Origin of the sequence: Kaistia algarum (assembly GCF_026343945.1) — a bacterium.
Taxonomy (GTDB): Bacteria; Pseudomonadota; Alphaproteobacteria; order Rhizobiales; family Kaistiaceae; genus Kaistia; species Kaistia algarum.
Genome location: NZ_JAPKNJ010000001.1, coordinates 2,530,109 through 2,587,382, shown reverse-complemented (window position 1 = coordinate 2,587,382; position 57,274 = coordinate 2,530,109). Strand labels below are relative to the sequence as shown.

General features: G+C 64.4%; 52 protein-coding genes (2 of these 52 cut by a window edge). 35 read left to right on the top strand and 17 right to left on the bottom strand.

Going from position 1 to position 57,274, the window contains the following annotated elements:
- Nucleotides 1-181, bottom strand: partial view of a hypothetical protein gene (locus OSH05_RS12430; protein ID WP_104219668.1) — the start only. Its footprint begins 602 nt before the window's first position; 181 of the gene's 783 nt are visible here — the first part of the coding sequence; the start codon lies at nt 179-181; its stop codon lies beyond the left edge, outside the window.
- 324 nt (nt 182-505) lie between these two features.
- On the opposite strand from OSH05_RS12430, the gene OSH05_RS12425 reads away from it, so the two are divergent.
- Nucleotides 506-1,156, top strand: coding sequence for a carbonic anhydrase (locus OSH05_RS12425; protein WP_407660390.1), 651 nt, complete (start codon nt 506-508; stop codon nt 1,154-1,156).
- Nucleotides 1,157-1,245: 89 nt separating this feature from the next.
- Here OSH05_RS12425 and OSH05_RS12420 read toward each other — a convergent pair whose 3' ends face one another.
- Nucleotides 1,246-2,592: an Nramp family divalent metal transporter gene (locus OSH05_RS12420; protein WP_104219666.1), complete on the bottom strand. Its 1,347-nt coding sequence runs from the start codon at nt 2,590-2,592 to the stop codon at nt 1,246-1,248.
- A 128-nt stretch (nt 2,593-2,720) separates the two neighbouring features.
- Here OSH05_RS12420 and OSH05_RS12415 point away from each other — a divergent pair, with 128 nt between their 5' ends.
- The 3 genes from OSH05_RS12415 to OSH05_RS12405 are packed head-to-tail and all read left to right on the top strand — an operon-like array spanning nt 2,721 to nt 4,169.
- The gene (locus OSH05_RS12415; protein ID WP_104219665.1) at nt 2,721-3,035 is read left to right on the top strand and encodes an ArsR/SmtB family transcription factor; all 315 of its coding nucleotides are present in this window, start codon (nt 2,721-2,723) and stop codon (nt 3,033-3,035) included.
- Nucleotides 3,032-3,556, top strand: coding sequence for an SRPBCC family protein (locus tag OSH05_RS12410; RefSeq protein ID WP_104219664.1), 525 nt, complete (start codon nt 3,032-3,034; stop codon nt 3,554-3,556). The genes OSH05_RS12415 and OSH05_RS12410 overlap by 4 nt, the downstream gene beginning before the upstream one ends.
- Before the next feature lie 13 nt (nt 3,557-3,569).
- A complete protein-coding gene (locus OSH05_RS12405) occupies nt 3,570-4,169 on the top strand; it encodes an ATP-dependent Clp protease proteolytic subunit (RefSeq protein ID WP_104219663.1) in 600 nt (199 codons plus the stop codon).
- Nucleotides 4,170-4,323: 154 nt separating this feature from the next.
- Here the strand turns inward: OSH05_RS12405 and OSH05_RS12400 are convergent, their stop codons facing one another.
- Nucleotides 4,324-4,764, bottom strand: coding sequence for a hypothetical protein (locus OSH05_RS12400; protein ID WP_104219662.1), 441 nt, complete (start codon nt 4,762-4,764; stop codon nt 4,324-4,326).
- Nucleotides 4,765-5,091: 327 nt separating this feature from the next.
- Between OSH05_RS12400 and OSH05_RS12395 the strand changes: the two genes are divergently transcribed.
- The 5 genes from OSH05_RS12395 (at nt 5,092) to OSH05_RS12375 (ending at nt 10,785) form a co-directional block, all read left to right on the top strand.
- Nucleotides 5,092-6,126 carry an aspartate-semialdehyde dehydrogenase gene (locus tag OSH05_RS12395; protein WP_104219660.1) on the top strand — a complete coding sequence of 345 codons (1,035 nt, stop codon included), beginning with the start codon at nt 5,092-5,094 and terminating at the stop codon, nt 6,124-6,126.
- A gap of 840 nt (nt 6,127-6,966) precedes the next feature.
- A complete protein-coding gene (locus OSH05_RS12390; protein WP_104219658.1) occupies nt 6,967-7,176 on the top strand; it encodes a hypothetical protein in 210 nt (69 codons plus the stop codon).
- A 373-nt stretch (nt 7,177-7,549) separates the two neighbouring features.
- Nucleotides 7,550-8,716: a DUF262 domain-containing protein gene (locus OSH05_RS12385; RefSeq protein ID WP_104219657.1), complete on the top strand. Its 1,167-nt coding sequence runs from the start codon at nt 7,550-7,552 to the stop codon at nt 8,714-8,716.
- The gene (locus OSH05_RS12380; RefSeq protein WP_104219656.1) at nt 8,709-9,824 is read left to right on the top strand and encodes a DUF3696 domain-containing protein; all 1,116 of its coding nucleotides are present in this window, start codon (nt 8,709-8,711) and stop codon (nt 9,822-9,824) included. The genes OSH05_RS12385 and OSH05_RS12380 overlap by 8 nt, the downstream gene beginning before the upstream one ends.
- A gap of 7 nt (nt 9,825-9,831) precedes the next feature.
- Complete coding sequence (locus OSH05_RS12375) at nt 9,832-10,785, top strand: hypothetical protein (RefSeq protein WP_104219655.1); 954 nt, start codon at nt 9,832-9,834, stop codon at nt 10,783-10,785.
- 69 nt (nt 10,786-10,854) lie between these two features.
- On the opposite strand, the gene OSH05_RS12370 is transcribed toward OSH05_RS12375, so the two are convergent.
- Both OSH05_RS12370 and OSH05_RS12365 read right to left on the bottom strand, forming a co-directional pair.
- On the bottom strand, nt 10,855-12,387 hold the full coding sequence (locus tag OSH05_RS12370) for a UxaA family hydrolase (RefSeq protein WP_104219654.1): 1,533 nt from the start codon (nt 12,385-12,387) through the stop codon (nt 10,855-10,857).
- 152 nt (nt 12,388-12,539) lie between these two features.
- Nucleotides 12,540-13,457: a ribokinase gene (locus OSH05_RS12365; protein ID WP_104219821.1), complete on the bottom strand. Its 918-nt coding sequence runs from the start codon at nt 13,455-13,457 to the stop codon at nt 12,540-12,542.
- Between the two features lie 407 nt (nt 13,458-13,864).
- Between OSH05_RS12365 and OSH05_RS12360 the strand changes: the two genes are divergently transcribed.
- From OSH05_RS12360 to OSH05_RS12340, 5 genes are all read left to right on the top strand, one after another.
- Nucleotides 13,865-15,463, top strand: a complete 1,599-nt coding sequence (locus tag OSH05_RS12360; RefSeq protein ID WP_104219653.1) for a glucan biosynthesis protein — start codon at nt 13,865-13,867, stop codon at nt 15,461-15,463.
- The gene (mdoH, locus tag OSH05_RS12355; RefSeq protein WP_104219652.1) at nt 15,445-17,658 is read left to right on the top strand and encodes a glucans biosynthesis glucosyltransferase MdoH; all 2,214 of its coding nucleotides are present in this window, start codon (nt 15,445-15,447) and stop codon (nt 17,656-17,658) included. The genes OSH05_RS12360 and mdoH overlap by 19 nt, the downstream gene beginning before the upstream one ends.
- 115 nt (nt 17,659-17,773) lie before the next feature.
- Entirely contained in the window at nt 17,774-21,214 is a 3,441-nt protein-coding gene (gene pyc, locus OSH05_RS12350) for a pyruvate carboxylase (protein ID WP_104219651.1), read from the top strand.
- Nucleotides 21,215-21,347: 133 nt separating this feature from the next.
- Nucleotides 21,348-22,097 carry an SDR family oxidoreductase gene (locus OSH05_RS12345; RefSeq protein WP_104219650.1) on the top strand — a complete coding sequence of 250 codons (750 nt, stop codon included), beginning with the start codon at nt 21,348-21,350 and terminating at the stop codon, nt 22,095-22,097.
- 222 nt (nt 22,098-22,319) lie between these two features.
- The gene (locus tag OSH05_RS12340; RefSeq protein WP_104219649.1) at nt 22,320-23,807 is read left to right on the top strand and encodes a sensor domain-containing diguanylate cyclase; all 1,488 of its coding nucleotides are present in this window, start codon (nt 22,320-22,322) and stop codon (nt 23,805-23,807) included.
- Here OSH05_RS12340 and OSH05_RS12335 read toward each other — a convergent pair.
- The 7 genes from OSH05_RS12335 to OSH05_RS12305 form a co-directional block, all read right to left on the bottom strand.
- Entirely contained in the window at nt 23,779-24,084 is a 306-nt protein-coding gene (locus tag OSH05_RS12335) for a hypothetical protein (protein WP_104219648.1), read from the bottom strand. The two genes, OSH05_RS12340 and OSH05_RS12335, sit on opposite strands and share 29 nt — an antisense overlap.
- 156 nt (nt 24,085-24,240) lie before the next feature.
- The gene (locus OSH05_RS12330) at nt 24,241-26,217 is read right to left on the bottom strand and encodes a glycoside hydrolase family 127 protein (RefSeq protein WP_104219647.1); all 1,977 of its coding nucleotides are present in this window, start codon (nt 26,215-26,217) and stop codon (nt 24,241-24,243) included.
- 38 nt (nt 26,218-26,255) lie between these two features.
- The gene (locus OSH05_RS12325; RefSeq protein ID WP_104219646.1) at nt 26,256-27,113 is read right to left on the bottom strand and encodes a carbohydrate ABC transporter permease; all 858 of its coding nucleotides are present in this window, start codon (nt 27,111-27,113) and stop codon (nt 26,256-26,258) included.
- The gene (locus OSH05_RS12320) at nt 27,113-28,045 is read right to left on the bottom strand and encodes a carbohydrate ABC transporter permease (RefSeq protein WP_104219645.1); all 933 of its coding nucleotides are present in this window, start codon (nt 28,043-28,045) and stop codon (nt 27,113-27,115) included. The genes OSH05_RS12325 and OSH05_RS12320 overlap by 1 nt, the downstream gene beginning before the upstream one ends.
- Nucleotides 28,046-28,107: 62 nt before the next feature.
- A complete protein-coding gene (locus OSH05_RS12315) occupies nt 28,108-29,343 on the bottom strand; it encodes an ABC transporter substrate-binding protein (protein WP_165801622.1) in 1,236 nt (411 codons plus the stop codon).
- A gap of 73 nt (nt 29,344-29,416) precedes the next feature.
- Nucleotides 29,417-30,466: a LacI family DNA-binding transcriptional regulator gene (locus OSH05_RS12310; protein ID WP_104219643.1), complete on the bottom strand. Its 1,050-nt coding sequence runs from the start codon at nt 30,464-30,466 to the stop codon at nt 29,417-29,419.
- A 210-nt stretch (nt 30,467-30,676) separates the two neighbouring features.
- Entirely contained in the window at nt 30,677-31,369 is a 693-nt protein-coding gene (locus OSH05_RS12305) for an exopolysaccharide biosynthesis protein (RefSeq protein WP_165801615.1), read from the bottom strand.
- A 200-nt stretch (nt 31,370-31,569) separates the two neighbouring features.
- Here OSH05_RS12305 and OSH05_RS12300 point away from each other — a divergent pair, with 200 nt between their 5' ends.
- From OSH05_RS12300 to mmsB, 5 genes are all read left to right on the top strand, one after another.
- Nucleotides 31,570-33,921, top strand: a complete 2,352-nt coding sequence (locus OSH05_RS12300; RefSeq protein WP_165801614.1) for a DUF3772 domain-containing protein — start codon at nt 31,570-31,572, stop codon at nt 33,919-33,921.
- 89 nt (nt 33,922-34,010) lie between these two features.
- Entirely contained in the window at nt 34,011-34,622 is a 612-nt protein-coding gene (locus tag OSH05_RS12295; protein ID WP_266352293.1) for a CAP domain-containing protein, read from the top strand.
- Between the two features lie 305 nt (nt 34,623-34,927).
- Nucleotides 34,928-35,998, top strand: coding sequence for a multiple monosaccharide ABC transporter substrate-binding protein (gene chvE, locus OSH05_RS12290; protein WP_104219641.1), 1,071 nt, complete (start codon nt 34,928-34,930; stop codon nt 35,996-35,998).
- 105 nt (nt 35,999-36,103) lie between these two features.
- Nucleotides 36,104-37,639 carry a multiple monosaccharide ABC transporter ATP-binding protein gene (mmsA, locus tag OSH05_RS12285; RefSeq protein ID WP_104219640.1) on the top strand — a complete coding sequence of 512 codons (1,536 nt, stop codon included), beginning with the start codon at nt 36,104-36,106 and terminating at the stop codon, nt 37,637-37,639.
- Nucleotides 37,633-38,925: a multiple monosaccharide ABC transporter permease gene (gene mmsB, locus OSH05_RS12280; RefSeq protein WP_104219639.1), complete on the top strand. Its 1,293-nt coding sequence runs from the start codon at nt 37,633-37,635 to the stop codon at nt 38,923-38,925. The genes mmsA and mmsB overlap by 7 nt, the downstream gene beginning before the upstream one ends.
- 32 nt (nt 38,926-38,957) lie before the next feature.
- Here the strand turns inward: mmsB and OSH05_RS12275 are convergent, their stop codons facing one another.
- Genes OSH05_RS12275 through OSH05_RS12265 form a run of 3 tightly spaced genes read right to left on the bottom strand, consistent with a single transcriptional unit; the run spans nt 38,958 to nt 42,504 of the window.
- Nucleotides 38,958-39,941 (bottom strand): cupin-like domain-containing protein, encoded by a 984-nt coding sequence (locus OSH05_RS12275; RefSeq protein WP_104219638.1) that lies wholly within the window; start codon nt 39,939-39,941, stop codon nt 38,958-38,960.
- Complete coding sequence (locus tag OSH05_RS12270; RefSeq protein WP_104219637.1) at nt 39,938-41,068, bottom strand: GNAT family N-acetyltransferase; 1,131 nt, start codon at nt 41,066-41,068, stop codon at nt 39,938-39,940. Before OSH05_RS12270 ends, OSH05_RS12275 begins: the two co-directional genes overlap by 4 nt.
- Nucleotides 41,065-42,504 (bottom strand): lipopolysaccharide biosynthesis protein, encoded by a 1,440-nt coding sequence (locus OSH05_RS12265; protein ID WP_104219636.1) that lies wholly within the window; start codon nt 42,502-42,504, stop codon nt 41,065-41,067. The genes OSH05_RS12270 and OSH05_RS12265 overlap by 4 nt, the downstream gene beginning before the upstream one ends.
- 129 nt (nt 42,505-42,633) lie before the next feature.
- Between OSH05_RS12265 and OSH05_RS12260 the strand changes: the two genes are divergently transcribed.
- From OSH05_RS12260 to OSH05_RS12210, 11 genes are all read left to right on the top strand, one after another.
- A complete protein-coding gene (locus OSH05_RS12260; protein WP_104219635.1) occupies nt 42,634-42,978 on the top strand; it encodes a sulfurtransferase TusA family protein in 345 nt (114 codons plus the stop codon).
- On the top strand, nt 42,975-43,913 hold the full coding sequence (locus OSH05_RS12255; protein ID WP_104219634.1) for a Gfo/Idh/MocA family protein: 939 nt from the start codon (nt 42,975-42,977) through the stop codon (nt 43,911-43,913). Before OSH05_RS12260 ends, OSH05_RS12255 begins: the two co-directional genes overlap by 4 nt.
- A 94-nt stretch (nt 43,914-44,007) precedes the next feature.
- On the top strand, nt 44,008-45,225 hold the full coding sequence (locus tag OSH05_RS12250) for an extensin family protein (RefSeq protein WP_104219633.1): 1,218 nt from the start codon (nt 44,008-44,010) through the stop codon (nt 45,223-45,225).
- Between the two features lie 41 nt (nt 45,226-45,266).
- A complete protein-coding gene (locus OSH05_RS12245; RefSeq protein WP_104219632.1) occupies nt 45,267-46,100 on the top strand; it encodes an SDR family oxidoreductase in 834 nt (277 codons plus the stop codon).
- Nucleotides 46,101-46,155: 55 nt separating this feature from the next.
- Complete coding sequence (locus OSH05_RS12240) at nt 46,156-46,656, top strand: TspO/MBR family protein (RefSeq protein ID WP_104219631.1); 501 nt, start codon at nt 46,156-46,158, stop codon at nt 46,654-46,656.
- A 102-nt stretch (nt 46,657-46,758) separates the two neighbouring features.
- The gene (locus tag OSH05_RS12235) at nt 46,759-46,950 is read left to right on the top strand and encodes a twin transmembrane helix small protein (RefSeq protein ID WP_104219818.1); all 192 of its coding nucleotides are present in this window, start codon (nt 46,759-46,761) and stop codon (nt 46,948-46,950) included.
- 7 nt (nt 46,951-46,957) lie between these two features.
- A complete protein-coding gene (locus OSH05_RS12230; RefSeq protein ID WP_104219630.1) occupies nt 46,958-47,530 on the top strand; it encodes a cob(I)yrinic acid a,c-diamide adenosyltransferase in 573 nt (190 codons plus the stop codon).
- Nucleotides 47,531-47,538: 8 nt separating this feature from the next.
- Nucleotides 47,539-48,258 (top strand): rhomboid family intramembrane serine protease, encoded by a 720-nt coding sequence (locus OSH05_RS12225; protein ID WP_104219629.1) that lies wholly within the window; start codon nt 47,539-47,541, stop codon nt 48,256-48,258.
- A gap of 98 nt (nt 48,259-48,356) precedes the next feature.
- Nucleotides 48,357-49,106 (top strand): electron transfer flavoprotein subunit beta/FixA family protein, encoded by a 750-nt coding sequence (locus OSH05_RS12220; RefSeq protein WP_104219628.1) that lies wholly within the window; start codon nt 48,357-48,359, stop codon nt 49,104-49,106.
- Nucleotide 49,107: 1 nt separating this feature from the next.
- The gene (locus OSH05_RS12215; protein ID WP_104219627.1) at nt 49,108-50,046 is read left to right on the top strand and encodes an electron transfer flavoprotein subunit alpha/FixB family protein; all 939 of its coding nucleotides are present in this window, start codon (nt 49,108-49,110) and stop codon (nt 50,044-50,046) included.
- 87 nt (nt 50,047-50,133) lie between these two features.
- Nucleotides 50,134-51,015 (top strand): 3-hydroxybutyryl-CoA dehydrogenase, encoded by an 882-nt coding sequence (locus OSH05_RS12210; RefSeq protein ID WP_104219626.1) that lies wholly within the window; start codon nt 50,134-50,136, stop codon nt 51,013-51,015.
- Nucleotides 51,016-51,154: 139 nt separating this feature from the next.
- Here OSH05_RS12210 and OSH05_RS12205 read toward each other — a convergent pair whose 3' ends face one another.
- Nucleotides 51,155-51,397: a type II toxin-antitoxin system Phd/YefM family antitoxin gene (locus tag OSH05_RS12205; protein ID WP_104219625.1), complete on the bottom strand. Its 243-nt coding sequence runs from the start codon at nt 51,395-51,397 to the stop codon at nt 51,155-51,157.
- A 186-nt stretch (nt 51,398-51,583) separates the two neighbouring features.
- On the opposite strand from OSH05_RS12205, the gene OSH05_RS12200 reads away from it, so the two are divergent.
- Entirely contained in the window at nt 51,584-52,780 is a 1,197-nt protein-coding gene (locus OSH05_RS12200; protein ID WP_104219624.1) for an MFS transporter, read from the top strand.
- 52 nt (nt 52,781-52,832) lie between these two features.
- Here OSH05_RS12200 and tlpA read toward each other — a convergent pair whose 3' ends face one another.
- Nucleotides 52,833-53,492, bottom strand: coding sequence for a thiol:disulfide interchange protein TlpA (tlpA, locus tag OSH05_RS12195; RefSeq protein ID WP_104219817.1), 660 nt, complete (start codon nt 53,490-53,492; stop codon nt 52,833-52,835).
- A gap of 51 nt (nt 53,493-53,543) precedes the next feature.
- On the opposite strand from tlpA, the gene argH reads away from it, so the two are divergent.
- The 4 genes from argH to OSH05_RS12175 all read left to right on the top strand — a co-directional run.
- Nucleotides 53,544-54,953, top strand: a complete 1,410-nt coding sequence (argH, locus tag OSH05_RS12190; protein WP_104219623.1) for an argininosuccinate lyase — start codon at nt 53,544-53,546, stop codon at nt 54,951-54,953.
- 61 nt (nt 54,954-55,014) lie between these two features.
- On the top strand, nt 55,015-55,212 hold the full coding sequence (lptM, locus tag OSH05_RS12185) for an LPS translocon maturation chaperone LptM (protein ID WP_104219816.1): 198 nt from the start codon (nt 55,015-55,017) through the stop codon (nt 55,210-55,212).
- A 122-nt stretch (nt 55,213-55,334) separates the two neighbouring features.
- On the top strand, nt 55,335-56,603 hold the full coding sequence (gene lysA / locus OSH05_RS12180; RefSeq protein WP_104219622.1) for a diaminopimelate decarboxylase: 1,269 nt from the start codon (nt 55,335-55,337) through the stop codon (nt 56,601-56,603).
- Nucleotides 56,604-56,781: 178 nt separating this feature from the next.
- Nucleotides 56,782-57,274, top strand: the start of a protein-coding gene (locus tag OSH05_RS12175; protein ID WP_266352292.1) for a TIGR02302 family protein. It continues 1,985 nt past the right edge of the window; 493 of the gene's 2,478 nt are visible here — the first part of the coding sequence; the start codon lies at nt 56,782-56,784; the stop codon falls past the right edge of the window.

Here is a 57,274-nt window from a genome sequence, read left to right as displayed (position 1 = left end):
CCTTGGCGCCGACATCGCCGTTTACCCCTGAGAGCCATCCATAGATCGTCGCCTGAAAGCGCCAGTCATTCGTCGGTGCCGACTCCATCGGAGCGGCCGGGACTTCGGCGATGTCAGCCGCGAAAGCCGGTCCGCAAAGGAGGCCTGCCGCAAGACTTCCGGCAACGATAAGGCTCTTCATCTCGGTATCCCCCCACCAGCAGCCATCGCGTTGCCCCCGCGGTCGCATCCGCTGTCGATCTGAATCTCACATTCAGCTCACATGAAAATACAGCCTCGTTCCCGCAGCTCCAAGGTTCGGCCTCGGCTTGCCGCCAGAACTTGGCAGGGGGTTGCAGGAATGTCGCGCCCGTGACAGCCGGACACACCTCCGCCCGGGATCACCAGGCGGCAACCGAGTGCCCAAGGGTTTGGCCGGCAGGCGGGGTCTTGCGTCGGCGCGCGGCTTGCTGCACTGCATGATGTCGTTCGATCCCATGGCGTGGAGTTCAATCCGATGGCGCAGATTGCGAGGTTCCCGAACCGTCTCATTCGCGGCTATGCGGCGTTCCGCGAGCAGCGACTGCCGCAGGAAAGTTCGCGCTACCGCGTGCTTGCCGAAGCAGGACAGCGGCCGCGCACCATGATCGTCGGCTGCTGCGACAGCCGCGCCGCGCCGGAAACCATCTTCGACGCCGCGCCGGGCGAACTCTTCGTCGTGCGCAACGTCGCCAATCTGGTTCCGCCTTATGATCCGGACGGCGAGTATCACGGCACCTCGGCGGCGATCGAGTTCGGCGTCATGGGCCTCAAGGTCCAGCATATCGTCGTGCTCGGCCATGGCCGCTGCGGCGGCGTGCAGGCCTATATGGCGGCCCGCGACGGCCAGGGCGTCGGCCTCGCCTCCAGCGACTTCATCGGCAAATGGATCACGCTGATCGCTCCGGCCGAAGCGCTCGTCTGCGACGATCCGAAGGAGACGGACGACGCGCAGCGGGCACTCGAATTCGCTTCGATCCGCAAGGCCGTCGAGAATCTGCGCACCTTCCCGACGATCCGCAGCCTTGAGGAAATCGGCGAGATCGAGTTGCACGGCGCGTGGTTCGACATCTCAACCGGCGAGCTCTACCTGCTCGACGCCGAAACTGGCCGCTTCTCGATCCCCGAGACGGCCTGATCGGCGCGGAGCTGTCAGGTCTAGGCTGCGACGAAAATGGCGACCCAGACATCCAGGTCGCCATTTGTAGCCCAGCTGACGGATAGCGGTCAGCCGGTCGCGACGTCGTAGAGCAGCTTCATGTTGAGCGCGATGATGATCACCGCCGTGATTGCGGCGATCGCCGTCAGCCAGCGCGGCGCGACAAAGACGCCCATCTTGCGCTTCTCCGCCGTGAACATCACCAGCGGCACCACCGCGAAGGGCAGTTGCAGGCTCAGGATCACCTGGCTGAGGATCAGCAATTTGCCCGTGCCGCTGGCGCCATAAAGGATGGTCACCGCCGCCGCCGGCACGATGGCGATGCCACGCGTGATCAGCCGGCGCAGCCAGGGCTGCAGGCGGATATTGATGAAGCCCTCCATGACGATCTGCCCGGCCATCGTCGCCGTGACGGTCGAATTCAGGCCACAGCACAGCAGCGCGACCGCGAACAGAGTCGGCGCCAGCGCGGAGCCAAGCAGCGGGTGCAGCAGCGCATAGGCCTTGTCGAGCTCGACCACATCATGCTGGCCATGAGCGTGGAAGGCCGAGGCGGCGAGGATCAGGATCGAGGCGTTGATCGTGAGGGCGAACATGAGTGCCAGCGTCGAATCCAGCGTCGCATACCGGATCGCCTCCCGCTTGCCCGTCTCGTCTGTGGCATAGGCGCGCGTCTGCACGATGCCGGAATGCAGATAGAGATTATGCGGCATGACCGTCGCGCCGATGATGCCGAGCGCGAGATAAAGCATGTTCGGGTTCGTCAGGAGATCCGTCGTCGGCGCGAAGCCGCGGATGACGCCGCTCCAGTCCGGGCTCGCCATCAGGATCTGGATCAGGAACGACACCGCGATGACCCCGAGCAGCGTGATGACCAGCGCCTCGACCCAGCGGAAGCCCTTCGCCTGCAGATAGAGCACCAGGAAAACGTCAAAAGCCGTCAAAATGACGCCGATCTCCAGCGGAATGCCAAAGAGCAGGTTGAGGCCAATCGCCGTGCCGATCACTTCCGCCAGGTCCGTGGCGCAAATGGCGATCTCGGCGAGGATCCATAGGCAAAAGGCGACCGGCGCCGGATAGGCGTCGCGGCAGGCTTGCGCGAGATCCCGCCCCGTGGCGACGGCGAGCCGGGCGGCCAGCGCCTGCAGGATGATCGCCATAATGTTGGAGAGCAGCGCGACGAAAAGCAGCGCATAGCCGAACTGCGACCCGCCGGCGAGCGACGTCGCCCAATTGCCCGGATCCATATAGCCGACGGCGACGAGATAGCCCGGCCCCAGAAACGCCGCGGCCTTGCGCCAGCTCGGCGCACCCGGCGCGACGGCGATCGAGCCATGCACCTCGGACAGCGACGGTAGCCCCCGCGACCGACGCCAGCCACCGCCCTCGCCCGCAACCTCGTCCACGCCGCGCATCGCGCATCCTTTTTGATAATGCGAATTATTCGCATTTAGGAATGGCGGAGTGCCGATGTCAATGGCAGGCCCAAAAGGCTCGAAACGTCGCCTTGCGAATCGAATAAGCTATTGCTTATATATTGCTCATGATCGAGCCCGACATCTTCCGCGCCCTCGCCGATCCGACCCGCCGGGCCGTCTTCGAACGGCTGGCGGCGCGCGAGATGAGCGTCTCGGAACTGAAGGCCAACTTCGCCGTCTCGCAGCCGGCGATCTCGCAGCATCTGGCCGCCCTGAAAGCCGCCGGCCTGGTGCAGGAGCGACGCGACGGGCGCTTTGCCTATTACAGCATCACTCCCGATGGCCTGGCGCCGCTGACCGACTGGGTGGACCGCTATCGCCGCTTCTGGCCCGAGCGGATCGAGAAACTGAAGACCGTCCTCAAGGAGATGGACCCATGACCCAGCCAGATATGCCGGCGCCAAAGCTGGCGTCGCTCCACCTCGAATGCGATCTCGACGCGCCAATCGAGAAGGTCTGGCGCGCCTTGAGCGAGCCGGCGCTGCTGGCGCAATGGCTGCTCCCGAACGATATTGCGCCCGAGACCGGCGCGCATTTCACGCGGGCCGGCGCGGCCGATCAGGGCGGCACGATCGACTGCGAAATCCTGGAAAGCGACCCGCCGCGCCATCTGCGCTTCAGCTGGCGGGCGAGCGAGACCCGAGCCGACGGCACGCAGGACACGCTCGACACGGTCGTAACATTCGAACTGGAACCGACCGCGGATGGCCGGACGCATCTGCGCCTTGTCCATGACGGCTTCGTCGTCGCCTCTGACTACCGCTTCGACCTCCCGGCCGAAGAGCCCGAAATCGTGGTCCTCCTCCCGCCGGCCGCCATCGCGCGCCGCCGCATCCGCAAGCCCCGGCGCGCCACCTTCGCCCGTCGCTCGCTGCCTACCCTTATGCGCCTCGCCGCCTGAAAGGATCGTTGCGATGAACTTCGTCCCCATGGTCGTCGAGCAGTCCAGCCGCGGCGAGCGCTCCTTCGACATCTATTCACGCATGCTGCGCGAGCGGATCATCTTCCTGAACGGCCCGATCGACGACAATGTCTCGGCGACGATCTGCGCCCAGTTGCTGTTCCTGGAATCGGAAAGCCCCAACCGCGAGATCGCGCTCTACATCAATTCGCCCGGCGGCGTCGTGTCGAGCGGCTTTGCGATCTATGACACGATGCAGTTCATCTCGAGCCCGGTCTCGACGCTCTGCATGGGCTCAGCCTGTTCGGCGGCTTCGTTCCTGCTCATGGCCGGCGCCCCGGGGCGCCGCATCGCGCTACCCAATTCCAGCATCATGCTGCATCAGCCGCTCGGCGGCTTCCAGGGCTCGGCCTCGGACATCGAACTCCACGCCGAGAATATCCGCAAGACCAAGCAGCGGCTGAACACGCTCTATGCCCGCCATTGCGGCCGCTCGCTGGAGGAGGTCGAGCGCACGCTGGACCGCGACCATTTCATGGATGCGGAGGAGGCCATGGCCTGGGGCATCGTCGACGAGGTCTGCGAGAGGAGAAGCCTCGACAAGGCGGCGTAGGGGGGTCATCCGACCCGTCTCCGCTCGAAAGGATCGCTGGGGCTTGGTGCTGAGGCCACCCAAGAAGGCAATCCGCATGGTTAACCCCACATGTTTCTACAACCATAGCGGGATTTTGCCAGGAAGTCACGCGAATTGCCGGGTGCGGTACGCCCTATAGCTGGACTTCCGGCGCCTTGGGGCAGGTTGGCGGCAGGGTCGTGTCCCACCCGCGCGAGGTCCAGTCCGGATTGAGCGGCGCGTCGCTGCTCGTGCCGCTCGGCGCATAGAAGGTGAAGCAATTGGCGCCGTCGCGCTCGACGGCGAAGCAGGCGCCCTCGGCATTTTCATAGAAGGTGCAGAACCTGCCGTCCTTGACCGACCATTCGCCGGAGTCGGCGCCGTCGGGATCGTGATAGCGGATCGTGCCGTCGCTGTTATAGGTCTCGCTGAAGAACGAGCCATTGGCATAGGTGCCGTCGAGCGTCATGCCCGAGAAGATCCGCTCGATCTCGCTCTCGGGCACACGCTCGCCCGCGCCGGCCGCGCCGGCAACCAGCAGCGCCGCCAGCATAGCACCGACCCGCGCGCCCCGGCGAAGCCTTGCCGCACCCATTTCCTGCCCTCCCCCGCGCCGCCCGCTTTCGCGGCTTTCAGTTGACTTCACGGCCTTTTGCCGTCAGAAGACCGCCATCAACATTCGGGCTTTCCGATGACCGCGCGGGCTCCTTCCGTCTCGAAGCCGATCACGCTGGCGAACCACGCCGGCGCGACGTTTGTTGCCCGCGCCACCACCACCCCGACGCCAAAAACCACGACCCAAGCCTGATCGCCCTCGCTTCCCCGCTCTCTCCCTCGGGGCGCATCGAGGGAGGAGAGGCCGGCCGGATGCGACAAGCGCGTGCCGGCGGCGTGGGAGAGACGGACAAGGAGTAGGACAAACATGGGCTACAAGGTCGCAATCGTCGGCGCCACAGGCAATGTGGGCCGGGAAATGCTGAACATTCTCGACGAGCGCGGCTTCCCCGCCGACACCGTCGTGGCGCTTGCCTCGCGCCGCAGCCAGGGCACGGAAGTCTCCTATGGCGACCGCACGCTGAAGGTGAAGCCGCTCGACCAGTATGATTTCTCCGACACCGACATCTGCCTGATGTCGGCCGGCGGTACCGTCTCGAAGGAATGGTCGCCGAAGATCGCCGCGCAGGGCTGCGTCGTGATCGATAATTCCTCGGCCTGGCGCTATGACAGCGACGTGCCGCTGATCGTGCCGGAAGTGAACGCCGACGCGATTGTCGGCTTCACCAAGCGCAACATCATCGCCAATCCGAACTGCTCGACCGCGCAGCTCGTCGTCGCCTTGAAGCCGCTGCACGACATCGCCGTCATCAAGCGCGTCGTCGTCTCGACCTATCAGTCGGTTTCCGGCGCCGGCAAGGAGGGCATGGACGAGCTCTTCACCCAGACCCGCGCCGTCTTCGTCAATGATCCGATCGTCTCGGAAAAGTTCACCAAGCGCATCGCCTTCAACCTGATCCCCCATATCGACGTCTTCATGGAGGATGGCTACACCAAGGAAGAATGGAAGGTGATGGCCGAGACCAAGAAGATCCTCGATCCGAAGATCAAGCTGACCTGCACCGCCGTCCGCGTTCCCGTGTTCATCTCGCATTCGGAATCGGTCAACATCGAATTCGAGAAGCCGATCACCGCCGACGAGGCCCGCGATATCCTGCGCGAGGCGCCGGGCTGCCTCGTCATCGATAATCCGGAAGAAAACCAGTACATCACGCCCTATGAGGCGACGGGCGAGGACGCGACCTATATTTCGCGCATCCGCGAGGACGCCACGATCGAAAACGGCCTCAACATGTGGGTCGTCTCCGACAATCTCCGGAAGGGCGCCGCGCTCAACGCCGTGCAGATCGCCGAAGTGCTGGTCAACCGCAAGCTGATCCAGCCGAAGAAGAAGGCGGCGTAGCGGCACGCGGCGCCGACGAAAAAGCGCGCAGCCTTCTTCGCCCCGCGGCGCATCGCAGCAAGGGGACGGGAAGAGGCGCGCGGGGCGGCCGGGGCCGGGGCGCGGGCGGCGCGCCGGCTTCGAAGATGATGGTTTGAGGTGCCCGAACCGCCCGAGCTCCGGGCATCCGGCGCCCCGCGCGCGGCAGAAGCTTCAGCCCCGCGCAATGGACCCTGGGTGTTGCTTTCGCTTTAGGCCACCCGGCGGCGAATTCCACGCTTCCGCTTCAAGAAGCGGCAGCGCCGCCGCTGCCCCGGTGTCACGGAGTAGGCGCATCACGCTTCGGCCGCCGGCAGGAGAAGGTTCGTTACACCTTCACCAGCTGGACCGCCGCATCCCCGCCCACGATCGGAACGACCGGTTCGCCCTCTTCCTCGGACGGGGATCGCTTACATATATCACAGGTTGTATCTGGCGGGGATAGATTGTTTTTCGTACGGCACCCGGCGACCGCCGGAAAGCGCACGACACCCACCCCACGCTCCCCTTGACCCGCCCCTGGCGGGCGGGTCGAAAACGCAATTGCGTTTTCGGGGCGGGGGTACAGGCGGATGGAGCCGTCTCCAGCCCTCAAAAGCAAACCCAACACCGCACTCAGACCGACCGCCAGGCACGCTTCGGCAGGCGCCGAAGCTACCCCCGCCCCGAAGCCGCTACGCGCCTTCGACCCGCCCTCCAGGGGCGGGTTCAAGAGGGAGGCCGGCGGCAACGTCGCCATAGGGAAGGAAGAGAGCCCCACCCGCCGGCCCTTGCCCTTTCCGCGCCGCAGGCGTTAGCCTCCTTTCAACCGGAGGGACCGCCATGACCGACGCCGAGAGAGCCGCCGCGCCCGAAATCCTGACGCATCCGGAGGAAATCCGCTCCAGCTTCGAACTCAGGATCGGCAAGCACATCACCCTCGAAGGCCACGCCCGCATCACGCCGGCCGGCGTGATCTGCTCAGGGATCGCCGCCGCCGCGATGACCATGGCGCTCGGCTATGTGCTGGCGGCGACGGCAAAGCGACGCTGAGGCGGCGGCGGACAACGTCGCTGTGACGCAGGACCCGCCTCCGCTTGAACCCTCCCCTTGCGGGAGGGTCAAATCCGCAAAGCGGATTTGGGGAGGGGTCACAGGCGGACGGAGCACGTGCACGACGCCCGCCCCACACTCCCCTTAACCCGCCCCTGGAGGGCGGGTCGAAAACGCAATTGCGTTTTCGGGGCGGGGGCTGAGGCGGACCCGCCGGTCTCCGGCCTCAACGGCAATGTTCTCCCCGCCGCCAGGCACGCTTCGGCAAGCGCACCACGCTCCGCTAATAGAGCCACCCCCCCCCTGTAGCTCGCACTCAATGGCTCAGCTAGAGTACTGCTAACGGAGACTCGAAAGACTGCAGGGTGCCAAAATGGAAGAATCGTCAGCTGTGATCGAGCATGTTGACATGTTTGGCCGCGCGACGGGGATCGAAGACGACCAACCAGCGGCGGACAGCAACGAGAAGATCGCTGAACCCTTCGATCCGGACGATATCGATGTCGTTACTCGTTCGATGACTGTTGACCTACTACTGTCACGCACCGAATCGGAAATGATCGATCTTCAACCTGACTTTCAGCGGCGGTGGGGAGTTTGGGATCCGCGCAGGCAAAGCAGGCTCATCGAATCTCTACTCCTACGGATTCCGCTGCCGGTCCTTTATGCTGCTGAGGATGAAGATGAGCGATGGGAGATCGTCGACGGCATTCAACGTCTTTCGACAATCGCGCGATTCATTAAGCCAGAAATTATCGGTGGTCAGCCCCTTATCCTAACAGGATTAGAATACCTTCACGACTATGAGGGCAAAGACTTCGAAGGTCTCAGCCCACGCCTAAAAATGAGGCTTCGCGAAACTGAACTCATTATTCATCTTATCAGAAAAGGGACACCACCGGAGGTGAAATTTAACATCTTCGCTCGAATCAACACGGGGGGGATGGCGCTCTCGGCTCAAGAATTGCGTCACGCCATTACCCCAGGCAAAGCGCGTCATGTCCTAGAGACTTGGGCAACTCTACCATGGTTTGCTCGCGCCACCGACGGCAGCGTTCAGCCGATTAGGATGGACGATCGCGAACTCGTGTTGCGTTTTATCGCCTTCTTTCTGCTCGGCCTCGAGAGCTACAGGCAGCCGGACATGGACGGCTTCCTAATTGGCGCTATGAAAGCCATCAATATGACCAGTGACGGTGAACTCGCGACGATCCAAAGTCGGTTCGTAAGCGCACTACAAGCAGCTTTTGGGATCTTCGATCGCGATGCGTTTCGAAAACGCTTCGAGAAGGGCGCCGGTAGGCTACCTATTAACAAGGCAATCTTTGAGGCGCTTTCCGTTAACCTTGCGCGCCTTACGGCGACAGAGCTCGTCACCCTGCAACAGCGAGGAGAACTGATGAGAGACGGCTTCATCGCGCTATGCCATGATAGGTCCTTCGAGAGCGCTATCTCCCAAGGAACAGGTGATATCCGCAAGGTGAATCGTCGATTCTCCGCGATCGGCGATCTGATCACACGAGTTCTCAACGATGCTTGACAACATCGGACTCGAAAACTTCAAGGCCTTCGACGAGATCGATCTGAGTTTAGGCCACCTTACCTTACTCTCGGGACTCAACGGCAGTGGAAAGAGCACAGTCCTCCAAGCTCTAGGGGTACTTCGTCAATCGTTCGACAGCAAATTTCTACTCGATGGTGACATCGCATTGAATGGAGAGTTGGTTGATATCGGCACAGGTCGTGATGCGCTATACCAGGGCTTCAGTACGCCTGAAATAGCGATATCGCTCTCCGAGACAAAGCAGGGAGCAGAAATATTTTATCGCTGGCAGGCTTTAGCGAGTCCCGAAGCTGACGTCCTTTCCTGCTCCGTGAAGCCAGACCTCGATATATTGCCGCTACCCGATCTCTTTCATCGGGGGTTCCAGTTTCTGCGAGCAGATCGAATTACGCCATCGGTAACGTCACCCAAATCGCAGAACGCCGTACGCCAGCAGAGGTTTCTCGGACCGAAGGGCGAATATACCGCACATTTCCTTTTGGAGTTCGGTGAGCAGATTGCGACAGCTGATATCCTCCGGTCTCCTCACGAGCGACGGGCGACAAGCTTAATCGCCCAGGTGAACGCTTGGATGCAGGAATTCAGTCCAGGCGTGCGAGTCGAGCCTGTGCCGGTGCCGATGACCGACCTGGTTCGACTTGTATTCTCGTACAAGGGCGAGGGCGCGGCATATAGCGAGCCATTGCGTCCGACCAACGTCGGATTTGGCCTGACACATGCGCTGCCAGTCGTGACGGCATGCCTTGCAGCTCGTCCCGATACGATTTTGGTTGTCGAAAATCCCGAGGCGCAACTTCATCCGCGGGGACAAGTTTCGATCGGCCGACTACTGGCGTTGGCAGCGGCAAATAATGTTCAGGTTATCGTTGAGAGCCACAGCGATCATGTACTTAACGGAATTCGTTTGGCTGTGAAAGATGGATTACTTGATCCGAATAAAGTAAATCTTCATTTCTTTTCGAGGAATCCAGGAAGATCGAGCAATTATGAAACGCCGACGCTGAGCTCAGAAGGTAGATTATCGTATTGGCCAGTTGGTTTTTTTGATCAGTGGGAATCCAGTCTTGATCATCTTCTAGGTTGAGCTGAAAATGCCTCTGCAACTGTTTCTCAATGACCTCTCTAGCTCTACCGAAGCGACGCCTCGTGCACAAGCGATCGCGTATTTGAAGGGACTTGTCGCCACGATTCGCGCCGCGCGCAGGATTGATAGCCGATTAGTTCTAAACTGCGCTTTACCGCTTAACGAACTACTACTGGGTCCTGAGACAACCGTCGCGTCTGTACGCAATGATGGTATATGCGTCGAAGAGAGCCAATACCTTAAGGCGCTCAACAATAGGGCCCCGCTAGACTACGCGCTCGCGGAGGGTGGTGGGCCGGATCCAAGCGAATTCGAGTACAGAATTTGCGCAAATGATACTGTTCCCGGTGGTGCGGTTGCTAATTCTCTGGGACTCGCCCATCTTCTGAAGGGCCTTGGAATCAGCCTGGCCACAAACGATCTATGGCGATCCCCAAGCGTGCAACTCGACCTGCTAATACTCGCGGCGGATGGCGAGATATCTCAAAAGGTCGTCTGGGCGCGGAATGCTGCCGAACCACATAGCGTTCTCATTCATGAACCCGAGCTACGCGAAGAACTGCGTCCACCGTTTAACAGCGGCTTGGAGATGTGGGCTCAAAGAGCCGAACTCTTTCCCAATCTGGAGTTCATTCCCCGAACTAAAGCGCAGATCGAGTCCATCCTCACCGGAAATCCCTTCCTAGAACAGGTTTGGATCAAGTTAGCGGGAATTGATCGGGCAATCGCGGCTTGGGATGCAACCAAAGCGCCCCATCCGATGTTCCCATTCAACGTCAGACCGGAAAGCAAGACTCGACTGGCCCTAGTCCATTTTCGTGACCAGAACGGCGTCGAACGAACTTTCAGCGACCACGCTGACCTCGCACCAATCGAGGGGCGCGTTCATTTTATAGTATCGACTGAGCCACGCCGCCATGCCCTGATAGGGCATGTTGGTCGCAAGATGGGCATCGGGTGAGAAGTGCGCTATCGTCTTAGTCGCACCTCGGGGGCGAGATGTGATAGACTTTTGCTTGGTCGCCCCCCCCTACATCACCGCACCAATCTGCCACGGCACGAACTCCGCATCCCCATACCCCAGCATCTCCGACTTCGACTTCTTCCCCGACGCCACGGCGACGATTTCCTCGAAGATTTCCTCGCCCTTCTTCTCCAGGCTGACGCCTTCGAGGATGTCGCCGCAATTGATGTCCATGTCGTCGGTCATGCGGGCGTAGAGGTCTGAATTGGTGGCGAGCTTGATCGAGGGGGTGGGCTTGTAGCCCGCCGCCGAGCCGCGGCCGGTGGTGAAGACGATCATGTTGGCGCCGGACGCCACCTGGCCGGTGACCGAAGCCGGGTCGTAGCCGGGGCTGTCCATGTAGACGAAGCCATGCGCGTCGATCGGTTCGGCATATTTGTAGACGCCGCGCAAAGTCGCCGTGCCGCCCTTGGCCGCCGCGCCGAGCGATTTTTCCAGGATGGTGGTGAGCCCGCCGGCCTTGTTGCCCGGCGAGGGGTTGTTGTTCATCTCGCCCTGGTTCCGCTCGGTGTAATCCTCCCACCAATGGATCAGGTCGACCAGCTTCTCGCCGACGACGCGGTCGGCGGCGCGGCGGGTCAGGAGGTGCTCGGCGCCGTAGATTTCCGGCGTTTCGGACAGGATCGTGGTGCCGCCATGCTTGACCAGCAGGTCCGAGGCATAGCCGAGCGCCGGGTTGGCGGTGATGCCGGAATAGCCGTCCGAGCCGCCGCACTGCATGCCGACCATGATCTCGGAGACGGGGACGGTGGTGCGCGTCTTGGCGTTGGCGGCCGGGAGCATCTCGCGGATCATGTCCATGCCCCACTCGATCGTCTTCTTGGTCCCGCCAATGTCCTGGATGGTCATGGTGCGGAAGCCCTCATGCTCGACGAGGTTGTAGGACTTCATCAGGCGCGGGATCTGGAACACTTCGCACCCCAAGCCGACGACGAGGACGCCGGCGAGGTTCGGATGCGTGGCATAGCCCCATTGCGTGCGCTCCAGCGTCTCATAGCCCTCGCCCGAGCCGCCCATGCCGCAGCCCGTGCCATGCACGAAGGAGACGACGCCGTCGATATTGGGGAAGGCTTCGAGCAGGCCGGAGCGGTTGAACCCTTCCGCGATGTGGCGCGCCACGGTCGCCGAGCAGTTCACGCTCGTCAGGACGCCGATATAATTGCGCGTGCCGACCTTGCCGTTCGGGCGGACATAGCCCTCGAAGGTGCGGCGCTGATCTTCCGGCAGCAGCCCGTCATCATGCGCGCCTTCCGCGAACTGATAGTCGCGGTCGAAATCATGCATGCCGCAATTATGCTCGTGAATGTGCTCGCCGGGCGCGATCGGCATCTTGGCGAAGCCGATGATCTGGCCGAATTTCAGGATCGCGCCGCCTTCGGGAATCCCGGCGATCGCCATCTTGTGGCCCTTGGGGATGCGCTGCACCGACGTCACGCCCTCGATGGTCGTGCCCGGCATGATCGTGTCGACGGCGACGCGGACATTGTCCTTGACATTCAGGCGGAGGGTCCGGGGCGGTGCGGCGGTGGTGGCGCTCATGATGATCTCGGCAAGGGGACGGGACGATTGGCGTTTCCGGCTGCATGTGGGACGGCCGGTCGTCGGAAGCAACGATCACAAGTACTTATTTGAAATCTTCATTCACTGGTGATCGAGGCTATCAGCGGTCTTACAATGATCCTGGCGGACTGTCACGCGGCGGAGGGCGGCCGGTCGGCGGCTTCCTCGATTGCGTCCTTCTGCGGAAAGCTCGGCTGCGCGCCCATCTTGGTACAGGCGAGCGAGCCGGCGACGGCGGCATAGAGCATCGCCGTCTCCAGGCTCTCGCCGCGATCGAGATAGGCGGCGAGGACGCCGGCAAAGGTATCCCCGGCGCCGGTGGTGTCGACTGGCTCGATCGGCAGCGACGGCACGGCGATGGTCTCGCCGCCACCGGCCGCGACCGCGCCATCGGCGCCGAGCGTCGCAATCACGGTCCGCCCGAGGCTGGCGGCGAGCGTGGCGACGGTGGCAGCGCCGTCCGGCCCGGCGGCAAGGCCGAGATGACGCGCCAGGTCGGCCGCCTCGGTTTCGTTGACGAGGATGATGTCGGCCATGGCGAGCGCCTCGCGCTCGACCGGCAGGAACGGCGCGATGGAGAGCATGATCCGCGCGCCCGCCGCCCGCGCCGCCTGCGCGGCGGCGAGGCTCTCGGCCAGCGGAACCTCCATCTGCAGCAGCACGATGTCGTTCGCACCGAGGCTAAGCGCCGCCAGATCGGTGTGGGCGAGGCGCGCATTGGCGCCGGGCGAGAGCACGATCGTGTTCTCGCCATGCCGGTCGACGGTGATGATCGCCATGCCGGTCGTCGGCCCGCGCCGCACCAGCGCGGAGAGATCGACGCCCGCGCTGGTGAGTTCGGCGAGTGCGGCCGCGGCCATGTCGTCGTCGCCCACCGCGCCGACCATGGCAACGCTGGCCCCGGCGCGGCGAGCCGCCAGCGCCTGGTTGGCGCCCTTGCCGCCGGGGATGAGCTGATAATCGGAGCCCGGAACGGTCTCGCCCGGCCGCGGATGATGATCCGTCCGGCAGACCAAGTCGATATTGACGGACCCGAACACGACGATCATCGGCGCTTCCCCTTTTTCGATGCTCTTCAGCGAAGGATTGCGGCGGACGGGCGCAAGGGTCAAGCGCCGCACGGCGGCCTGCGCGCCTTGTCCCGAAGGATCCCGGGACGCGGGCCGCAAATATTCCTTCCGCAATCGCCCCATGTCGTTTTGCGGACGCACAAAAATGGCTAGATTGACTGCCAATCTCATGTGTCGCTGTCCACGCTTTCGCGAAGCGTCGGAGAGGGACGGCAGCAAGCCGGACGAGCCAACAGATGGAGGGACTGCCGAGCTTGGCCCATAGGGTCGCGGCCATCGACGCGGATGGTCAAATCGGCTACGCCATGGACGATTGAACCGATCGCCGTTTCCTTGAGTTAACTAGTGCAAATGCGCCGAATCGCCGGGGTCTGACAGTAACCGACATGATGAAATCCGCCTTTTCCCTGACGCGCCGCCGCCTGCTCGGCACGGCCGGTGCCGCCGTCGCCGCGACGGTGCTCGGAAATTTCTATCCCGGCGAGGCGAACGCCCAGGCCGCCGCGGTCCCGGCGTCGCTGGCGACCGACGGCCCCTTCACCCGTTCCACGGTCTCGGAGATTGCGCGCCGTCTTTCGCGCGTCCCCTACGCGGCCCCGGCCTCGCGCCTGCCCGACGTGCTGCAGAACCTGACCTACGACCAGTATCGCGACATCCGCTTCAAATCGGCATCGGCGGTGTGGGCCGATGCGGGACTGCCCTTCCAGCTGCAACTGTTCCACCCCGGCTTCTACTTCAAGGATCCGATCGAGGTCGCGATCATCCAGGACGGCGTCGCCAAGCACCTGCCCTATTCGACCGATCTGTTCGATTTCGGCCCGCTCGTTCCCAAGGGCATTCCGAACACCGATCTCGGCTTCGCCGGAATCCGCATCCATGGTGCCCTCAACCGTCCCGATTATTTCGACGAGATCGTCGTCTTCCAGGGCGCCAGCTATTTCCGCTCGCTCGGCAAAGGTCAGGTCTACGGCATTTCGGCGCGCGGCCTCGCGGTCAAGACCGCCGAGCCGGAAGGCGAGGAATTCCCGATCTTCCGCGCCTTCTGGGTCGAGACACCGCTCAAGGACGGCGACACGATGGTGCTTTATGCCCTGCTCGACAGCCCGAGCGTCACCGGGGCCTACCGCTTCACCATTCGCCCCGGCTTCCCGACGACCATGGATATCGAGGCCGATCTCTTCCCGCGCGTCGACCTCGCCAAGGTCGGCCTCGCGCCGGGCACCAGCATGTTCTTCTTCGGGCCCAATGACCGGGTCGATGTCGACGATTTCCGCCCCGAGGTTCATGATTCCGACGGCCTGCTCATGGTCAATGGCCGTGGCGAACGCTTATGGCGACCGCTCTCCAATCCGTCGACGCTGCAGATCAGCGCCTTTGTCGACGCCGGTCCGCGCGGCTTCGGCCTGATCCAGCGCGACCGCGACTTCGTCACCTATCAGGATCTCGAAGCCGCCTATGAAAGGCGGCCCAGCCTCTGGGTCGAGCCGGTCGGCGATTGGGGCCAGGGCGCGGTGACGCTGGTGGAGATCCCGACGAATTCGGAAATTCACGACAATATCGTCGCCTATTGGCAGCCGAAGGACCCGATGCCGGCGGGCTCGGAATATTCCTTCGCCTATCGCCTCTCCTGGGGCGGCGACCCGGCAACCGCCGACGGCGCTATGGTCGTTTCCGACACGATGATCGGGCGCGCCACGCTGGAGGGCGACAGCCCGCTCCGCCGTTTCGTGGTCGACTTCGCGCCGCAACAACTCCTGGAGGGCAAGCCGGCTGAGCAGCCGAAGGCAACGGTCTCCAATTCTAAGGGGAAGATCTCCAATATCGTCGTCATGCCCAATCCCAAGATCGGCAAGGGCCAGGGCTGGCGCGTCAATTTCGAGCTCGACCCCGAGGGCGCCAACCTCGTCGAGTTACGTATCGTGCTCACCTTCCCGGACGGCCGTCCGGCGGAAACCTGGGTCTATCGATGGACGGCGACGGCGTGATCGCATTTCCGGCGGAGCGGGCGCTTCTCGCCTCCGAACCCGATTCCGCCGCGGATCACCTGCCGGAGTTGCGTGCCTCCACGGTCCATTCGGATCGCGGCATGCCGCCCGAGACACCCGCCGATATGCCGCGGCAGTCGCTCTGGCGCTTCCGCCGGCGCAGCCGCCGCGCTTTCGTCGATCCGGCGCGTTCCCGCTCCTCGGCGATGCGCCGCGTCGCCGTGCTCGGCTCGGCCTTCGCCTTGGCCGCTTTTGCCGTCTTCGAGATGGAACAGGTGCTGGAGGTTGGCGGGCTGACGCCGATCGAGATCGCGGTCCTCGTCCTCTTCACATTGAATTTCGGCTGGATCGCCATGGCGTTCGTCAGCGCCATCGCCGGGTATGGCACGGTGATCGGGCGCCTGCGCCGGGCGAAGCGCACGCCGGCCGGCCCGCTCGCCTGCCGCACGGCTTGCCTCATGCCGACCTATAATGAGGACCCGGCTCGGGTCTTCGCCGCCATCGAGGCGATGGCATTGGGCCTCTATGAGCTGGGCCAGGGTCCGGCCTTCGACTGGTTCATTCTCGCAGACACGACCGACCCGGACATCGCTCTCGCCGAGGAGGCGGCGCTGGTCGCGGCGCGCGCGCGTCTTGGCGACAAGGCCCGCCTGTTCTATCGCCGCCGACGCCGCAATGTGGCGCGCAAATCCGGCAATGTCGCCGATTTCTGTACGCGCTGGGCCAGCCGCTACGACTTCATGCTCGTGCTCGACGCCGACAGCCTGATCGCGCCGGAGACGATCATCGAGCTGGCGCGGCGGATCGAAGAAGATCCCGATGCCGGCCTCATCCAGACGATTCCCGCGCTGGTCAACGGCACGACCATCATCGCGCGGCTGCAGCAATTCGCTGGCCGCGTCTATGGCCCGATCGTCGGTTCCGGCCTGTCGTTCTGGACCGGCTCCGAGGGCAACTACTGGGGCCACAATGCGATCATCCGGACCGAGGCCTTTCTCAGTGCCGCCGGCCTGCCGGATCTTCCCGGCCGCCCGCCCTTCGGCGGCCATATACTGAGCCACGATTTCGTCGAGGCCGCCCTCATCCGGCGCGCCGGCTGGACCGTCCGCATCGCCGACGACCTCGCCGGCTCCTATGAAGAGAGCCCACCCTCCATCATCGATCTCGCCGTTCGCGACCGGCGCTGGTGCCAGGGCAATCTGCAGCATCTTTTCGTGCTGCCGGCGCGGGGCTTGCATTGGGTGAGCCGTATTCACCTGCTGACCGGCATCGGTTCCTACCTGGCCTCGCCACTCTGGCTGATGCTGATCCTCGCCGGCCTCTCCCTGTCGCTGCAAGCTCATTTCATCCGGCCGGAATATTTCACCGAGGAATTCCAGCTCTTCCCGACATGGCCGGTGATCGACGCGGAACTGGCGCTCCGCCTGTTCGCACTGACACTCGCCGTGCTGTTCGCTCCGAAACTCATCGGCCTCATCGCCTTCCTGCGCGACGGCGATGCCCGACGCAAAGTCGGCATAGTACCCACCCTGGTCAGCTTCGTGTTCGAGATCGTGATTTCGGCGCTGATCGCGCCGATCATGATGCTGGTCCATACCGGGGCGATCTTCTCGATCCTGATCGGCCGCGATTCCGGCTGGAAGCCGCAGCGCCGCGATGATGGCGGCGTGCCGTTTTCGGCGCTCTTCGTGCGCCATCGCTGGCACATGCTGATCGGGCTGGCGCTGCTCTTTGCCGCCTCGCTCGATTCCTGGGTGCTGGTCGCTTGGCTGTCGCCGGCGATCCTGGGCATGCTGCTCGCTGTGCCGGTCTCCGGCTTCACCGGCTCGACCCGCGTCGGCCGGTTCATCCGGCGGCTCGGCCTGCTGCGGACGCCCGAAGAGGCTGACCCGCCGGCCATTGTGCGGGCGGCGGCCGCGATCCGCCCCGCCTATGAGAGGGCGACCGCCGCCCGGGCCAGCCTCGCCGCCCTCGCCGAGGACGATGCGGCGCGCACCCGGCATCTCGCCCTCGTCGACCGCATTCCCGAGCGGCCGCGCGGCCATATCGACCCGATCGAAGCCATGGCCGCCGCCAAGATCGACGAGGCCGACAACGTCGAGGAGGCCGTCTCCTTCATGACGTCGTCGGAGCGATCCATGGTCCTCGCCACGCCGGCCCTGCTCGCCCGCCTGGTGGCGCTGCCCGCTGCCTGAGGCAAAAATACCGCGATGCAATGCGAATGATGGCTGATCTTTTCGCAACCGCACAAACCGGCTAAGAATAGGGCAGAGTCCCAGGAACTGGTCGGGACCGACATCGGGGGATTGAGTGGCCATCAAGAAGATTCTCGTCGCCAACCGCTCTGAAATCGCCATCCGCGTCTTCCGAGCCGCCAACGAACTGGGTCTTCGGACCGTCGCCATTTTTGCCGAGGAGGACAAGCTCGCCCTCCATCGTTTCAAGGCGGACGAGGCCTATCAGGTCGGCAAGGGGCTCGGCCCGATCGAGGCCTATCTCAACATCGCCGACATCATCCGCATCGCCCGCGAGGCGAAGGTGGACGCTATCCATCCCGGCTACGGCCTTCTCTCCGAGAGCCCGGAATTCGCCGAAGCCTGCGCCGATGCCGGCATCACCTTCATCGGACCGTCGCCCGAGACGATGCGCATGCTCGGCAACAAGGTCGCCGCGCGCAATCTCGCGATCGCCGCCGGCGTCCCGGTCATGCCGGCCACCGATCCGCTGCCGGATGATCCCGACCAGATCAAGGCCGAGGCGCTCCGCATCGGTTATCCGCTGATGCTCAAAGCCTCCTGGGGGGGCGGTGGCCGCGGCATGCGCGTCATCCGCGACGAGGACACGCTGCTGCAGGACGCGCTGACGGCCAAGCGCGAGGCCAAGGCGGCTTTCGGCAAGGACGAGATCTATCTCGAGAAGCTTGTGGAGCGCGCCCGTCATGTCGAGGTGCAGATCCTCGGCGACCAGCATGGCAATATCGTACATCTGTTCGAGCGCGACTGCTCGGTGCAGCGCCGGCATCAAAAGGTGGTGGAGCGTGCGCCCGCGCCCTACCTTTCCGAGGCCGAGCGCAAGGAAATCACCGATTACGGCGTCAAGATCTCGAAAGCCGCGAATTACTATGGCGCCGGCACCGTCGAATTCCTGATGGATGCCGATACCGGCAAGTTCTATTTCATCGAGGTCAATCCGCGCATCCAGGTCGAGCATACCGTCACCGAGCAGGTGACCGGCATCGATATCGTGAAGGCGCAGATCCATATCGCCGAGGGCGAGGCGATCGGGACGGCCGCATCCGGCGTTCCGAAGCAGGCCGATATCCGCCTGAACGGCAACGCCCTTCAGTGTCGCATCACGACCGAGGATCCGGAACAGAACTTCATCCCGGACTATGGCCGCATCACCGCCTATCGCGAGGCGTCCGGCTTTGGCATCCGCCTGGATGGGGGCACGGCCTATTCCGGCGCTGTCATTACCCGATTCTACGATCCGCTGCTGGAGAAGATCACCGCCTGGGCGCCGACGCCGGAAGAGGCGATCGCCCGCATGGACCGCGCGCTGCGCGAGTTCCGGATCCGCGGCGTCGCGACCAACCTGACCTTCGTCGCCAACATCATCAACCACCCGAAATTCCGCGACAATTCCTACACGACGCGCTTCATCGACACGACGCCGGAGCTGTTCGCCTCCGTCCGGCGCCGCGACCGGGCTACCAAGCTCGTCACCTATATCGCCGACGTCACCGTCAATGGCCATCCGGAGACCCGCGGCCGGACCAAGCCGAAGGCCGACGCGCTGGCCAAGGTCATCCCGCATTACGCGGCCGACCCGGCGCCGGGCAGCAAGCAGATCCTGGAATCGCACGGCCCCGAAGCCGTGGCGCGCTGGATGCGCGAGCAGACACGCGTGCTCGTCACCGACACGACGATGCGCGACGGCCACCAGTCCCTGCTGGCGACGCGCATGCGCACCCACGATATTGTCGGCATCGCCGATGCCTATGCGCGGGCGCTGCCGGGCCTTTTCTCGCTCGAATGCTGGGGCGGCGCCACCTTCGACGTAGCGATGCGCTTCCTGACCGAGGATCCGTGGGAGCGGCTCGCCATGATCCGCGAGCGGGCGCCGAACATCCTGCTCCAGATGCTGCTGCGCGGGGCCAACGGGGTCGGCTACACCAATTACGCCGATAACGTCGTCCAGTTCTTTGTCCGGCAGGCGGCAGCGGGCGGCGTCGACCTCTTCCGCGTGTTCGACTGCCTCAACTGGACGGAGAACATGCGCGTCTCGATGGACGCGGTGCGTGAGGAAGGCAAGATCCTCGAGGCGGCGATCTGCTACACGGGCGACATCCTCGATTCCAGCCGCCCCAAATATGATCTCAAATATTATGTCGGCCTCGCCAAGGAACTTGAGGCGGCCGGCGCGAACATCATCGGCATCAAGGACATGGCCGGGCTGCTCAAGCCCGCCGCCGCGCGCCTCCTCGTTGCCACGCTGCGCGAGGAGACGGACCTGCCGATCCATCTCCACACCCACGATACGTCCGGCATCGCGGCCGCGACCGTGCTCGCCGCCGTCGACGCCGGCGTCGATGCCGTCGACGCCTCGATGGATGCGCTATCGGGCCTCACATCGCAGCCTTGCCTCGGCTCGATCGTCGAAGCGCTGAAGGGCGGCGAGCGCGATACCGGGCTGGACCCGGCCGCGATCCGCAAGATCTCGTTCTATTGGGAGGCGGTGCGCGCCCAGTATGTGGCCTTCGAGAGCGATCTCCGGGCGGGAGCCTCCGAAGTCTATCTCCACGAAATGCCGGGCGGCCAGTTCACGAACTTGAAGGAACAGGCGCGCTCGCTCGGCCTCGACACGCGCTGGCACGAAGTCGCGCAGACCTATGCCGACGTCAATCGCATGTTCGGCGACATCGTGAAGGTCACGCCCTCCTCCAAGGTCGTCGGCGACATGGCGCTGATGATGGTGAGCCAGAACCTTTCGGTCGCCGATGTCGAGAGCCCGGCCAAGGAGATCGCCTTCCCCGATTCCGTCGTGCAGATGATGCGCGGCGATCTCGGCCAGCCGCCGGGCGGGTGGCCGCCGGCGATCCAGGCCAAGATCCTCAAGGGCGAGACGCCATCGACGGCGCGCCCCGGCTCGCTGATCAAGCCGGCCGATCTGGAGGCCGAGCGGCGTTCGGCGCAGGAGAAGGCCGGCAACGGCGCAATCGACGATTTCGCCCTCGCCTCCTATCTGATGTATCCCAAGGTCTTTACCGACTTCGCCAAGGCGCTCGACACCTACGGACCGACGAGCGTGCTGCCGACCGCGGTCTATTTCTACGGTCTGCCGGTCGGCGAGGAGATCCTGGTCGAGCTCGAAAAGGGCAAAACCATGGTGATCCGCATGCAGGCCATCGGCGAAGCCGACGAGGATGGCCTCATCCGCGTCTTCTTCGAGCTGAACGGCCAGCCCCGCGTCGTCAAAGTCCCCGACCGGGCCAATGCCGGCAAGATCGTCGCCAAGCGCAAGGCCGAGGAAGGCAATCCGAACCATGTCGCCGCGCCGATGCCGGGCGTCATCTCCCAGCTCGCCGTCAAGCCGGGCCAGGTCGTGAAGGCCGGCGACGTGCTGCTCTCGATCGAGGCGATGAAGATGGAAACCGCCATCCACGCCGACCGGGACGGCACGCTCGCCGAGGTGCTCGTCCACCCCGGCAGCCAGATCGACGCCAAGGATCTGCTGGCCGTGTTCGGCTGACGCCGAAAGCGCTCTTTCGCACATGGAACGCCGGAGCCCTGCTCCGGCGTTTTGCGTTGGGGCATGCGCCTGTGGCATAGGGAAGGACGCCTTCCAAGAGGCGAAAAGAATGATCGAGGGAAGAGACGCAGGCATGTCGGACAATGGGAAGATCGCGCTCGTCACCGGTGGTGGCACGGGCATCGGCAAGGCGGTGGCGCTGGCTCTGGCCGGCGCCGGCTATCAGGTTGTGGTGACCGGACGCCGTCAGGCGGCGCTGGACGAGGTCGTCGCTTCGGCTGGCGGCAATATGGTCGCGATCCCGTCGGACCTCACCGATCCCGACTCCGTCGCCGCGCTCTTTGCCGCGGTGAAGCAGCGCTTTGGCCGCCTCGACGTGCTCTTCAACAATGCCGGCACCAATGCCCCGCCGATCCCGCTGGAGGAATTGACCCCGGCGCAGTGGAAGGCCGTTGTCGACACCAATATCAGCGGCGTCTTCTACTGCACGCAGGAAGCCTTCCGCATCATGAAGGACCAGTCGCCGCGTGGCGGGCGGATCATCAACAACGGCTCAATCTCGGCGACGACGCCGCGTCCGAACTCCGCGCCCTATACCGCCTCCAAGCACGCTGTTCTGGGGCTGACCAAATCGACCTCGCTCGATGGCCGCAAATACGACATCGCCTGCGGCCAGATCGATATCGGCAATACCGAGACGCCGATGGCCGCCAAGATGAAGAGCGGGGTTCTCCAGCCCGATCTGTCGATCAAGGTCGAGCCGACCTTCGACGTCAAGCACGTTGCGGACGCCGTCCTCTACATGGCCTCCCTGCCGCTCGATGCCAATGTCCTCAATCTGACGGTGATGGCGACAAAAATGCCGTTGACGGGGCGCGGTTAAGCTCGCCTGGGGGCTGTTCCGCGGCAGACAGGCTTTACGAAACGTCACGGGCCGGACGTCGATTTTCAGCATAAACGTTGGATTGCGTTCGGCCTTTATTTCGACCCGCGAACCTTGTATTGCCACTCTCATCGTGATCGCCTGAATCGTCTCGCAATTACGAGCGCGAAGGTTTTCACGCCGATAGATTGTCGATTTCATTGTTGGTGAACGGCCATTCCGATGGATATTCCGATCGAGACCCTGTCTGTCAACGATGCGACCTTCGAGTTGGCACCGGTTGCCCTTTGGCTCGAGGACTACAGCGCGCTGCGCCTGTTGTTCGATGAATGGCGTGCCGCGGGGATCACCGATCTCTATGCCTATCTCCGGGATGACCCGTCGCGGGTGGAGCTTTGCTCAAGCCGGATCCGCCTGGTCAAGGTAAACCGGCAGACCCTCGCGCTCTACGGCGCTTCCGACGTGGCCGAACTCGAAGCCAATCTCGATCTCGTCTTTCGCGGCGAGATGCTGGAGAACCATATTGGCGAGCTCGTGCAGCTCTGGAATGGCGAAGCCGGATTTTTCAGCCATACCGTCAACTATACGCTGACCGGCGAGCGCATCGACATTCAGCTCCGCGCGGTTCTGCTGCCGGGTTCGGAAGAGAGCTGGGACCGTCTTCTGGTCTCGACGGAAAACATCACGGAGCTTGAAGGCGCCTTTCGTAAGCTGGAACACAGCAATGCCTATGCCCGCGGATTGTTCGATCATTCGCCGGTATCCTTGTGGGTGGAAGATTTCAGCGCCGTCAAACGGCTGATCGACGATCTGAAGTTCCGCGGCATCACGGACTTCCGGGTGTTCACGGACGTTCATCCGGAATTCGTGACGCGCTGCATGAGCGAAATCCACGTCATCGACGTCAACCAGCAGACGCTCGACCTATTGGCGGCGCCCGACAAGCCGACGCTGTTGAAGCGGCTCGGCGACGTTTTCCGCGATGAGATGACCAGGCATTTTCGCGAACAGCTGATCGATCTGTGGAACGGTAAACTGTTCCAGCAGCGCGAGGTGGTGAACTACAGCCTGGACGGCAGGGAACTGCACCTTCTTCTGCAATTTTCAGTTCTGCCGGGTAATGAGAATGATTGGTCCCTGGTCCAGGTGGCCCTCACCGACATCACGGCGCGCAGGGCCGCCGAGGCCTATCTGGAATTCCTCGGCAAGCACGACGCCCTGACGAAGCTGCACAACCGATCCTTCTATATCGACGAGCTGGCGCGACTGCAGCGCAATTCACCCTTCCCCGTCTCCATCATCATGGTGGACCTCGACGAACTGAAGGAGACGAACGACAGGCTCGGACATGCGGCGGGCGACGAATTGCTGCGCCGTGTCGGCGAGGTCCTCGCCAAGTCGGTCGAGAAGCCAGGCAATGCCGCCCGGATCGGCGGCGATGAATTCGCCATCATCCTGCCGGGAGCCGATGAGGTCGAGGCCAGGAACACGATGGAGAACGTGCGCCGCCTGCTCGATCTGAACAACCAGTTCTATGTCGGCGCGCCCGTCTCGCTATCGATGGGATCGGCAACCCGGACGCACGGCGAGCGAATCGAGGATATCGCCCGCCGGGCGGATGCCGCCATGTATGAGGCCAAGCGGCAGCATTATGCCGACGAACAGGGCGGTCCGCAGGGCCTCAACCCGCCGTCGCGGTTGCAGGCTTGACCGCCACGCAGTCGCGCGCATGCAGGAAGTTCTTCATCGACACGTCGCCGAGCACGACGAAATGAAGCATTCGCGGTAGCCAGAACACGACGTCCAAGCCCACATCCCATTGATAGGCAGGATCGGTTCCCAGCCGCGTCAGATCGATCGGCGCCGCGATCGCACCCTGGCCGTCGTCGAGCACCAGCGGCCGCTGGCACGGCGTGTTGGTGAGCTGGACGTAAAGAATTCCGGCCCCGGCGAGCAGATAGACGATCAGCAGACGCAGGATGGACATCGCTCGGATCTCCCGGGAATCGGCAGCGCCGGATCGTGACCGGCGAACGTCGCCAACGCAATCTCCAGCGGGCTTCCAGGGCCACGAAAAGTCGCCGCGCCGCGATCCTTTCGAACCACGGCGCGGCGCCAGCCGCTGGCGACGAACGGGAGGGGATTAGCCGCCGCGGAGCCAGACCAGCATTTCGCCGGGAGTCCGGTTGTCCCAGGCGAAATAGGGCACGGCCTTGATGGAGACGTTCTCGCGCTTCGGCGGCGCCTGCCGGTAGAGCTGGCCGTCCCAGTCTGCCGTGGAATCGCTCTCCGCTTCGGCCGACAGCGTTACAATGCCGCCGAGCAGGTCCGCTTCAAACGCCGAGCTGAATTCGGCCGGCTGAGGAACGCGGACGCGGTTGAGTCCGACAGAATTGTCGACGCCTTCCAGGCAATAGACCAGCGGACCGCGCTTCAGCGCGACACGGCCAACATCCTGGCGCACATCGGGATGGGCGTGGAGCTGCTCGATCGGAAGGTCGAGATCGAGTTCGATCCGGTCGCCTGCCTCCCATTCACGGTTCAAGGCGGCATAGCCGTTCTCGGCAGCCGAGCCGAGATCGACCGCTTCGCCATTGAGCTTGAGCGAGGCGCGGCGGGCGAAGGCCGGAATGCGCAGATGCAGCGTGAAGCGGGCCGGGGCATCGACGTCGACGTCGATGCGGATGGCGCCGTCCCAGGGAAAGTTCGTCGTCTGCGTCAGCGTCACCGCCGTGCCGCCGAGATCGAGCCGCGCCGTGCTGTCGCAATAGAGATGCACCGCGGCCTCGCCATCGGCCTGGCCATACATGTAGGACCCGATCGACGCCACCATGCGGCCGATATTGGGCGGACAGCACGGGCAGCGATGCCACTTCCAGCGATTGTGCTTGCCGCGGCTCTCGAGGGGGTTCTCGTAGAAGAACAGCGAGCCATCGAGCGAGAGACCCGAGATCGAGCCATTGTAGAGCGCACGCTCCATCACGTCGGCATAGCGGGCGTTGGGTCCCATGCCGAGCATGCGATTGGCCCAGAAGATCAGCGCCACGGAGGCGCATGTCTCGGCATAGGCGCTCTCGTTCGGAAGATCGTAGTCCGACGTGAAGCCTTCATTGGCCTCGGAAGGTCCAAGGCCGCCAGTGACATAGAGCTGCTTGCCGTTCAAATCGTCCCAGAGTTTGTCCAGCGCCACGCGCAACGTGTCGTCACCGAACTCGGTCGCGATATCCGCCATACCCGAATAGAGGTACATCGCGCGAACCGCGTGGCCGACGACCTTCTCCTGATCCCGCACCGGCTTGTGCGAATGGTTGTATTCATACGTCTTGAAGTGGAAGTCCTTCGGGTCGGCGCCGCGCGCGCGGGCTTCCTCGTCAAAATAATGGGGTTGCTGGCCGCGCTGGTCGATGAAGTATTTAGCCAGCTTCATATAGCGATCATTGCCGGTAACGCGGGCGAGCTTGACCAGCGCCAGCTCGATCTCCTCGTGGCCGCAATAGCCCTTCTTCTTTTCCGGCTCCGGACCGAACATCGTGTCGATGTGATCGGCGTAGCGGATCATGACGTCGAGCAGCTTGCGCTTTCCCGTCGCCTGGAAATAGGCGACGGCGCCCTCGATCAGATGGCCGGCGCAATAGAGCTCGTGGCAGTCGCGCAGATTGGTCCAGCGCAGGCCCGGCTGCATGCGCTGGTACCAGCTCGACACATAGCCGTCAGGTTGCTGCAGCTTCTCGAACATGTCGATCACGGCATCGATCTTCGCTTCGAGCGCCGGATTCTTGCGGCGATAGAGCGAATAGGCTGCCGTCTCGATCGTCTTGCCGAGGTCGGAATCCCAGAACATCTGCGTCGTCACGGTCGAGGCGGTGAAGCCCGGCTTGCCGACCGCTGCCGGCGACATCGACATGAACGGGATGCGCAGCGCCGGCACCGGCCGGTCGGGGTCGAGCTGGTCGAGCATGCCGGCCTCGACGCAGCGCTCATAGAGGATATCGGCGGTCTTGTCGGCGACCGCATCGACGCGCGCGCCCCAGAAACCGCGGACATCGACCTGCGGTGTCGCCGGCGGGCGGAAGCGGGCACGCGGCTTCTCGGCGGTCGCGGGGGAGGGCATGGCACTCATGGTCGTCTCCTAGATGGATCGATGGATTGTCGGGGTGCCTATTTCACCGCGCCCGCGGTCAGGCCGCGGATATAGAAGCGCTGGAGAAGCAGGAAGAGGATGAGGCAGGGGATCATCATGACAGTAACGCCGGCCTGGACTGCGCCCCAGTCAACGGCACCGAACCGCCCCGATTGAACGGCCGTCATCATGATCGGCAGGGTGAATTGAGACTGGTCCGTCATCAGGACGAGGGCGGCCAGGAACTCGTTCCAGCTGTTCAGGAAGGCGAAGATCGCGACCGTCACGACACCGGGCCAGACGAGCGGCATCATGATGCGCACGAGCAGCGCGATGCTCTTCGCCCCGTCGATCCTTGCCGCCTCCTCGATCTCCTTCGGCACCGCGTCGAAGGCGTTGCGCATCATGAAGATCGAGAACGGCAGTTGTAGCGTGACATAGACGAGAACCAGCCCGGACAACGTGTTCTGCAGCCCTAGCCACGTCAGGATGAGGAAGATCGGCGTCAGGATCGACTGGAAGGGGATCATGATCGTCGCCAGGATCATGAGGAAGAAGAAGTTCTTGAACGGGAAATGGAAGCGCGAGAACCCGTAGCCGGCGAAGACGCTGATCACGGCGGTGAGCAGGACGCTCATGCCGGCGACATAGATGCTGTTCTGGGCCGAGTGCCAGAGCCCGGCGCCGAAACTGTCGAGCGTGACATAGTTCTGCAGCGAGAACCCGGTCGTCGGCCAGGGCGGCAGAGGCGGCTGGCGCGCCTCGCTTGGCGGCTTGAAGGTCGAGAGCACCGCCCACAGGATCGGCGCGACGAAGATGACCGACAGCACCACACCGGTGCCATGCTCGGCGAGAAGCGTGGCGAGCGAGCGCTCGCGCGGGCGGGCGGATGCCATCACATTCCCTCCGGATTGCGCAGCAGTCTCAGCTGGACGAGGCTGATGATGACGAGGATGACGAGCAGGACCATGGACAGCGCCGCGCCATAGCCGAGCTTGAACGACACGAAGGACTGGTTGAAGATCCAGTAGACCGCCGTCAGCGTCTGGTTGCGCGGCCCGCCGCGCAGGATGATGTAGAACTGGTCGAAGGCGAGGATCGAGCCGGCGACCGAGAGGATCAGCGACAGCGCCAGCGTGCGGCGCATCAGGGGCAGCGTGATCGAGCGGAAGCGCTGCCACGCCGAGGCGCCGTCGATCTTGGCGGCTTCCATGAGTTCGGTCGGGATCGACTGCAGCCCGGTCATCAGGATGACCATGGTGAAGCCCGCGACCTTCCAGACGACCATGACGATGATGGACCAGAAGGCCGGATTGAACGTTGCGAGCAGATTGACCTTCTTCTCCGTCAGCCCGAGCTGGTAGGCGGCGGGGCTGAACAAGCCTGAATCGACATTGAGCAGCCAGGCCCAGAGCAGGCTTGCCGAGGCGAAGCCGACCACGACCGGCATGAAGAAGGCGGTGCGGTAGACGCCGATCATCGGCCGCGGCCGCTCGACGAACAGCGCCAGCGGGAAGGCGACGACGAAGATCGCGATGGTGACGATGACGGTATAGTAGAAGGTGAAGTTGAGCGCCTTCCAGAACCGCACGTCCTTGGTGATGGCGACGTAATTGTCCAGTCCGATGAAGCTGTGCGCGCCCATCAGCGGCCAATTGTGCAGCGACATCCAGGCGGTCATGCCGAGCGGCAGCACGAAGAAAACGGCGACGAGCGCGATCGCCGGCGCGATATAGAGATATCCGGCCCATTGGCTGCGATCGACGGCCCGCTTGCGGCGCGGAACGGCAATCGTCGCGGCTCCGGCCTTGGCGGAGATCGACGACATGGCGGCTGCCCTCATGCTGGTTTGGGAGGCGGAGGCGCGATGCGCCTCCGCCCTGGAGCAGGCTAGTTCTTCGCCTGGTCGATGATGCCCTGCATCGTTTCCTGCGCATTCGCGATCGAGCCGTCGACGTCGTCGCCGAAGAAGACCTCGCTGATCATCTGCGCCCAGGGGCCGTTGGCCGAATTGATGATGTCGTTGAACACCACCGAATAGGGCGTGCGGCCCTTGGCCATGGCCTCGGCTGCCACCGCGTAACGCGGATCAAGCCCCTTCAACGCCTCGGCGGCGATGTCGCCGCGCACCGGCAGGCTGCCGCGGCTCGCCAGAAGGGCCTGTCCCTCGAGCGAGTAGGCGTAGTCGAGGAACTCCTTCAGGACGGCGAGCTTCTTGGTGCCCTTGGTGACGACGAAATTGTCGCCGCCCGCGAAGGACGACCAGCCGCCATCCTTGCCCGGCAGGAACGTGACGCCGTAGTCGATGTCCTTGTACTGCGTGTTGAGCGCGCCGATGGCGAAGGCGCCCGACGGAGCGATGCCGATATTACCCGCGGCGAAGGCCGCGAAGAAATTGGCGCCGTTGTCGGTCTGCGCGCCTTCCGGCACGAGGCCCTTCTTGACCATGGAGCGATAGAAGTCGATCGCCTCGCGCAGCTTCGGATCGGTCAGCATCGCCTTCGAGCCGTCTTCCGACAGGATCTCGCCGCCCGACGCCCAGACCAGCGGCGTGAAGGTGAAGATGTTGCAGCCGCCGCAGGCGCCGGAGAAGTAGAAGCCCTTGATGTCGCCGCCGAGCGCGTTGACCTTCTCGGCGTCGGCCTCGATCTCGGCCCAGTTCGTCGGTCCCTTCTCGGGATCGAGTCCGGCCTGCTTGAACAGCTTCTTGTTCCAGATCAGCACCGAACTGTCGGCCGAGAACGGCAGACCATAGATCCGGTCCTTATAGGTACCGGTCTTCACATGCGCCGGCGACAGGTCCTTGAAATATGACAGGGACTTGGCCCAATCGGTGATGTCCTCGAGCTGCCCCGCCGCCGCGAAGGCCGGCGTGTAAATCAGGTCGAGCGACAAGCCGTCGGGAGCCGTTCCGCCCGCGACCGAGGTCGCATATTTCGGGACGATCTCGGCATTCGGGATGATGTCGAGCTTGATCTGGTTCTCATGGCCCTTGTTGAAGGCCTCGACGATCTGCGGCATGAAATTCGAGCCGTCGGCCCGGACCCAGATATTGGCGGTCTCCGCCGCCGAGGCGAGCGCCGTCATCGAAAGCAAAGCCGCGGTCGCGGCTATCACGCTCTTCATTCTGCTCATGGGGTCTCCTCCCTCTATGAAACGACCGCCCGTGGCTCCTCCCGCGAGCGGCTGTCACTTTGCTTCACCCATCCGGCGGCTGGCCGCAGGATTCTCTCACCACAAGCCGGCACGGAAGCTTGCGAATTTCCGGCTCGATTCTCTTGCCATCGACGAGCGATAGCAGCGTCAGCCCTGCCTCGCGGCCGAGCTCCGTCAGGTTCATGTCGATCGTCGTGAGAGGCGGCCGCGACGCATTGGCGAGGATCTCCCAATTGTCGAAACCAACCACCGCCACATCGATGGGCACGCGGATGCCGCGCTCCCGGAGTGCATCGATCACGCCGCGCGCGATCTGGTCGTTGCCGCAGAACACCGCGTCGGGGCGCTCCGCCGCATTGTCGAAAAGGTGAGCCACGGCCTCGTGCCCCCAGCCCTCGTTCCAGGGCCCGAGCAGGGGCGGCAGCACCGGGAGGCCGCTTTCGGCGAGGACGGCGTGATAGGCGGCGGCGCGGCGGTGCACAACGGCGAAAGTCGTCGGGCCGGTGATATGCGCGATCCGGCGCCGGCCGAGGCGAACCAGATGCTCGACGGCGAGGCGCGCGCCGCCCTCTTCGTCGCAGATGAAGGAGACCGAATCCTGGGCTGGTTCGGTGAAGGCATAGATGATCGGCAATCCGAGGCCGGAAAGCTCGACAGGTAATTTGCGGTCGACGCGCTTGCCGGTGGCGATGATGCCGTCGACCCGCTTTTCCAGCATCGCCTCGACGTGAAGCTGGCCGAGCCGGGGATCGTCCTCGATGTTGCAGAGGAAGACCGAAACGCCATTATCGACCAGCGCGTCGGAAATGCCAGCCATGACCGGCAGCGAGAAGCGGCCATAGGTATCGTTGGTCAGCAGCCCGACGGTGAAGCTGCGCTGGCGCAACAGGCTTTGCGCCAGGCTGTTCGGGCGGAAGCCGAGACGGCGAGCCGTCTCCTGGATGCGGAGGCGCGTCTCGGCCGTCATGCGGCCCTGGTCGTTCAGGGCTTTGGAGGCCGTGGCGACGCTGACGCCGGCGGCGAACGCGACATCGCGCAGCGTAACTGGCCGTCGCCAGCCACTCCGCGTCTCTCCCTCGCCCTCGACCGACATGGCCACTCCGCAAGCACGTTCCTCGTGGGCGCGCCTTTGGCGCTTCGCCCTGATTGAGAAAAGGTTTTCTCAAATTCCGGCTAAAAAAGGCGGTGACCCAAGCCATCGCCTCAAACCGTTTGAAAAACCCTTTTCTCAGATCAGGCTACACGCGACGTGGCATCGATGCAAGCCGCTCTGTGGCGACATGCCTTCAACCTCCGGCAAGGCTCAGAACGCCTCCATCACACGCCCCGCCCAGCGATAGGCGAGGACGCTAAGCTCGGCGCCAAAGACGACAATCGCGGTGTTCCAGGCGAGCGCGACAATCGAAAGCATGGCCCCGACGAGGATCGCGACACCGTCCCGCTCGATGAGGCCGAAGGCGAAGGCGATGACGGCGAGCGAGGGCAGCTGGTTGCCGAGCGGGATCGGCAGGAGAATCATGATCGCATGGACGAAGATAGGGACCGCCAGCACGAAGCGGGCAACCCGTCCGGAGAGGGCCGGCAGCCGAGGCCGCAGCAGCCATTCGATGCGCCGGAACCACGGCGCGATCCAGAGCCCGCCCTTCACGACCGGTCCGCGTGGCAGTCCGAATCGTCGCAGCCTTTCCGGCAGGACGAGGCTCTCGGCACCCATCATGATCTGGACCGACAGGATCGCCAGTGCCGCGCCAAACACGACACCGGTCGGGAGGCCTGGAATCGGTATGAAGGACGGCAAGGCCAGCATCAATAGGGTAAGGCCGATGCCGGCACCGCCCAGCGCATCGACCATCTCGCCGAGCGTCACGCGGTCATGCGGCAGGACAATTCCCAGATTGGATAGAATTGTCGACGCCGAACCGGACCGAAGAACGCGGTCGGCGGCTTCGGAGCGCGTGTCGCCGGCCGCCGCGGGCGCAGGATCGTGCGTCGGCAAGGCTACCTCCGGGATTAGGACAGCGGAACGATACAACAGAGCCGGGACCCCGTCGAAGCGGCAACAGGGCGAGCCGATCGCAAGGCCCAACTGCAATGCGATCAACGACCATATTGCGAAATCGCGCCGCTTAGTGTCGTGATCACCGGCGCCAAGTTCAAGGGTGGCGGCCACGCGGCCGGGCCATTGGGGAGATCGACGTGACGCGTTTTTCGGGACGGCCAATTGCAGAGAAACCAAGGCCGTCCATCCTGTCCTGGATGCTCGCCGCAACCCTTCTCCTTGTCTCGCTCTGGCCGGGAATCGCGGCGGCCCAGGACGACCAGCAGTCGCGGATCGACACCTGGAACGCGACGCTGGAGCACGTCGACACCGCTATCAAGCAGGTACAGATCACTGATCCGGAGCTGCGGGGACTGTTCGACCAGGTCTCGGACGTAATGACCAATGCCAGCGCGTTCGCTGCCGGCCTCACCCCGAGGGTGGCGGCCGCCTCCGCGCAGGTAAAGGCGCTCTCCCCCGTGGAGGGAGCGGACCAGACCATCTCGGACGCGGTAAAGACCGACCTCGCCGCCGCCCAGGAGACCTATGGCGACCTGCTCGGCAGCCAAAAGCAGGCCATCGCGATTGTCGCGCATGGAACGTCGACACAATCCATGATCAACGACCGGCGGCGCGCGATGTTCACCGCGCGCCTGCTGGAACGGAGCCAGAGCCTGGCCGACCCGGGCCTTTGGGTCGATGCCGCCGCGGAGCTGCCGGTTCTGGCATCCGGCGCTGCCGACATCGTGGTCGAATGGTTCGACTCGTTCCGCAACACGGCCGAACGTTGGACGGCGGTCGCCGTCGTCTGCATCATCCTTCTCGTCCTGATCGGCCTTATGCCCGGACGCCGGATGCTCATCCGGCATCTGGCGAAGCGCACCCAGGCAAAGCCCTATTCGATGCGGTCGAAGGTGGTGGCCGCCTCCGCCACGGTGGCCACCAACGCGATCGTACCCGCCGCCGTGATGTTCGTCGGCCACTCGATCCTCACGGCGTTCCGCCTGGCGCCGGAACGGCTCAGCGTCATCTGGTTCGGCATCGCCTCCGCGATCGTCCTGTTCTCGCTCGCCTCCGGCATCGCCCGCGCCTTGCTCGACCCGGCCCGGCCCGCCCTTCGTCTGGTGACGATCGACGATGCGCTCGCCAGGCGCATCTTCAACCTCGTCGTCACGATTGCCATCCTTCAGTCCTTCGTCATTTTCATGGACAGGCTGACGCGCGTCGTCCCCACCTCGCTGCCGCTGGTTATCGCATTCGACGGCCTCCTGTCCGTGGCCAGCGCCGCGCTCATCATCCGGACGGTCCGGATCGTCAATCGACATTCCAGCGCCGCCGCCGAGGAAGACGAAGAAGAGGACGAATCGGTTCTGAAGCGCATCGCGCTGATCCTGGCCGGCGTCACCGCCGCGGCAGCCATCTTCGCCAGCCTCATCGGCTACGTTGCCCTCAGCCGTTTCGTAACGACGCAGATCTGCTGGGCGACGATCGTCGTCAGCCTCCTGGTGCTGCTGACCATGCTGACCGACGAACTGACGACGGCCTGGTTCCGCCGCGAGGGTATCGTCGGCAGCCGCCTGATCGCTTCGGTCGGTTTCGCGCCGCGCTCGCTGACCCAGCTCGGCGTCGTCTTCAACGGTGTCGTTCGCCTAGCGCTGATCGGCCTCGCGGTCCTCGCCATCTTCGCGCCCTGGGGCTTCGATTCCGATTCCGTCATGAGCAGCTTCCGGCAGCTTCTCATCGGGTTCACCCTCGGTTCGATCGTCGTTTCGCCGATCACCATCTTCTCGGCGCTCGCCGTTTTCGTCGCCGTCCTGATTGCGACCCGCACATTCGAGCGATGGCTCGACACCCGTTTCCTGCCGACGACCCGGCTCGATTCAGGATTGCGGAACTCGATCGGCACCGTCATCGGCCATCTCGGCTGGATCCTGGCCGCAGCGATCGCCTCCGGCTATGCCGGCCTCGACCTCTCCTCGATCGCCATCGTCGCCGGTGCGCTTTCGGTCGGCGTGGGCCTCGGCCTCCAGGGCATCGTGAACAATTTCGTCTCGGGTCTCGTGCTGCTGGCGGAACGGCCGATCCGAGCCGGCGACTGGATCGCGGTCGGCGCCGAGGAAGGGATCGTCAAGCGCATCAATATCCGCGCCACGGAGATCGAGACGTTCGACCGCTCGACGGTGATCATTCCGAATTCGAGCCTGGTGACGGGCATCGTCAAGAACATGGTGCTGCATGACCGGTCGGGGCGAGCCAATCTGAAGATCGTCGTCGCCAAGGATTCCGACCCGGCCATCGTGCGCGATCTGTTGCTGAAGATCGCCAAGGAGCACCCGCTGGTGCTCTCCTTCCCGGAGCCGTCGGTTCTTTTCGTCGATTTCGACGCCGCTGCGCTGCATTTCGAGCTCAGCTGCTACATCTCCGACAATGGCAAGAGTGGCACCGTCCGCTCCGAGATCCGCTTCCGCTGTTTTGCCCAATTCGCGGAGCATGGCATTCGCCTGCCGTAAGGCCCGCCATGTTGCGTCGCCTCGGCAAATCGGCGAACACTCGCCGCAGCCGACTTTCCTGACAGCCTGACCGCCGAGACCCAAGCACCATGATCGCCAATTTCCGCCGCATGACGGCCCTTGCCCCTCTCGCCGTCGCGATCGTCGCGCTGGCGGGGTGCACCCAGACGGTGGAGACACCGACAACGCCGGTGTTCTACGATCGGCTCGATTCCTCCGGCGCCACGGTGAGCCCCGAGGCCGCGGCCAGCATGATCACTGGCTACCGCACGGCCCGCGGCCTCTCGGCCGTCACGGTCGATCCGCGGCTGAACAAGATGGCAGCCGACCAGGCCCGCGCCATGGCTGCCGTCGATCAGGTCAGCCATGACGTACGCGGCGGCGGCAAGTTTGAGAAGCGCCTCGCCGCCTCCGGCTTCGACGCCGGCATCGCCGTCGAGAATGTCGGCGCCGGCTATCGCACGCTCGCCGAGGCCTTTTCGGGCTGGCGCGATTCCAAGCCCCACAACGCCAATATGCTGAAGCCCGGCGTCACCCGCCTCGGCATCGGCACCGCCTATGCGCCGAACAGCAAGTACAAGGTCTACTGGTCGCTGATCCTGGCCAAGCCCTATGAACCCCCGGCATCGATGAGCGGCCCTGCCCTTCCGGCCGATGGCAGCACGGTCGTGCAGATCGGCGGCGCCGTCGTCGGACGCTGAGCGCCTGGCCCTATCGTACTATAGTCGTATTATTAACCGCGCCCGACCCGGAGCCCCTCGGCTCCCGGTCGGGCGCGGCGTTTTCGCGTGTCGCCACAAAATCGCCATTGACGGAAACGGATGCGGGCCGATACCAACGGGGCGTGGTGGCCTGATCGGCCTCATGGAGGTGAAGGACGCATCGCAAGCTGATTGTCTCGCTCGATGGGTCTGGAAAACGATCGGGAGTCGAAGTAATTAGGAAGTGCGATGCGCCTCGCCAGCAGCGAGACGGCAAACGTCGTACAATTCGGGAGAGAGATATCGTGAACCTTTTGAAGTCCGCGCTCGCCGCGCTCGCGCTCGGCGCAGTCGCCCTTTCGCCGGTGGCTCATGCCGCCGACAAGGGCATCGTCGGCGTCCTGATGCCGACCAAGACCTCGCAGCGCTGGATCAATGACGGCGACGCCGTCAAGTCCCAGCTCGAGGCCAAGGGTTACACCGTCGATCTGCAGTATGCGCAGGACGACATTCCCAACCAGCTCAGCCAGCTCGAGAACGAGATCACCAAGGGCCCGAAGGCTCTGATCATCGCCTCGATCGACGGCACGACACTGTCGGACGCGCTGCAGAAGGCCGCCGACGCAGGTGTTGTCGTCGTCGCCTATGACCGCCTGATCAAGAAGACGCCGAATGTCGACTACTACACGACCTTCGACAATTTCGGCGTCGGCGTGATCCAGGCCAATTCGCTGGTCAAGGGCCTCAAGGAGCGCTTCCCGAACACGAAGCCCTGGAACGTCGAGCTGTTCGGCGGTTCGCCGGACGACAACAACGCCTTCTTCTTCTACAATGGCGCGATGTCGGTCCTTCAGCCGCTGATCGATGACGGTTCCATCAAGATCGTGTCCGGCCAGACCGGCATGGACAAGGTCGGCACGCTGCGTTGGCTCGCCGCCACCGCGCAGGCCCGCATGGACAACCTGCTCTCGGCCAACTACTCGGACGGCAAGCGCGTCGACGGCGTTCTCTCGCCCTATGACGGCCTGTCGCGCGGCATCATCGCCTCGCTCCGCGGCGTCGGCTACGGCACCGCCGACCAGCCCTGGCCGATCGTGACCGGCCAGGACGCCGAGACCGCCTCGGTCAAGGCGATCATCGCCGGCGAGCAGTATTCGACCGTGTTCAAGGACACGCGCGATCTCGCCAAGGCGACGGTCGAGCTGGTCGACACCGCGCTGTCGGGCGGCACGCCGGCTGGCCTCGACACCACCACCTACAACAATGACGTCAAGGTCGTTCCCTCGATCCTGCTGACGCCGCATGAGGTGGACAAGTCGAACTACCAGGCGCTCGTCGTCGACTCGGGCTACATCAAGGCCGACGAACTCAAGTAATCGCGACTAAAATGAGGGGCCCCGCTACGGCGGGGCCCCTTCTCGTCGTGCGAGCGAGCGGCTAACGTCGCCTCACTCCGTATATTCGTGCGGGAGCGGCTCTCCATGCCTTCATACATTCTCGAGATGCGCGACATCACCAAGACCTTCCCGGGGGTCAAGGCGCTGTCGAACGTCAATCTCCAGGTCGAGGAAGGCGAAATCCACGCCATATGCGGCGAAAACGGCGCCGGCAAGTCGACGTTGATGAAGGTCCTGTCGGGCGTCTATCCGGACGGAGACTACGAAGGCAAGATCATCTATCGCGGCGAGGAATGCCACTTCAAAGGCATCCATGACAGCGAACACAAGGGCATCGTCATCATCCACCAGGAACTCGCCCTGGTGCCGATGCTGTCCATCGCCGAGAATATCTTCCTCGGCAACGAACATGCGAAATGGGGCGTGATCGACTGGGACGCCAACGAGGCGCGGACCCGCGAACTCCTCAAGAAGGTGGGCCTCAGCGAGGACCCGAAGACGCTGATCACGAATATCGGCACCGGCAAGCAGCAATTGGTCGAGATCGCCAAGGCGCTCAGCAAGGAAGTCGAACTCCTGATCCTCGACGAGCCGACGGCGAGCCTGTCGGAGAAGGACAGCCAGGCCCTGCTTGACCTGCTGCTGGAATTCAAACGCCAGGGCATCACCTCGATCATCATTTCCCACAAGCTGAACGAGATCAACCGCGTCGCCGACCACGTCACCGTCATTCGCGACGGGCGCACGATCGAGACGCTGGACCGCCAGAACATCAGCGAGGACCGGATCATCACCTCGATGGTGGGCCGTTCGCTGGAAGACCGTTATCCGCCGCGCGACCCCAAGATCGGCGAGGTCATCTTCGAGGTGAAGAACTGGTCGGTCTACCATCCGCTGCATGCGGAGCGGCAGGTCATCAAGAACATCGACTTGAATGTCCGCAAGGGCGAGGTGGTCGGCATCGCCGGTCTGATGGGCGCCGGACGGACCGAGTTCGCGATGAGCGTCTTCGGGCGCAGCTACGGCCGCAAGATCACCGGCGAAGTCCGCCTGCATGGCAAGCCGATCGACGTTTCATCGGTGGGCAAGGCCGTCGATCGCGGCCTTGCCTATGTCACCGAGGACCGCAAGATCTTCGGTCTCAACCTGATCGAAGACATCAAGAACAACATCACCATCGCCAATCTGAAGGGCGTCTCCAGCGTCGGCGTCATTGACGATCTGAAGGAACTGGACGTCGCCAACGACTTCCGCGGCCGGACCAATATCCGCTCGTCGAGCGTCTTCCAGAAGACCGGCAATCTTTCGGGCGGCAACCAGCAGAAGGTGGTGCTGTCGAAATGGCTCTTCGCCAACCCCGAAGTACTGATCCTCGATGAACCGACGCGGGGCATCGATGTCGGCGCCAAATACGAAATCTATACGATCATCGCGCGCCTCGCGGCCGAGGGACGGGCGATCATCGTCATCTCATCCGAAATGCCGGAACTCCTCGGCATCTCCGACCGGATCTACGTCATGAACGAAGGCCGGCTCGTCGGCGAAATGGCGGCGCGCGACGCCAGCCAGGAGAAGATCATGCGCGCCATCGTGCGCGGAGAAGGAAAAGCAGCATCATGAGCGACAGCGTTCCCACACCGCAGTCGGGCGTTGCCCAGGACGTGCCCACCACGCAGCGCGTCCCCGTCTCGTCCTTCGTGTCGAACCTGCGGGAATACGGGCTCGTGCTGGCGCTGATCGCCATCATGGTGTTCTTCCAGCTCACGACCGGCACGCTGTTCAAGCCGGTCAATCTCTCCAATCTCGTCCAGCAGAACAGCTTCATCATCGTGATGGCGCTCGGCATGCTGCTCGTGATCGTCGCCGGCCATATCGATCTCTCCGTCGGCTCCGTCGCCGGCTTCATCGGCGCGCTGGCGGCGATGATGATGGTGATCTGGCCGCTCGGCAGCTTTTTCGGCAACCCGCTGGTCGTTTCGATCATCTGCATCATCATCGGCGGCGCCATTGGCGCCGCGCAGGGCTACTGGATCGCCTATCATCGGATCCCCAGCTTCATCGTCACGCTGGGCGGCATGCTGGTGTTCCGCGGCCTGTGCCAGGGCCTGCTCGGCGGCGGCTCGTCGGTTGGCCCCCTGCCGGACAGCTTCAAGCAGCTCTCCTCCGGCTTCCTGCCCGATATCATCGGACCGCTCGTGCTGATCGATCCGGTCATCAACGCGGCCGGCAAGACGATCGTCGGCTCCGGCGTCGTGCTCCACATGACGACGGTGGTGCTCGGCCTTGTCGGCGTCCTCGCCTATGTGATCTCCGGGCTCTCCACGCGCCGGACGCGCGAGGCGCGCGGCTATCAGGCCGAGCCTTTCGGCCTGTTCGTCATCAAGACGCTCGTCGTCGCCGCGCTGGCGCTGTTCCTCGTCTATCAATTCGCCGTCTATCGGGGCTTCCCGATCGTCCTCGTGGTCATGGCGATCCTGATCGCGCTCTTCGTCTTCCTGACCCGGAAGACGACCATCGGCCGCCGCGTCTATGCGATGGGCGGCAACATCAAGGCGGCGCAGCTTTCCGGCATCAAGACGGAGCGGCTCACGCTGCTCGTCTTCATCAATATGGGGATGCTCTCCGCGCTGGGCGGCCTCATCATCGCCGCCCGCCTCGGCCAGGCTGTGCCGGCCGCCGGCCTGGGCAGCGAGCTCGACGTCATCGCCGCGGTCTTCATCGGCGGCGCCTCCGCCATGGGCGGCGTCGGCCAGGTGATGAGCACCGTGGTCGGCGGCTTCATCATGGGCGTGATGAACAACGGCATGTCGATCATGGGCGTCAATGTCGACTGGCAGCAGGTCGTCAAGGGCCTGGTGCTGCTCGGCGCTGTCATCTTCGACGTCTACAACAAGAACAAGGGCTGACGGCCCCTGGAAACGGGGCACCTGGCCGCGCGTCAGGCCCCATCCGTCTTCTTGCCCGACGAGCCGTCGCCGGGCTTGCCATAGAAATAATTGGCCTTACTGCCGAAAAGGAGTGCCCGGAGCCTTCGGCGCATGGCCTCGCTGCGGCGGAGCGGTTCCAGCGGCAGCCGGGCGAGATCATAGGCGGCGGCCTTGGCGGTATCGAGCCCCGGCCGGCGGCCGGGCGCCGATTGCGACCAGCCCATTTTTCTTAAGACGGCATTGGCGAAATAGAGCTTGTTGCGGCGGCGATCGGATGGCGATTTCCACGTGATCGCCATCGAGATCGACCAGTCACCACCCGTCCGGACCCAGTGCGGCCAAGTGTAGGGCAGAAAGAGCCCGTCGCCGGGCCCGAATGTGAAGACACGGCCCTTGGCCTCGAAATCATCGCGGTACGCATGGTTGCGGTGCTTGCCGGGATAGGTCTCCAGACCTTCCTCGTCGATGATCGAACGATCGCGATTGTCGAAGACGTGCATGAACTTCTGGCCGTGCAGATGCACGAAGAAGTTCTCCTCATAGTCGATGTGGAACGGCGTCACCGAATTCGCGGAGGACACAAAGATGAAGCCCATCGGCTCGGCCATTGCTCCCGGCTCGATACCGGCTGCCTCCGCCGCCTCGGCGAGCACTCTGTCGATCAGGGCTCGATAGGCGGGGATCGTCTCGACATTCTTGAGCACCAGCCAGGCGCCGGCCGTCTCGATGCGCCGCACGATCTCTTCCGGCTCAAGATCGACACCCGGCGTCTCGTCCGGCCGCTGGTTCGGCTGGAGGCGGCCCGAATTGAACTCGATCCGGTCGCGCGGCAGCTGCGTCGCCAGTGCCGCCAACGCTTCCAACTGCAACACCGCGTTTTCCGCGAGATCGTGGCGGAAGGTGAAGGGCTCCAGCGGGAAATGCGCACCGAGGACGCCGCTGTCGAATGTCAGAAGCGGCCCACCCGCTGGGACTTCGCGTGCCAATTTCGTCATGCCGCCGTCTCCTCTGCCGGACGCGACCGTCCGCGGCTGTGCTTCCAGGCCCGGTAGCGCCGCCTCGCCTCCGCCTCTGCCCGCGCCGCGGCGACGCCGAGATCAAACAGCGGCGATCCCCCGACCGGACCGACAGCGAGGACGCCGATGCGGATCCGCTCCGGCCAGAGCCCGTCGATCATCGGATGATCGGCGGCGGCGAGCGAGTCCAGGTTGGTTACCGTCGCATCGGAGAGCCACGCCTCGCTCGCCTCCAGCATCACCTGCACGCCGGGCGAGAACCGCGCGAATGCTTCGTCATGGGCGATCTTCCATGTTGCGACGAGTCCAGCCATGCGAAAGCTCACCAGCATGGCGACCGGGCTGCCGTCGAGATCGATGCAGTCGATCGTCACGGAGCCTTGCGGCGATCGCAGCATCGCGGCGAGCGCAAAAGCGCGGCTGGCCGGATCGGCGGCGAGCGCGGTGCGACGACGACCCTTCCAGCCCTCGGCCTCCAGCGCGAGGAACGCCATCACTGCCGATTCCAGATCCGGCCCCGGACCGACGCGTCGCGCCACGAGATGGCCGCTCTCGGCCAGCCGGCGCCGCTGCCTGGCGAATTCCTTGCGCCGGCGCCGCTCGATTTGCAGACGGAATGGCGTTTCCCCGCTCGAGCCACGCCGCAGGGCTGCCCGGCGATAGGCGCCGATCTCGGCAACGGGCCGACCCTCCGCCGCTGCGAAACGCCGGAGGATGGCGGCCGACGGGCCGTCGAGCGGCAGATCCGGGAAGAGCAGGATCGCGGTGCTTGCGTCTTTCGGGGCCATGGCGCGGACCAGCCTTTCGACGGCCTCGTCCGGAGCCTCGACATCGAGGAGTGGCGTCCCGAGTGGGCCGTAGCGATGCGTCCAGACCGAGACAGCCGGAGCGATCCGGCCAAGCCGGGTTGAAATGATCGGCGCCAGAGCCAGCAACCTGCCGCCGACTTCAGGAGCAGCCAGATGCACGCGTTCGTCGCCCAGATGCGCGACCGCCGCCGTCGTGATCGCCGGCGAGAAGAACGGATTGGCCTCGACGGACTTCCCGGCAAGGATCTCCCAGCCGGCGACCGCGGCACCCAGGGTCCCGCCCGCCAACGCCGTCATGTTGGATCCCCCTCGTCCGGCCTGCCGCGCGGCATGGAGCGGGAGCCGGTGACATGGAAGATCGAGCAATTGAGGCCGAGGCGCCAGCGTACGGCGAGATAGACCGCGACAGTCTCCAGCGTCAGAGCAGAGGCGGTGGCGAAGGCGGCGCCATAGAGCCCGAAACGCGGAATCAGGGCGTAGTTGAGCCCCAGATTGAAGAGGAAGGTGAGGGCATAGACGGCGGCGCAGATGCGCTGCTCGCCGGCCATGGTCAGGATGCTCTCCGCCGGCCCGATCGAGGCGCGCAGCAGCAGGCCGACGGAAAAGATGAAGAGCAGCGGATAGCCACTGGCGAAGCTCGGCCCGAACATAGAAAGCAGCAGCTTGCCGAAGAGCAGCAGGAGAAGGACGGCGGCGAGCGAGGGCCAGAAGGTCCAGTGCAGCGAATCGCGGATCACCGCCTCGAAGCGGATCCGGTCGCCGGACGTATAATATTGCGAGAAGCGCGGCATCATCGCCGCGCGGACGGCGAAATAGACGAAATGGACCAGCGCCAGCGTCTTCACCGCCGCGAAATAGACCGCCACCTCCTCCGGCGGGCGCAATTGCCCCACGATCAGAATGTCGACATTGGTCAGGAGATTGAAGAAGCCCTCGACCAGGAAGATCGGCAGCGCCACGGCGATCCAGTTCAACGAACGGTACCGGCGCAACCCGGCCGGAACGACGTGGCCAGCCCGCCGGCTGATGGCGAGCATCTGCCAGAGCGCTGTCAGATAGGTGGCGAGGATTGCCGCGACCATGCCCGTGACCGCGTCCGGCACGGCGCCGAGCAGGATCGCGCCATAAGTGAGCGCGATGATGAGAATCGGGCGGACGATGAAGGTCGGCCAGAGCGCGAGGTCCGGCCAGTTGAAGCCGCGCGCCAGGCCGTCCTGGATTTCGCCGATGGCCAGCATCGGCACGCAGATCGCCGCCAGATAGAGCGGCATGACATAGTAGCTCGCGAGCCTATCCTGCAGCAGCCAGATGCCGAGCACGCCCAGCCCGGCCAGCGCCGTCGCGGAGGCGATACCCTGCAGGCGGCTGCCGAGAATGATGCCGCGCAGGAGGTCGTGATCGCCGCGCTCGGCATATTCGGGAACGAAACGGACAACCGCCGTCTGGATGCCGAAGCAGGCGAGGCCGCCGATGATGACCGCGCCGACCCAGACGAGGACATAGACGCCATATTCGAAATCGCCCATCCAACGCGCCAGCAGGATCTGACTCGCATAGGCGATGACGGCGGAGACGATGCGGATCAGGAAGGCGGTAAGCGCGATGCGCTGCGTGACGGCCCGCTCGCCAGTGCCGAACGCTATGCTGTCGGCCCAGTCCGCCGGACGGGCCAGCCTCCGGCGGAGTGGAGCCGGCGCGAAGCGCTCGACGAATCCGGCGAAGGAAACCCGCAATTCCAAGCTCCAGACTGAACGTCGGCAAAGGCGCCGCCATTCGTCGCTACAATTATCTGCTTTAAGAAAGCGTTCGGCACGTGGCACGTCCAGCTTTGTGTGCCGCCGCAACGGGATTCGTCGCTAAGAATGCATGAAGAGATCGAAGCCTGGCAGAGGGACCGGACGCTCGACGCGATCGGCCTCGCCTGTCCGCTGCCGGTGCTGAAGGCGCGCAAGATCCTGGCAGGCATGCAGGCCGGCGAGCGACTGCTCGTCGCGGCCAGCGACCCCATGGCCGCGATCGATATCCCGCATCTGTGCGTCGAGGACGGCCACCGGCTGGAGAAGAGCGCCCGCCACCCGGGCATGGCCGGCGCGTGGCTCTATTTCCTCGTCGTGGTTGGCGATGGACCAAAGCGCGATTTCTCCCTAGGAGAAGAGGAAAGCGCGGCCGATACGCCGCAGGATGGAGCGGGAGGAGCCAACTCATGACGAAACGGCGCATGGCCATCATCGGCCTCGGCAAGATCGCGCAGGATCAGCATCTGCCGGTCATCGACAAGAGCGACGATTTCGAACTCGTCGCCGTCACCAGCCAGCGCGGGCTTGGCCATGGCGGCGTGCCGAGCTTCCGCACGCCAGCCGAAATGTACGCGGCGATCCCCGATATCGACGCCGTGGCGATCTGCACGCCGCCGGAGGTCCGCCACGCCATCGCCATCGAGGCGCTGGATGCCGGCAAGGATGTGATGCTGGAAAAGCCGCCGGCCGCGACCCTCTCCGAGTTCGAGGATCTGGTCAGCCATGCGCAGCGCCTCGGCCGCGTCCTCTTCGCCACCTGGCACTCGCAGTATAATCCTGCCGTCGACGAGGCACGCGCGCTCATCGCCGCGGCGGGGCTGCGCTCGCTCCGCATCGAATGGCGCGAGGATGTGCGCAAATGGCATCCGGGCCAGGACTGGGTGTTCGAGCCCGGCGGTTTCGGCGTCTTCGATCCCGGTATCAACGCGCTGTCGATCTTCGTGCGCATCCTGCCGGGAAGCGCCTTCGTGAAGAGCGCGGATCTGACCTACCCTGCCAATCGCCAGACGCCGATCGCGGCGAAACTCGCCTTTTCGAGCAACATCACCGGCGCCCTATTGCTCTCGGCCGATTTCGACTGGCGCGAGCAGGGCGACGAGAAATGGCACATGATGATCGAGACCGGCGACGGCCGCAGCGCTCGGCTGTTCAAGGGCGGCGCCGCGCTTTCGATCGACGGCCAGCTCGTCGCCGAGGCGCCGAGCGAGGAATATGAGCGCATCTACATCCGCTTCGCCGACCTATTGGCTGAGCGGAAGAGCGATGTCGATGCGGGCCCACTCCGCCTCGTCGCCGATGCGCTGATGGTCGGCAAGCGGCTCGCGACCGATCCGTTCGAATGGTAGGCTAAGCGCGGGGCAGACGGGGAGATCGACAGCGAGAGCAACTCTTGGCGCCGTCGGGCGTTGATCGTCGGGACAGCGGTGGAGAGGAAACGCGATGAGGCTTTCGAAGGCCGTCCGACGATCTCTTCCCGCCGCGCTCGCCGCTTTGCTGTGGCTCGGCGTTCTACCCTTCCCCGCAACGGCCCTGACGGCTGAACAGCTTTTCGAAAAGATCATTCCCCGCGTCCCGCCCAACGGCACGAAAAAGCCGGCAACCGGGCAACGCAAGCCGAAGGCGGTAACGCCGGCTCCGGTCACCGCTGTCCCCGGCATGCCGACGCCGCGATCGAAGCCGGCGGGCGAGGAACCGGCGGTCGAGGCCAAGGCCATCACCGCCTCCACCGCGAAGCCAGACAAGATTGTTGCGGCACCATCTGAGCCGTTGCCGGCTTCAAGCGAGCTGGCCGCTACCGCACGGCCCGTCGGGACGCTTTCAAAGAGCCTTTCGGCGGAAGAACTCGCCTTTGCGGCACCGATCAGCGCCTCACCGCTGCTTCCCGAGCCCGTTCCGCCACTCGATCCATCCCGTTCCTCGCTGGGCATCGTCCTGACGCCGGACGGCTCTTTGCCGCCCCCTCCGGGCATCGACCATGTGCCGAGCGATCCCGTCCCCGAGGAGGAGATCGAGACCGAAGCCCATGGCGACGGCACACCGCTGCCGCGCAGCAAGCCCGGCGTCATCCTGGCCGCGATCATCCCGCCGCGCGTGCCGCTCGTTCCGGAAGTGCTCACGGCCTGCCATTCGGCGATGACGGCGCTTCAGATCGCCGCAAAGCCCCTGCCGCCGGAACAGGACGGAGCCTGCGGTGCGCCGGACCCCTTTCAGGTCAGTGCTCTGCAGGATGGCAGGGTCGCGCTGCAGCCCGCGGCTACGATCAACTGCGAGACGGCAAGCATGCTGTCGAGCTGGATTTCACAGGATGTGCAGTCGGCCGCCCTCTCCGCCTATGGCAGCCGCGTCACGGCGGTTCGAGTACTGGATTCCTATAGCTGCCGCGGCCGCAACAATATTGTCGGCGCCCCCCTCTCCGAGCACGCCTTCATGAACGCCATCGATGTCGGCGCCTTCAAGATCGGCGACCGCTGGGTGACGGTCGAGAAGGACAAAGACCACACCGACAAGGACACAGACTTCATCCAGACGGTCCGGCAGGAAGCCTGCTCGCGCTTCATGACCGTGCTCGGGCCCGGCTCCGATGGCTATCACGAGAACCATCTCCATCTCGACATGCGCCATCGCGGCCAGCATGGTGACAGCCGCTATTGTCACTGAGCCGCCCGTTCCGACCGGCGGTAGGCCGCACCGGACGACATATGGTTGAACCTCGCACGATCCTGATCACCGGCGCCTCGTCCGGCATCGGCGAAAACGCGGCGGCGACGCTCAAGCTTCGCGGCTGGCGTGTCTTTGCCACGGCGCGCAAGGACGAGGATCTGGCCCGCCTGGCCGGTGCCGGCATCGAATCGGTGTTCCTAGATTATGCCGACGAGGCTTCCATCGAGGCCGCCGCCGATCAGGTCCTTACCGCCACCGGCGGCCGGCTCGATGCGCTTTTCAACAACGGCGCCTATGGCCAGGTCGGAGCGATCGAGGACCTGACGACGAATCTCCTGCGCCGGCAGTTCGAGGCGAATGTCTTCGGCTGGCATGCCCTGACAAGGCGCGTCATACCGGTCATGCGACGCCAGAACGCCGGCCGTATCGTGCAGTGCTCGTCGATATTGGGCTTCGTCGCCGGCAAATATCGCGGCGCCTATGTGGGCTCCAAACACGCCCTCGAGGGCCTTACCGACACACTGCGCCTCGAGCTTTCCGGAACCGGCATCCATGTCACGCTGATCGAACCCGGCCCGATCGCAACCCGCTTTCAGGAGAACGCCCTCGTCCATTTTCGGCAGACGATCGATATCGACGCGTCGCCGCATCGCGCCGACTATGAAAGCCAATTGGCGCGGCTTACCGGCTCGCGTGCGCCCTCGCGTTTCAAGCTCGGTCCCGAGGCAGTGACGGCGGCGCTGCTCCATGCCCTCGACAGTCCGCGGCCGAAGACCAGATATCGCGTGACGACGTTGACCAAAGGCGCGGCCCTACTGAAGCGCTGGCTGCCGGACAGGGTCCTCGACGCGCTGATCGCCCGCAATTCCTGAGGGAACGATCGCCAAGTCCGCGCGTTGAACGCCTGTTGCAGGCAGGATACCGAGCATGACCGAAACCATGGCCCGACGAAGCAAGCCGGAGTCGCTCGTCGTTCTCCTGATTGCTCTCGTCGTCTGTCTCGCTGCCGCCGCGATCGGATCCGCGCTGACCGTACCGGAAATTCCAATCTGGTATGCCGGACTGACCAAGCCATCCTTCAATCCGCCCAACTGGATTTTCGGACCAGTCTGGACGCTGATCTATGTGCTGATGGCGGTTGCGATCTGCCGGGTCTGGACACGGTCGCGTGGCACGGTGCGAAGCCGGGCCGCAGCCATATTCGCGGTGCAGCTTGTGCTCAATGTCGCCTGGTCGGCAGCTTTCTTCGCCGGGCACTCCCCCGGAGGCGGCCTTGTCGTGATCCTGGCGCTGCTGGCTGCCATCGTCGCAACCATCGTCCTCTTCGCCCGCATTGATCGCCTCTCCGCCTGGCTGCTCGCGCCCTATCTCGCGTGGGTGAGCTTTGCCTCCGTGCTTAACGCCGCCATCTGGGTGTTGAACGGATAGGCCGGAAGGACTCCTGCGCGCCCATGCGTCAGTTCGCAGGGCGCGCTCGCAATGGCTTCGGGACTAGGATGGATCCGTTCACATTTGCAGGACGGCAACACGATGACCGGCATTTTCCATTTCCTCATACCGATCGCGCTCGGGGCCGTGGCGATCGTGCTCCTCCTGGGCCTCTTCAACATGCTGCGTGGCGGCTCCCCCGACCGATCGCAGCGACTGATGCAGATGCGCGTCTTGCTGCAATTCGTGGCTGTCGTGGTTATGATGCTCGCGCTCTACTTCTCCTCCCGTTGAGGCTTTCATGGTCGTTCTGAATCGGATCTACACGCGGACGGGAGACGATGGCACGACCGGGCTCGCCAGCGGCGAGCGGCGGTCCAAATCCGATCTGCGTGTCGACGCCTATGGCACGGTCGACGAGACCAATTCGGTGATCGGCGTCGCGCGGCTGCATACAGCGGGCTTTGATCCGCTCGACGCCATGCTGCTGCGTATCCAGAACGATCTGTTCGACCTCGGCGCCGACCTGTCGCTGCCCGAGGCCGGCATGAAGCCCGGGCGCGAGGCGCTGCGCATTATCGAGGCGCAGGTGGTGCGCATCGAAAGCGAGATCGACGCGCTCAACGCCTCGCTGGAGCCGCTGCGCTCCTTCGTTCTGCCTGGCGGCAGCCCGGCGGCAGCCCATCTCCATGTCGCCCGCACCGTCGCGCGCCGGGCCGAGCGGCTGATGGTCGAGCTCGCCGCGCGAGAGGCCACCAACCCGGCGGCAATCCGCTATATGAACCGCCTGTCGGATTTCCTTTTCGTCGCGGCCCGATTCGTGAATGATCGGGGCGCCGGCGACATTTTGTGGGTGCCCGGCCAGAATCGCTGAAGGCCCGGATGTTTGTTCCGCTGCACGACCAGAACCCGCTGAAATACATTCGCTTTCCCTGGGCGACCCGGGCGATCGTCGTCATCAACGTGCTGATTTTCCTGTTCTACCAGCGCGGTGGCAACGCCGATGCCGAAGCGGCGTCGGTGATGTCCTTCGGACTTATCCCCTCAACGCTCACCGGCGTGCATATCCGCACGCCCGGCGTCTTCCATGCACCGGAATATCTGACCTTCATCACATCGAGCTTCCTCCATGGCGACATCTGGCACCTGACGGGCAACATGCTGTTCCTCTGGGTGTTCGGCGACAATGTCGAGGATGCGGTCGGTCACTACCGATTCATCCTGTTCTATTTTCTCTGCGCGATCGGCGGCGGCCTCGCCCATGTCGCGGTCGCGCCAGGCTCGGACCTGGCACTGATCGGCGCGTCGAGTTCCGTCGCGGGCGTCATCGCCGCCTATTTCCTGCTCCATCCGCGGGTGAAGATCTGGATCCTGCTCCTGTTCCGCATTCCCCTGCGGCTCCGGACGATCTGGGTGCTCGGCTTCTGGATCCTGCTGCAGATCTACAATTTTCTCTTCGGGCCACCGGGCGAGATTTCCTGGGCGGCGCATCTCGGCGGGCTGGTGACGGGCGGCCTGCTGATCCTCGTCATGCGCCGGCGCGGCGTGCCGTTGTTGGCCCGCGAGGAGCCGGAGCTGATCGCCGCCGAACCCGTGATTTGAACCCTTCCGGCCTGCCGTCGGCGCGTTGACTTGGTGAGGACCCGCCGATACGGTCCCGCGCCGCAATGGCTCGATAGCGCGAGGGGAATCACGTCGCCATGAAGATTTTGGTGCCCGTGAAGCGGGTCGTCGACGCGAATGTGAAGGTCCGGGTCAAACCCGACGGATCGGGCGTGGATCTCGCCAATGTGAAAATGGCGATGAACCCGTTCTGTGAAATCGCCGTCGAGGAAGCGCTCCGGATTCGGGAGGCAGGCGGCGCCAGCGAAGTCGTCGTCGTGTCGATCGGCACCGAAAAATCGGCGGAAACGCTGCGCACCGGCCTCGCCATGGGCGCCGATCGAGGCATTCTGGTCAAGACCGACGCCCCGCGCGTCGAGCCGCTCGCCGTCGCCAAGCTGCTGAAGGCCGTGATCGCCAACGAGGCGCCCGGCCTGGTCATACTGGGCAAGCAGGCGATCGACGACGACAGCAACCAGACTGGCCAGATGCTCGCCGCCTTGCTCGGCTGGCCGCAGGCGACCTTCGCCTCGAAGCTGGTCCTGGCCGATGGCCATGTCGAAGTCACGCGCGAGATCGACGGCGGCGCCGAGACACTGCGCCTGAAGCTCCCCGCCGTGGTGACGACCGATCTGCGCCTCAACGAGCCGCGCTACGCCTCGCTGCCCAACATCATGAAGGCCAAGAAGAAGCCGCTCGACGAGACGACGCCCGAGGCGCTTGGCGTTGACATCGCGCCGCGGCTGGAAGTGCTGAAGCTGGAGGAACCGCCGAAGCGGACCGCCGGTCTCAAGGTCGCGTCGGCCAGCGAACTGGTGGCGAAGCTCAAGGAAGCCGGGGTACTCTGACATGGCAACGCTCCTTCTCGCCGAACATGACGACAAGAGCCTCAACGAGGCGACCGCGCGCGCCTTGACCGCCGCCGCCGCGCTGGGAGCGCCGGTGGACATTCTTGTCGCCGGCCAGGGATGCCGCGCCGTCGCGGAGGCCGCGGCGAAGCTCCATGGCGTCAACAAGGTCCTGCTCGCCGACGATGATTCGCTCGCCCATCGGCGTGCCGAACCGGTGGCGGGGCTGCTGGTATCGCTCGCCGACGGCTATGATTCCATCGTCGCGCCTGCCACCTCCTTCGGCAAGAATGTACTGCCGCGGCTCGCCGCCCTGCTCGACGTGATGCAGGTCTCCGACATCACCAGGGTTGTGTCGGCGGACACTTTCGAGCGGCCGATCTATGCCGGCAACGCCATCGAGACGGTCCGCTCGCTCGATCCGAAGAAGATCATCACGGTCCGCATCTCGGCCTTCCCGGCGGTGGAAGCCGAGGGCTCGGCGCCGATCGAGACCGTCGGAGCGCCCGGCGACGCGCATCTTTCCAGCTTCGTCGGCGCGGATCTCTCCGTCTCGGAGCGACCGGAACTGGCAAGCGCCCGGGTCATCGTCTCGGGCGGCCGGGCTCTCGGCTCGGCGGCGAAGTTCGAGGAAGTCCTCGTGCCGCTGGCCGATCGTCTGAAGGCCGCCATCGGCGCATCCCGGGCGGCGGTCGATGCGGGCTATGCCGGCAACGACCTCCAGGTCGGCCAGACCGGCAAGGTGGTCGCGCCGGATCTCTATGTCGCGGTCGGCATTTCGGGTGCCATCCAGCATCTTGCCGGCATGAAGGACTCGAAGGTGATCGTCGCGATCAACAAGGATGGCGACGCCCCGATCTTCCAGGTGGCCGATTTCGGGCTGGTCGACGATCTCTTCACCGCGGTGCCGGCGCTCGTCGAAGCGCTGGGCAACGGATAGTCCGCCTTTCGCTTAGACGCCCATGGTTCTTTGGTCTAGATTGCCGTCCTTGCCGGACAGGACGGCGGATGGAGGGTCGTCGGAACCATGAGCAGCGCGATTTCGACGGTCGGAGTGATCGGCGCCGGGCAGATGGGCAATGGCATCGCCCATGTAACGGCCCTCGCCGGCTTCGACGTCTATGTCTATGACATCGCCGAGGAGCGGGTCCGCAAGGGGCTCGCAACGATCGACGGCAACCTGTCGCGCCAGGTTCATTCCGGCCGCATTTCGGAGGAAGACCGCAAGGCGGCGCTCGCCCGGGTCAAGCCCGCCATCACCGTCGACGAACTCGGCGTCTGCGACCTCGTGATCGAGGCGGCGACCGAGGACGAACAGGTAAAACGCAAGATCTTCACCTCGGTCTGTCCGGCCCTTCGGCCCGAGGCGATGCTCGCCACCAACACCTCGTCGATCTCGATCACCCGCCTCGCCTCGTCGACAGACCGGCCGGAGCGCTTCATCGGCATTCACTTCATGAATCCGGTTCCGGTGATGCAGCTCGTCGAGCTGATCCGCGGTATCGCGACCGAGGATGAGACCTTCAACGCGGCGAAGACCTATGTCGCGGCGCTCGGCAAGACCGTCACCGTCTCGGAGGATTTCCCCGGTTTCATCGTCAACCGCATCCTGCTGCCGATGATCAACGAGGCGATCTACGTCCTCTATGAGGGCGTCGGCTCGGTCGAGGCGATCGACGCTGCGATGCGGCTCGGCGCCAACCATCCGATGGGACCGCTGCAGCTCGCCGATTTCATCGGCCTCGATACCTGCCTCTCGATCATGCAGGTGCTCTATGAGGGGCTGGCGGATTCGAAATACCGTCCCTGCCCGCTGCTGGTGAAATATGTCGAAGCCGGCTGGCTCGGCCGCAAGACCCATCGCGGCTTCTACGATTATCGCGGCGAGGTCCCGGTCCCGACGCGGTAGGCGGGTTACGGCAATACTTCGACCGCCGCTTTCCGCGCCGCGCGCGCCAGTGCGTCATCAAGCGTCGCGCGGCAACCTGCGGCGCTCGTGCTCATCCTCGAAATGCCAGGCAAGCATCAGCGACGCGTCAATGACGAGGTCAACGCCGGCCTTCATCGATCAGATCGCCAATCTCGAGCCCGCCGAGCCTGACACCCTTGCTTGCCTCCAGAATCCGCGCCGCCGCCGCTCGCGCCTTGCCTTGGTCGGATCGTCCCGCCTCGGACACGAGGCGGGCGACAGGTTTGCCATGCCGCGTGATGACGACTTCCTCGCCGGCCTCGACAAGGTCCAGCAGAGCACCAAGTCGATTCTTGGCGTCGAAGGCACCGACTTCCCGCACGAGATGCTCCTTTTGATCCAGCCTATCTAGCTTAAGTTCGCCGAGATCGTATTCAAGCGCAGGGTGGGAGCGGGCTGGCAGCTACGCTCCGCAAATGCCCAAGGTGCAGCCTTCCGAACGAAATGGCGGGCGCGATCCACCTTGGCCGAGCTTCAGCTTCGCCATCCCCGATGATATACGCCCGGCATGACCCGGAAGCTCAATCCCCATGCCCTGTTTGGCCTCGTCGCCGCTTCGACCCTGCTCGGCATCGCCGGGACGGATCTGGTGCTGCCGGCCGTCCCCAGCCTGCCGCATGCCTTCGACAGCTCGGTCGAGAAGGCACAGATGGTGCTCGCCGCCTATGCGCTCGGCACCCTTGTCGGCCTCATCGCCTTTGGAGAGCTCGGTGCACGCCGGGATCCGCGCCGGTTGCTGATCTGGTCGCTCGGCCTTTTCACGGTGGCATCGATCGCAGCGACCTTTGCTCCTTCCATGGAGGGACTGATCGCGCTGCGATTGGCGCAAGGGGCGTTCGGGGCGGGACCGGCCGTCTTCGCCCCCGGCTTCATCAAGGGCATCTTCCCGGATGACCGAGCGGCCGCCGCAATCGGTCGGCTGGGCTCGATCGAGTCCCTGGCGCCGGCGCTGGCGCCCATCGCTGGCGCCTATCTGTTGACGCTGGGCGGATGGGAGGTGTCGTTCTTCGTGCTCGGCGGCCTGGGACTGGCCTTGACGCTGGTCCTGTGGGCGCTTGGCAAAGAACTGCCAGCCCGCACGGAAGCGTTGCAGAGCAACCAGACGTATTGGACGATCCTCGGCAACCGGAATTTCCTGCGCTACGCGCTCAGCCAGTCCTTCGCGCTGGGCGGATTGCTGGTGTTTGTCTTCGGCGCGCCGGCGGTCCTCGCCGGTCCGCTCGGCTTGGGAATCGAAGCGTTCGTCATTCTGCAGGCCGTCGGCATCGTCGCCTTCATCATCGGCGCCAATTTGTCGAGCCGTCTGGCCAATCGTTTCGGAACCGAGCGGATCATTTTCGCCGGCACCTCGCTTCTGGCAACGGCGTTTCTTCTCCTGTTGATCTATGCGGCGACGGGTGGAACCAGCCTCGCCGTAATCGTATCGATCTGGATCTTCGTCAATCTCGGCTTCGGCATCCGGGGGCCGATCGGTTTCCACCAGGCAATCCTCGCCGCCGAAGGCGATCATTCACGCGGCGCGGCCCTCGTCGTCGCCGGCATCCTCGGCACGGCCGCAGCGGGGACGGCGCTGATCGCCCCCTTCATTGCGCTCGGGCTATGGCCGCTTGCGCTGGGCGGGGCGCTTCTCACCGGCCTCGCCATGATCGTGCTCGTCGCGCTCCGACAGACGCCGCCGCGACGACTTGCTGGAACGGACGGCTGAAGATTCTCATCCGGGAAGCAGGGCCTGAACCTGCCCGAACCGCCGAGAGCCCTCAGACGCTCTTCCTTGCCGCGGCGATCAGCGCTTTCGCATCCTCGGAATTCCATTCCGCCGGGCCGGACATAACACCGAGCGCGCAGCCCTTGGCGTTGATGAGAACCGTCGTCGGCAGGCCGACGGCCATCGCCTGCGACTTGAGGCCGGTGAAGATCTTCGTCGTCGGGTCGGCATAGAGCGGCAGCGCCTTGACGCCGATCTCGGCCAGGAAGGCTTTCGGCTTCTCGGGGCCCTGCGTGTCGATCGAGACCGGCACGACCGCGAAATCGGCACTACCCTCCGCCGCCTCGAGGGCGTCGAGCGCCGGCATTTCCTTGCGGCAGGGCGCGCACCACGTGGCCCATAGATTGAGGAGAACGGTCTTGCCGGAGAATTCGGCGAGGGTCACCGCGCTGCCATCGCCCTTGGCGAAGGCGAGATGGGCGAGCGACACCGGCTCGGTCGCGACCTGGAAAGCGGCGACCTCGCCGCGCGCCAGCGGCGCCAGAAGGCCGGCCGCCTTCACCGCGGGAGCGCAATCGACACCCGCGACATCGGTGCCGAGATTGCCTTTCCGGCCTTCCTTCACGTATAGCACGCCAATCCCGGCCGCGATCCCGAGGACCGCCGCCAGGACGAGCACCGGCCACAGACGCGTCTTTCGGGGTCGCGACATGTCGCGCGCTTCGTTCATTTCGTCCTGCCTTTGAAGAGGTTTCCGAGGGTCATGAGCAATTCGATGTGGGGCGGCCGCTTCTCGGAAGGTCCGGCCGCGATCATGGAAGAGATCAACGCGTCGATCGATTTCGACAAGAAGCTCTATTCCCAGGACATAGAAGGTTCCAAGGCCCACGCCGCCATGCTCGCCCGCCAGGGCATCATCGGCGCGGACGATGCCGAAAAGATCGTGGGGGGTCTAGACACGATCCTGCGAGAAATCGAGGCCGGGACGTTCAAGTTCTCGCGCGCGCTCGAAGACATCCATCTCAACATCGAATCGCGCCTGAAGGAGCTGATCGGCGAACCGGCGGGCCGCCTGCACACGGCCCGCTCGCGCAACGACCAGGTCGCGACCGACTTCAAGCTCTATGTGCGCGACACGATCGACGCCATCGACGGCTCGCTGCACCAGCTGCAGGTCGCCCTCGCCGACAAGGCATTCGCCCATGCCGGTCAGGTCATGCCGGGCTTCACCCATCTCCAGAGCGCGCAGCCTGTCACCTTCGGCCATCACATGCTCGCCTATGTCGAGATGATCGCGCGCGATCGTGGCCGTTTCCAGGATGCGCGGCGGCGCCTCAACGAGAACCCGCTCGGCGCGGCGGCTCTGGCTGGGACTTCGTTCCCGATCGACCGCTTCGCGACTTCGGCGGCGCTTGGCTTCGACCGCCCGACCGCCAATTCGCTCGACAGCGTCTCCGACCGCGATTTCGTCATCGAGACGCTGGCCGCCGCCAGCCTCTGCGCCATTCATCTCTCCCGGTTCGCCGAGGAGATCGTGATCTGGTCGTCGGCGCAGTTCCGCTTCATCAAGCTTTCCGACAAGTTCACCACCGGCTCGTCGATCATGCCGCAGAAGCGCAATCCCGATGCGGCTGAGCTGGTCCGGGCCAAGACGGGGCGCATCATCGGGGCGCAGACGGCGCTTATGATCGTCATGAAGGGCCTGCCGCTCGCCTATCAAAAGGATATGCAGGAAGACAAGGAACAGGCCTTCGATGCGTTCGAAAGCCTGGAGCTCGCCATCGCCGCGACGACCGGCATGGTGCTCGACATGGAGCCGGAAGCGGCGACCCTGAAGAAGGCAGCCGGCTCTGGATTCTCGACAGCGACGGATCTCGCGGATTGGCTGGTTCGCGTGGCCGGGCTGCCCTTCCGCGATGCCCATCACGTGACCGGCCGTATCGTGGCGATCGCAGCCGAACGCGGCGTCGAGCTGTCGCGCGTGCCGCTGGACGACATGCGTTCGGTGCACCCGGCGATCACCGACGCGGTCTATTCGGTCCTGACGGTCGACAAATCCGTGAAGAGCCGTACCAGCTATGGCGGAACATCGCCGAAGAACGTCCGCTCGCAGGCAAAGCGCTGGCAACGCGCGCTGGCAAGAGAAGCGTCGCGGCGCACGGAACGGGGGTGACGCCGCATGACGATCGGATATGATGCACCGCCGCACCGAAGAGCCTGAGGAGTTGCCGATCTTGGCCGCCGCGACCCGCCTTGCCCTCGTCCTCGCCGCCCTTGCTCTCGCCGGCTGCGGCGTCAAGGGTCCGCCCGAGCCGCCGCCCGGCGGCGTTCAGGCCACCATGGCCGCCGAAGCGGCGAAAGCCGGCCAGAAGGTCGACACCTCGCAGCCGCTGAAGCCCGACAAGAAACTGTGGCTCGACTATCTGCTGTGACCACGGTCTGACCCGACCGGCGCCTCGCCGATTGCGCGGCGCTTGAACTTTTCTTCTTAGTCCGCCAATCGGAAGCGCATGAGCGTAAGCGTGCGCGAGCGATCTGGCGGGATTCAGGCACCATGAACCATTTCGAATATCAGGACGGCGTGCTCCATGCCGAGGACGTGCCGCTGCCGACGATCGCGGCGGCGGTCGGTACGCCGTTCTATTGCTATTCCACGGCGACCCTGACCCGGCATTTCCGCGTCTTCCGCGATGCGCTCGCCGGGCTCGATACGCTCGTCTGCTACGCCATGAAGGCCAATTCGAACCAGTCCGTGCTGAAGCTCCTCGTGCGCGAAGGCGCCGGCATGGACGTCGTCTCCGAAGGCGAACTGCGCCGCGCGCTCGCCGCCGGCTGCGCGCCTCAGAAGATCGTCTTTTCCGGCGTTGCCAAGACGGCGCGCGAGATCGCCCTGGCGCTGGAGACCGGCATCGGCTGCTTCAATGTCGAATCCGAGCCGGAGCTCGCCCGCATCTCCGAGATCGCGACGGCGATGGGCAAGGTGGCGGCGATCTCGCTGCGCATCAACCCGGATGTAGACGCGAAGACCCACGCCAAGATCACCACCGGCAAGGCCGAGAACAAGTTCGGCATTCCCTTCGAGCATGCCCGCGCCGTCTATGCCCGCGCCGCCAAGCTGCCGGGCCTGCGCATTGCCGGCGTCGACATGCATATCGGCAGCCAGATCACCGATATGGAGCCCTTCGACACGGCCTATGGCCTGCTCGCCGAACTGGTGCTGGCGCTGCGCGAGGACGGGCATGCCATCGATCATGTCGATTGCGGAGGTGGACTCGGCATCCCCTACCGCCTCGACGATGCGCCCCCGCCCGATCCGGTCGCCTTCGCCGCGATCGTCAGGAAGCGCCTGGGCAATCTCGGCGCCCGCATCTTCTTCGAACCCGGCCGCCTGATCGTCGGCAATGCCGGCATCCTGGTCTCCGAGGTGGTCTATCGCAAGGAAGGCTCATCCAAGACCTTCCTGATCGTCGATGCCGGCATGAACGACCTGATCCGCCCGACGCTCTATGAAGCGCATCACGACATCCGCCCCGTCCGCCTGCCGGCCGAGGATGCGCCGACCATGCGCGCCGATGTCGTGGGCGGCGTTTGCGAGACGGGCGACTATCTCGCCCTCGACCGCACCATGCCGGTCCTGAACCCCGGGGACCTGATCGCCGTGATGACGGCCGGTGCCTATGGCGCGGTGCAGAGCTCGACCTACAACACCCGCCCGCTCGCGGCCGAGGTTCTGGTCGACGGCGACCGCTTCGCAATCATCCGGCCGCGCCAGAGCTACGAAGCGCTGATCGGCATGGACGATATCGCGCCCTGGCTGGACTAGCGGCACCCCACGTCCGGCATCGGCGCAGGTGAAGCCTTGCCGCGGGGCTCGCCCCGCCCCAGCTATGTTGCTAGACTGACGACACGGATCGGCTGGGCGGGCGAAACGGATAAACGGGGCGTGGATGACCGAGCCGGCCGGCGAAACGTCGTTGAGCGGATCGGACGGGGAGCGGGCCATGCCGCACCCGGCTGAAACGCAGGCCCGACGGCGGATCGACGCCGCGACGGATCGTGCACGTCTCGTCCTGCTGTTCGAGCGGTTCTGGCCGCGCCTTGTGCCGATTTTCTGCGTCATCGGCCTCTTCCTCATCCTGTCCTGGTTCGGTCTCTGGTCGCGGCTGCCGGATCTGGCCCGTTTCGGCCTGCTCGGCTTCTTCGGCACCGTCCTGCTGTTCCTCGTCATCCGCCTCGGCGGCATCGCGATGCCATCGGCGGACGAGGCGCTGGCTCGCATCGCGCGGGAAAGCCCGGAGCCGCATCGTCCAGCGGTCGCCTTCGGTGACAAGCTGCCGCCGACTGAGGATCCGCTGACATTGGCGCTCTGGCGCGCGCATCGCCGACGCCTGGTCGAGAGCCTTCGCGTCGTGCGCGCCGGCTGGCCGTCGCCCGGCATGAATGCGCGCGATCCCTATGCGCTGCGCTTTCTCGTGCCGCTACTGCTGTTCATGA

What these genes read in the sequence shown, in the direction of transcription:
- OSH05_RS12420 (WP_104219666.1), bottom strand. Translation starts at nt 2,592, where the DNA reads ATGCGCGGCGTGGACGAGGTTGCGGGCGAGGGCGGTGGCTGGCGTCGG.
- OSH05_RS12415 (WP_104219665.1), top strand. Translation starts at nt 2,721, where the DNA reads ATGATCGAGCCCGACATCTTCCGCGCCCTCGCCGATCCGACCCGCCGG.
- OSH05_RS12410 (WP_104219664.1), top strand. Translation starts at nt 3,032, where the DNA reads ATGACCCAGCCAGATATGCCGGCGCCAAAGCTGGCGTCGCTCCACCTC.
- OSH05_RS12405 (WP_104219663.1), top strand. Translation starts at nt 3,570, where the DNA reads ATGAACTTCGTCCCCATGGTCGTCGAGCAGTCCAGCCGCGGCGAGCGC.
- OSH05_RS12400 (WP_104219662.1), bottom strand. Translation starts at nt 4,764, where the DNA reads ATGGGTGCGGCAAGGCTTCGCCGGGGCGCGCGGGTCGGTGCTATGCTG.
- OSH05_RS12395 (WP_104219660.1), top strand. Translation starts at nt 5,092, where the DNA reads ATGGGCTACAAGGTCGCAATCGTCGGCGCCACAGGCAATGTGGGCCGG.
- OSH05_RS12390 (WP_104219658.1), top strand. Translation starts at nt 6,967, where the DNA reads ATGACCGACGCCGAGAGAGCCGCCGCGCCCGAAATCCTGACGCATCCG.
- OSH05_RS12385 (WP_104219657.1), top strand. Translation starts at nt 7,550, where the DNA reads ATGGAAGAATCGTCAGCTGTGATCGAGCATGTTGACATGTTTGGCCGC.
- OSH05_RS12380 (WP_104219656.1), top strand. Translation starts at nt 8,709, where the DNA reads ATGCTTGACAACATCGGACTCGAAAACTTCAAGGCCTTCGACGAGATC.
- OSH05_RS12375 (WP_104219655.1), top strand. Translation starts at nt 9,832, where the DNA reads ATGCCTCTGCAACTGTTTCTCAATGACCTCTCTAGCTCTACCGAAGCG.
- OSH05_RS12370 (WP_104219654.1), bottom strand. Translation starts at nt 12,387, where the DNA reads ATGAGCGCCACCACCGCCGCACCGCCCCGGACCCTCCGCCTGAATGTC.
- OSH05_RS12365 (WP_104219821.1), bottom strand. Translation starts at nt 13,457, where the DNA reads ATGATCGTCGTGTTCGGGTCCGTCAATATCGACTTGGTCTGCCGGACG.
- OSH05_RS12360 (WP_104219653.1), top strand. Translation starts at nt 13,865, where the DNA reads ATGATGAAATCCGCCTTTTCCCTGACGCGCCGCCGCCTGCTCGGCACG.
- mdoH (WP_104219652.1), top strand. Translation starts at nt 15,445, where the DNA reads ATGGACGGCGACGGCGTGATCGCATTTCCGGCGGAGCGGGCGCTTCTC.
- OSH05_RS12345 (WP_104219650.1), top strand. Translation starts at nt 21,348, where the DNA reads ATGTCGGACAATGGGAAGATCGCGCTCGTCACCGGTGGTGGCACGGGC.
- OSH05_RS12340 (WP_104219649.1), top strand. Translation starts at nt 22,320, where the DNA reads ATGGATATTCCGATCGAGACCCTGTCTGTCAACGATGCGACCTTCGAG.
- OSH05_RS12335 (WP_104219648.1), bottom strand. Translation starts at nt 24,084, where the DNA reads ATGTCCATCCTGCGTCTGCTGATCGTCTATCTGCTCGCCGGGGCCGGA.
- OSH05_RS12330 (WP_104219647.1), bottom strand. Translation starts at nt 26,217, where the DNA reads ATGAGTGCCATGCCCTCCCCCGCGACCGCCGAGAAGCCGCGTGCCCGC.
- OSH05_RS12325 (WP_104219646.1), bottom strand. Translation starts at nt 27,113, where the DNA reads ATGGCATCCGCCCGCCCGCGCGAGCGCTCGCTCGCCACGCTTCTCGCC.
- OSH05_RS12320 (WP_104219645.1), bottom strand. Translation starts at nt 28,045, where the DNA reads ATGTCGTCGATCTCCGCCAAGGCCGGAGCCGCGACGATTGCCGTTCCG.
- OSH05_RS12315 (WP_165801622.1), bottom strand. Translation starts at nt 29,343, where the DNA reads ATGAAGAGCGTGATAGCCGCGACCGCGGCTTTGCTTTCGATGACGGCG.
- OSH05_RS12310 (WP_104219643.1), bottom strand. Translation starts at nt 30,466, where the DNA reads ATGTCGGTCGAGGGCGAGGGAGAGACGCGGAGTGGCTGGCGACGGCCA.
- OSH05_RS12295 (WP_266352293.1), top strand. Translation starts at nt 34,011, where the DNA reads ATGATCGCCAATTTCCGCCGCATGACGGCCCTTGCCCCTCTCGCCGTC.
- mmsA (WP_104219640.1), top strand. Translation starts at nt 36,104, where the DNA reads ATGCCTTCATACATTCTCGAGATGCGCGACATCACCAAGACCTTCCCG.
- OSH05_RS12275 (WP_104219638.1), bottom strand. Translation starts at nt 39,941, where the DNA reads ATGACGAAATTGGCACGCGAAGTCCCAGCGGGTGGGCCGCTTCTGACA.
- OSH05_RS12270 (WP_104219637.1), bottom strand. Translation starts at nt 41,068, where the DNA reads ATGACGGCGTTGGCGGGCGGGACCCTGGGTGCCGCGGTCGCCGGCTGG.
- OSH05_RS12260 (WP_104219635.1), top strand. Translation starts at nt 42,634, where the DNA reads ATGCATGAAGAGATCGAAGCCTGGCAGAGGGACCGGACGCTCGACGCG.
- OSH05_RS12255 (WP_104219634.1), top strand. Translation starts at nt 42,975, where the DNA reads ATGACGAAACGGCGCATGGCCATCATCGGCCTCGGCAAGATCGCGCAG.
- OSH05_RS12250 (WP_104219633.1), top strand. Translation starts at nt 44,008, where the DNA reads ATGAGGCTTTCGAAGGCCGTCCGACGATCTCTTCCCGCCGCGCTCGCC.
- OSH05_RS12245 (WP_104219632.1), top strand. Translation starts at nt 45,267, where the DNA reads ATGGTTGAACCTCGCACGATCCTGATCACCGGCGCCTCGTCCGGCATC.
- OSH05_RS12240 (WP_104219631.1), top strand. Translation starts at nt 46,156, where the DNA reads ATGACCGAAACCATGGCCCGACGAAGCAAGCCGGAGTCGCTCGTCGTT.
- OSH05_RS12235 (WP_104219818.1), top strand. Translation starts at nt 46,759, where the DNA reads ATGACCGGCATTTTCCATTTCCTCATACCGATCGCGCTCGGGGCCGTG.
- OSH05_RS12230 (WP_104219630.1), top strand. Translation starts at nt 46,958, where the DNA reads ATGGTCGTTCTGAATCGGATCTACACGCGGACGGGAGACGATGGCACG.
- OSH05_RS12225 (WP_104219629.1), top strand. Translation starts at nt 47,539, where the DNA reads ATGTTTGTTCCGCTGCACGACCAGAACCCGCTGAAATACATTCGCTTT.
- OSH05_RS12220 (WP_104219628.1), top strand. Translation starts at nt 48,357, where the DNA reads ATGAAGATTTTGGTGCCCGTGAAGCGGGTCGTCGACGCGAATGTGAAG.
- OSH05_RS12215 (WP_104219627.1), top strand. Translation starts at nt 49,108, where the DNA reads ATGGCAACGCTCCTTCTCGCCGAACATGACGACAAGAGCCTCAACGAG.
- OSH05_RS12210 (WP_104219626.1), top strand. Translation starts at nt 50,134, where the DNA reads ATGAGCAGCGCGATTTCGACGGTCGGAGTGATCGGCGCCGGGCAGATG.
- OSH05_RS12200 (WP_104219624.1), top strand. Translation starts at nt 51,584, where the DNA reads ATGACCCGGAAGCTCAATCCCCATGCCCTGTTTGGCCTCGTCGCCGCT.
- tlpA (WP_104219817.1), bottom strand. Translation starts at nt 53,492, where the DNA reads ATGTCGCGACCCCGAAAGACGCGTCTGTGGCCGGTGCTCGTCCTGGCG.
- argH (WP_104219623.1), top strand. Translation starts at nt 53,544, where the DNA reads ATGAGCAATTCGATGTGGGGCGGCCGCTTCTCGGAAGGTCCGGCCGCG.
- lysA (WP_104219622.1), top strand. Translation starts at nt 55,335, where the DNA reads ATGAACCATTTCGAATATCAGGACGGCGTGCTCCATGCCGAGGACGTG.